Annotated in this window: 49 protein-coding genes; 19 read left to right on the forward strand and 30 right to left on the reverse strand. The window is 58.8% G+C overall.

The window, feature by feature from the left end; translation table 11 throughout:
• Positions 1-109: 109 nt before the first annotated feature.
• The 4 genes from ACN1C3_RS29915 to ACN1C3_RS29930 form a co-directional block, all read right to left on the reverse strand.
• On the reverse strand, positions 110-280 hold the full coding sequence (locus ACN1C3_RS29915; protein ID WP_419119384.1) for a hypothetical protein: 171 nt from the start codon (positions 278-280) through the stop codon (positions 110-112).
• 545 nt (positions 281-825) lie between these two features.
• Positions 826-1,500: an anti-sigma factor gene (locus ACN1C3_RS29920; RefSeq protein ID WP_419119324.1), complete on the reverse strand. Its 675-nt coding sequence runs from the start codon at positions 1,498-1,500 to the stop codon at positions 826-828.
• Positions 1,497-2,141 (reverse strand): RNA polymerase sigma factor, encoded by a 645-nt coding sequence (locus ACN1C3_RS29925; RefSeq protein ID WP_419119325.1) that lies wholly within the window; start codon positions 2,139-2,141, stop codon positions 1,497-1,499. The genes ACN1C3_RS29920 and ACN1C3_RS29925 overlap by 4 nt, the downstream gene beginning before the upstream one ends.
• A 55-nt stretch (positions 2,142-2,196) precedes the next feature.
• A complete protein-coding gene (locus ACN1C3_RS29930) occupies positions 2,197-2,790 on the reverse strand; it encodes a fasciclin domain-containing protein (protein ID WP_419119326.1) in 594 nt (197 codons plus the stop codon).
• 237 nt (positions 2,791-3,027) lie between these two features.
• On the opposite strand from ACN1C3_RS29930, the gene ACN1C3_RS29935 reads away from it, so the two are divergent.
• Together ACN1C3_RS29935 and ACN1C3_RS29940 are read left to right on the forward strand one after the other, a co-directional pair.
• Complete coding sequence (locus ACN1C3_RS29935; protein ID WP_419119327.1) at positions 3,028-3,582, forward strand: DUF2780 domain-containing protein; 555 nt, start codon at positions 3,028-3,030, stop codon at positions 3,580-3,582.
• A gap of 201 nt (positions 3,583-3,783) precedes the next feature.
• Positions 3,784-4,290, forward strand: a complete 507-nt coding sequence (locus ACN1C3_RS29940; protein ID WP_419119328.1) for an ATP-dependent zinc protease — start codon at positions 3,784-3,786, stop codon at positions 4,288-4,290.
• A gap of 30 nt (positions 4,291-4,320) precedes the next feature.
• Here the strand turns inward: ACN1C3_RS29940 and ACN1C3_RS29945 are convergent, their stop codons facing one another.
• The 6 genes from ACN1C3_RS29945 to ACN1C3_RS29970 all read right to left on the reverse strand — a co-directional run bounded on the left by ACN1C3_RS29945 (position 4,321) and on the right by ACN1C3_RS29970 (position 11,034).
• Complete coding sequence (locus ACN1C3_RS29945) at positions 4,321-5,364, reverse strand: RHS repeat-associated core domain-containing protein (protein WP_419119329.1); 1,044 nt, start codon at positions 5,362-5,364, stop codon at positions 4,321-4,323.
• 188 nt (positions 5,365-5,552) lie between these two features.
• Positions 5,553-6,635 (reverse strand): RHS repeat-associated core domain-containing protein, encoded by a 1,083-nt coding sequence (locus tag ACN1C3_RS29950; protein ID WP_419119330.1) that lies wholly within the window; start codon positions 6,633-6,635, stop codon positions 5,553-5,555.
• Between the two features lie 250 nt (positions 6,636-6,885).
• Positions 6,886-7,515, reverse strand: a complete 630-nt coding sequence (locus tag ACN1C3_RS29955) for a glutathione S-transferase (RefSeq protein ID WP_419119331.1) — start codon at positions 7,513-7,515, stop codon at positions 6,886-6,888.
• 162 nt (positions 7,516-7,677) lie between these two features.
• Positions 7,678-8,049, reverse strand: coding sequence for a DUF6124 family protein (locus ACN1C3_RS29960; protein WP_419119332.1), 372 nt, complete (start codon positions 8,047-8,049; stop codon positions 7,678-7,680).
• Between the two features lie 340 nt (positions 8,050-8,389).
• Positions 8,390-9,097, reverse strand: coding sequence for a PolC-type DNA polymerase III (locus ACN1C3_RS29965; protein ID WP_419119333.1), 708 nt, complete (start codon positions 9,095-9,097; stop codon positions 8,390-8,392).
• A complete protein-coding gene (locus tag ACN1C3_RS29970) occupies positions 9,094-11,034 on the reverse strand; it encodes a putative nucleotidyltransferase substrate binding domain-containing protein (RefSeq protein WP_419119334.1) in 1,941 nt (646 codons plus the stop codon). Before ACN1C3_RS29970 ends, ACN1C3_RS29965 begins: the two co-directional genes overlap by 4 nt.
• A 245-nt stretch (positions 11,035-11,279) precedes the next feature.
• Here ACN1C3_RS29970 and ACN1C3_RS29975 point away from each other — a divergent pair, with 245 nt between their 5' ends.
• A complete protein-coding gene (locus ACN1C3_RS29975) occupies positions 11,280-11,723 on the forward strand; it encodes a response regulator (RefSeq protein ID WP_419119335.1) in 444 nt (147 codons plus the stop codon).
• A 316-nt stretch (positions 11,724-12,039) separates the two neighbouring features.
• On the opposite strand, the gene ACN1C3_RS29980 is transcribed toward ACN1C3_RS29975, so the two are convergent.
• On the reverse strand, positions 12,040-14,217 hold the full coding sequence (locus tag ACN1C3_RS29980) for a malate synthase G (protein WP_419119336.1): 2,178 nt from the start codon (positions 14,215-14,217) through the stop codon (positions 12,040-12,042).
• A 544-nt stretch (positions 14,218-14,761) separates the two neighbouring features.
• Between ACN1C3_RS29980 and ACN1C3_RS29985 the strand changes: the two genes are divergently transcribed.
• Positions 14,762-15,280: a glycine cleavage system protein R gene (locus tag ACN1C3_RS29985; protein ID WP_419119337.1), complete on the forward strand. Its 519-nt coding sequence runs from the start codon at positions 14,762-14,764 to the stop codon at positions 15,278-15,280.
• 225 nt (positions 15,281-15,505) lie between these two features.
• Here ACN1C3_RS29985 and rarD read toward each other — a convergent pair whose 3' ends face one another.
• From rarD to ACN1C3_RS30010, 5 genes are all read right to left on the reverse strand, one after another.
• Positions 15,506-16,393 (reverse strand): EamA family transporter RarD, encoded by an 888-nt coding sequence (gene rarD / locus ACN1C3_RS29990; RefSeq protein WP_419119338.1) that lies wholly within the window; start codon positions 16,391-16,393, stop codon positions 15,506-15,508.
• 185 nt (positions 16,394-16,578) lie between these two features.
• Positions 16,579-17,553, reverse strand: coding sequence for a serine/threonine protein kinase (locus tag ACN1C3_RS29995; RefSeq protein WP_419119339.1), 975 nt, complete (start codon positions 17,551-17,553; stop codon positions 16,579-16,581).
• A gap of 190 nt (positions 17,554-17,743) precedes the next feature.
• A complete protein-coding gene (locus tag ACN1C3_RS30000; protein ID WP_419119340.1) occupies positions 17,744-19,645 on the reverse strand; it encodes a PhoX family protein in 1,902 nt (633 codons plus the stop codon).
• Between the two features lie 249 nt (positions 19,646-19,894).
• Positions 19,895-20,659 carry a TOBE domain-containing protein gene (locus tag ACN1C3_RS30005; RefSeq protein WP_419119341.1) on the reverse strand — a complete coding sequence of 255 codons (765 nt, stop codon included), beginning with the start codon at positions 20,657-20,659 and terminating at the stop codon, positions 19,895-19,897.
• Positions 20,660-20,723: 64 nt separating this feature from the next.
• Positions 20,724-21,464, reverse strand: coding sequence for a double zinc ribbon domain-containing protein (locus ACN1C3_RS30010; RefSeq protein ID WP_419119342.1), 741 nt, complete (start codon positions 21,462-21,464; stop codon positions 20,724-20,726).
• A gap of 93 nt (positions 21,465-21,557) precedes the next feature.
• Here ACN1C3_RS30010 and bioB point away from each other — a divergent pair, with 93 nt between their 5' ends.
• The 6 genes from bioB to ACN1C3_RS30040 all read left to right on the forward strand — a co-directional run bounded on the left by bioB (position 21,558) and on the right by ACN1C3_RS30040 (position 26,579).
• Positions 21,558-22,613 (forward strand): biotin synthase BioB, encoded by a 1,056-nt coding sequence (gene bioB, locus ACN1C3_RS30015; protein WP_419119343.1) that lies wholly within the window; start codon positions 21,558-21,560, stop codon positions 22,611-22,613.
• A gap of 177 nt (positions 22,614-22,790) precedes the next feature.
• On the forward strand, positions 22,791-23,969 hold the full coding sequence (gene bioF / locus ACN1C3_RS30020; RefSeq protein ID WP_419119344.1) for an 8-amino-7-oxononanoate synthase: 1,179 nt from the start codon (positions 22,791-22,793) through the stop codon (positions 23,967-23,969).
• On the forward strand, positions 23,962-24,693 hold the full coding sequence (locus ACN1C3_RS30025) for an alpha/beta fold hydrolase (protein ID WP_419119345.1): 732 nt from the start codon (positions 23,962-23,964) through the stop codon (positions 24,691-24,693). Before bioF ends, ACN1C3_RS30025 begins: the two co-directional genes overlap by 8 nt.
• Positions 24,686-25,498: a malonyl-ACP O-methyltransferase BioC gene (gene bioC, locus ACN1C3_RS30030; protein WP_419119346.1), complete on the forward strand. Its 813-nt coding sequence runs from the start codon at positions 24,686-24,688 to the stop codon at positions 25,496-25,498. Before ACN1C3_RS30025 ends, bioC begins: the two co-directional genes overlap by 8 nt.
• On the forward strand, positions 25,495-26,175 hold the full coding sequence (gene bioD / locus ACN1C3_RS30035; protein ID WP_419119347.1) for a dethiobiotin synthase: 681 nt from the start codon (positions 25,495-25,497) through the stop codon (positions 26,173-26,175). The genes bioC and bioD overlap by 4 nt, the downstream gene beginning before the upstream one ends.
• 107 nt (positions 26,176-26,282) lie before the next feature.
• Positions 26,283-26,579: a pyrroloquinoline quinone biosynthesis protein PqqE gene (locus ACN1C3_RS30040; protein WP_419119348.1), complete on the forward strand. Its 297-nt coding sequence runs from the start codon at positions 26,283-26,285 to the stop codon at positions 26,577-26,579.
• A 79-nt stretch (positions 26,580-26,658) separates the two neighbouring features.
• Here the strand turns inward: ACN1C3_RS30040 and ACN1C3_RS30045 are convergent, their stop codons facing one another.
• Positions 26,659-26,811 carry a hypothetical protein gene (locus ACN1C3_RS30045; RefSeq protein ID WP_419119349.1) on the reverse strand — a complete coding sequence of 51 codons (153 nt, stop codon included), beginning with the start codon at positions 26,809-26,811 and terminating at the stop codon, positions 26,659-26,661.
• A 53-nt stretch (positions 26,812-26,864) separates the two neighbouring features.
• On the opposite strand from ACN1C3_RS30045, the gene ACN1C3_RS30050 reads away from it, so the two are divergent.
• Positions 26,865-28,670: a phenylacyl-CoA dehydrogenase gene (locus tag ACN1C3_RS30050; RefSeq protein WP_419119350.1), complete on the forward strand. Its 1,806-nt coding sequence runs from the start codon at positions 26,865-26,867 to the stop codon at positions 28,668-28,670.
• A gap of 128 nt (positions 28,671-28,798) precedes the next feature.
• Here ACN1C3_RS30050 and ACN1C3_RS30055 read toward each other — a convergent pair whose 3' ends face one another.
• Entirely contained in the window at positions 28,799-30,550 is a 1,752-nt protein-coding gene (locus ACN1C3_RS30055) for a hypothetical protein (RefSeq protein ID WP_419119351.1), read from the reverse strand.
• Between the two features lie 1,362 nt (positions 30,551-31,912).
• Here ACN1C3_RS30055 and ACN1C3_RS30060 point away from each other — a divergent pair.
• From ACN1C3_RS30060 to ACN1C3_RS30075, 4 genes are all read left to right on the forward strand, one after another.
• A complete protein-coding gene (locus tag ACN1C3_RS30060; protein WP_419119352.1) occupies positions 31,913-34,105 on the forward strand; it encodes a cytochrome-c peroxidase in 2,193 nt (730 codons plus the stop codon).
• Positions 34,106-34,309: 204 nt separating this feature from the next.
• Positions 34,310-35,599 (forward strand): GGDEF domain-containing protein, encoded by a 1,290-nt coding sequence (locus ACN1C3_RS30065; RefSeq protein WP_419119353.1) that lies wholly within the window; start codon positions 34,310-34,312, stop codon positions 35,597-35,599.
• A gap of 91 nt (positions 35,600-35,690) precedes the next feature.
• Positions 35,691-37,487, forward strand: a complete 1,797-nt coding sequence (locus tag ACN1C3_RS30070; RefSeq protein ID WP_419119354.1) for an acyl-CoA dehydrogenase C-terminal domain-containing protein — start codon at positions 35,691-35,693, stop codon at positions 37,485-37,487.
• A 247-nt stretch (positions 37,488-37,734) separates the two neighbouring features.
• Complete coding sequence (locus ACN1C3_RS30075) at positions 37,735-39,513, forward strand: acyl-CoA dehydrogenase C-terminal domain-containing protein (protein ID WP_419119355.1); 1,779 nt, start codon at positions 37,735-37,737, stop codon at positions 39,511-39,513.
• Positions 39,514-39,751: 238 nt separating this feature from the next.
• On the opposite strand, the gene ACN1C3_RS30080 is transcribed toward ACN1C3_RS30075, so the two are convergent.
• Positions 39,752-40,681 (reverse strand): LysR family transcriptional regulator, encoded by a 930-nt coding sequence (locus tag ACN1C3_RS30080; protein ID WP_419119356.1) that lies wholly within the window; start codon positions 40,679-40,681, stop codon positions 39,752-39,754.
• 101 nt (positions 40,682-40,782) lie between these two features.
• On the opposite strand from ACN1C3_RS30080, the gene ACN1C3_RS30085 reads away from it, so the two are divergent.
• The 3 genes from ACN1C3_RS30085 (at position 40,783) to ACN1C3_RS30095 (ending at position 43,111) form a co-directional block, all read left to right on the forward strand.
• On the forward strand, positions 40,783-41,481 hold the full coding sequence (locus ACN1C3_RS30085; protein WP_419119357.1) for an MOSC domain-containing protein: 699 nt from the start codon (positions 40,783-40,785) through the stop codon (positions 41,479-41,481).
• Positions 41,478-42,758 carry an aspartate aminotransferase family protein gene (locus ACN1C3_RS30090; protein ID WP_419119358.1) on the forward strand — a complete coding sequence of 427 codons (1,281 nt, stop codon included), beginning with the start codon at positions 41,478-41,480 and terminating at the stop codon, positions 42,756-42,758. The genes ACN1C3_RS30085 and ACN1C3_RS30090 overlap by 4 nt, the downstream gene beginning before the upstream one ends.
• A gap of 194 nt (positions 42,759-42,952) precedes the next feature.
• On the forward strand, positions 42,953-43,111 hold the full coding sequence (locus ACN1C3_RS30095) for a YqaE/Pmp3 family membrane protein (protein ID WP_007904205.1): 159 nt from the start codon (positions 42,953-42,955) through the stop codon (positions 43,109-43,111).
• Between the two features lie 80 nt (positions 43,112-43,191).
• Here ACN1C3_RS30095 and ACN1C3_RS30100 read toward each other — a convergent pair whose 3' ends face one another.
• From ACN1C3_RS30100 to ACN1C3_RS30150, 11 genes are all read right to left on the reverse strand, one after another.
• The gene (locus ACN1C3_RS30100; protein WP_419119359.1) at positions 43,192-45,027 is read right to left on the reverse strand and encodes a S9 family peptidase; all 1,836 of its coding nucleotides are present in this window, start codon (positions 45,025-45,027) and stop codon (positions 43,192-43,194) included.
• Positions 44,993-46,165 (reverse strand): pyrroloquinoline quinone biosynthesis protein PqqE, encoded by a 1,173-nt coding sequence (gene pqqE, locus ACN1C3_RS30105; protein WP_419119360.1) that lies wholly within the window; start codon positions 46,163-46,165, stop codon positions 44,993-44,995. The genes ACN1C3_RS30100 and pqqE overlap by 35 nt, the downstream gene beginning before the upstream one ends.
• A complete protein-coding gene (pqqD, locus tag ACN1C3_RS30110; RefSeq protein ID WP_419119361.1) occupies positions 46,137-46,412 on the reverse strand; it encodes a pyrroloquinoline quinone biosynthesis peptide chaperone PqqD in 276 nt (91 codons plus the stop codon). Before pqqD ends, pqqE begins: the two co-directional genes overlap by 29 nt.
• Positions 46,409-47,161, reverse strand: a complete 753-nt coding sequence (gene pqqC, locus ACN1C3_RS30115) for a pyrroloquinoline-quinone synthase PqqC (RefSeq protein WP_419119362.1) — start codon at positions 47,159-47,161, stop codon at positions 46,409-46,411. The genes pqqD and pqqC overlap by 4 nt, the downstream gene beginning before the upstream one ends.
• 207 nt (positions 47,162-47,368) lie before the next feature.
• The gene (pqqB, locus tag ACN1C3_RS30120; RefSeq protein WP_419119363.1) at positions 47,369-48,280 is read right to left on the reverse strand and encodes a pyrroloquinoline quinone biosynthesis protein PqqB; all 912 of its coding nucleotides are present in this window, start codon (positions 48,278-48,280) and stop codon (positions 47,369-47,371) included.
• 84 nt (positions 48,281-48,364) lie between these two features.
• A complete protein-coding gene (gene pqqA / locus ACN1C3_RS30125; RefSeq protein ID WP_003194766.1) occupies positions 48,365-48,439 on the reverse strand; it encodes a pyrroloquinoline quinone precursor peptide PqqA in 75 nt (24 codons plus the stop codon).
• Positions 48,440-48,577: 138 nt separating this feature from the next.
• Positions 48,578-51,070, reverse strand: coding sequence for a pyrroloquinoline quinone biosynthesis protein PqqF (gene pqqF, locus ACN1C3_RS30130; protein ID WP_419119364.1), 2,493 nt, complete (start codon positions 51,068-51,070; stop codon positions 48,578-48,580).
• Positions 51,071-51,118: 48 nt separating this feature from the next.
• Entirely contained in the window at positions 51,119-51,913 is a 795-nt protein-coding gene (locus ACN1C3_RS30135; RefSeq protein WP_419119365.1) for a carbon-nitrogen hydrolase family protein, read from the reverse strand.
• 13 nt (positions 51,914-51,926) lie between these two features.
• On the reverse strand, positions 51,927-53,609 hold the full coding sequence (locus tag ACN1C3_RS30140) for a flavin monoamine oxidase family protein (protein ID WP_419119366.1): 1,683 nt from the start codon (positions 53,607-53,609) through the stop codon (positions 51,927-51,929).
• A 356-nt stretch (positions 53,610-53,965) separates the two neighbouring features.
• Complete coding sequence (locus ACN1C3_RS30145; RefSeq protein ID WP_008067391.1) at positions 53,966-54,427, reverse strand: Lrp/AsnC family transcriptional regulator; 462 nt, start codon at positions 54,425-54,427, stop codon at positions 53,966-53,968.
• Between the two features lie 78 nt (positions 54,428-54,505).
• Entirely contained in the window at positions 54,506-55,417 is a 912-nt protein-coding gene (locus ACN1C3_RS30150) for a sugar ABC transporter substrate-binding protein (RefSeq protein ID WP_419119367.1), read from the reverse strand.
• A 485-nt stretch (positions 55,418-55,902) separates the two neighbouring features.
• On the opposite strand from ACN1C3_RS30150, the gene ACN1C3_RS30155 reads away from it, so the two are divergent.
• The gene (locus tag ACN1C3_RS30155; RefSeq protein ID WP_419119368.1) at positions 55,903-57,342 is read left to right on the forward strand and encodes a tyrosine-type recombinase/integrase; all 1,440 of its coding nucleotides are present in this window, start codon (positions 55,903-55,905) and stop codon (positions 57,340-57,342) included.
• Positions 57,343-57,467: the final 125 nt, after the last annotated feature.

Consider the following 57,467-nt stretch of genomic DNA (forward strand, 5'->3'; position numbering starts at 1 on the left):
GAGATAGACTTTTTCGACTTTGGCGTCGGGACGCATCATGAGGTGCGGGCTCCGGAAAAGAATCGGGAGCACAGCATCGGGGATCAGGTGGCGGCTTTGAATGTGGGGTTCATGGAGCGCTTACGATCTCTTCGCGCATGGCGAGGTTTTCCAGCAGTTGGGTGACGGCGCGGATGCGGTAGGCGGCGGTGTCGTGAAGTACGTCAAGTGGGGCTTGGGTGTCGATGAGCAGGGCGTGGAAGTCGTTGTCGATTCCGGTGATGGGCATATAGCGATTCATGGGTAAAACTCCGCAGTTCGGTTAGGGCCGCCACTCAATCGTCGCCAAACGAAAGGGTGGCAGCTGTACGCAGGTTGGCGAACCGGGAACAAACGGAAAAAACCGGCAGACCCGAAGGTCTCCCACGCACAGCCGCCATAACGCAGCTTTGCGGGTGCAAAAGATCCTGCCAAAGAAGCAGTAAGCTTTTGACCGTTTTATTCGTCAGGTCGCCAAACCCGTTCGCCATGTGGGCGACGGGCGGACTATAAGCTTCATGCTCCAAACGGTGCAAGGCGTGAGCGTGAGGGGATTTCCGAGAAAGGTGTAAGACCTGAGTCGAGCACAAGCCCCTGTGGCGAGGGGGCTGCCGGTCAGTTATGAGAAATGCACAGTGCTCGACGTAAACCCAAAACTTTCGGGGCGGGCGAGATCGCCAAGATCGCAGCCTGCGGCAGCTCCTACGGATGTGCGCCAATCCCCCGTAGGAGCTGCCGCAGGCTGCGATCTTTTGGGGACGCCCATTGCTTAACTGACAACTACCTCCAAATACCTCCAAAAGGTTTTTACAACGCCGCCAACTGCCCCTGATACAACACCGGTCCGGTCGGTTGCCCGGTTGGCGAGCCGCCTTGTGGCTCAAGGCTGACCGCCAGCGCAATCGGCGTGTCGAGCAAGGCTTGCTGCTCTTCGTTCAGGTTAATCCGACCTTTACCGCCGGCCGGCAATACGCCGAGGGAGATCGGTTTGCCGTCAGGTCCAATGGCCCACAGTTCCAGACTCCGCCCAGGCTCCAGAGCCGCCAGGGTCAGCGGCTCGACTTGCAGGTAGTCGTCATGGGCCTTGATCCGCAACGCAGGTTGCTCGGTGGCGCTGAGCAGGGTGGCGCTGTAACGAGCGTCGTCCCGGTTGTAGAGAATGCCCAGGGCAACAGCCACCACCAGCGAGCACACCGCCGCCGTAACACGCAGCCAATTCCAGAACGAGCGTTTCTCGGGCACATGCAATTGTTGCGGCTCAATCCGCGCCGTGATGGCTTGCCACACACGATCCGGCACCGGCTCTTCAACCAACGGTTCGTTCAGGCTGGTCAGGCTTTCCTGCCATTGGGCCAGTTCGCCGCGCAGGGCGGCGTCCTCCAGCAATAGCTGTTCGAAGCGCCGGCGGGCAGCGGCGGGCATCAGGCCAATGGCGTAATCGGCGGCCAGCGCGCGGCGCAGGCGGGGGGTTTGATAGTTCATGATTCAAGGCACCTGCGCAGGCGCTCCATACCGCGACGAATCCAGGATTTGACCGAGCCCAATGGCGCGGCCAACTGTTCGGCCAGCTCAGCGCACGACAACCCCTGAAAGTAGGCGACGGTGATCGATTGGCGCTGCATGCCGTCGAGGTTTTCCAGGCAGCGTTTCAAGGCACTGGCCTCGCGCGTACTGCTCAACAGCTCATGGGCCGACGGGGCTTCATCGACCAGCGCCTGCTCCTCAAAATCGCTCAAAGGCCGGTCGCGATGTTTGCGTAACTGGTCGATGGCCTGATTGCGGGTGATGTTGATCATCCAGGTCAGGGGTGCCGACAAGTGCGCCTGGTAGCGTGAGGCGTTGTTCCAGATCCGCACGAAGCTCTCTTGCAGTACGTCTTCGGCCAAGTCGCGACGCCCCATAAAGCGCAACGCCACGCCGTGCAAACGCGGGGCAACGCAGCGGTAAAGGGTTTCAAACGCGCGACGGTCGCCGAGTGAACACTGGGCCAGAAGCTGTCTGAGTTGATCGGCGTCGTCGGTGGAAATGACGGTTCTCCAGGCAATCGAGGTGGCGGCGGTGGGTTGCGTGCAGTGCCGGTTGCAGGCAGAGGTTAGTTCACGGTGCGCCGTTGTTCCATTCACGGGCAGGTCCCCCAAGGCCAACGCCGGCCCTGATGCACAGGGCCGGCGTTAGTGCTCAGCTTTTTGGCAGCAGCACTTTGTCGATGACCTGAATCACGCCGTTGGACTGGTTCACGTCGTAGGTGGTGATGTCGGCGGTGGTGCCTTTTTCATCCTTGAGCACGATGTTGTGCGGGCCGTTCATCATGATCCACAGCTTGCCGCCGCTGACGGTGGTCAGTTCGGCCTTGCCGCCACCGGCCTTGATGCGTTTGCTCAACTCCATCATGTCGAGCTTACCGGGCACCACGTGGTAGGTGAGGATGTGGGTCAGGGTGGCTTTGTTTTCCGGTTTGAGCAGGCTGTCGACGGTGCCGGCGGGCAGGGCGGCGAACGCCGAGTTGACCGGCGCGAACACGGTGAATGGGCCTTTGCCTTTGAGGGTGTCGACTAATCCTGCGGCTTTCACGGCGGCGACGAGGGTGGTGTGATCAGCTGAGTTGACGGCGTTATCGATGATGTCTTTGCTCGGCATCATGCTCTGGCCGCCGACCGTTACGCTGTCGTGGCTCATGTCTGCCGCGTGTGCGGTGGTCAGGGCCAAGGTGCTGGAAAGGGCCAGGGTCAGCAGGCTGGCGATCAACGGAGTTTTAATCGAGATACGTTTCATGGTGATGATCCTTATGGGGAGAATCGGCCAGGAGTGTCTGTCCGTGCTTGATATACGTCGGCCGGTGGCGACTGGATGCAGTGCGCGGGACATTTTTTCGACTGGATTTAAGAGGGCCTGACGACTGACCGCCATAACGCACCTCACGCTGGGAACAATCCCCGGCCAGGTCAGTCCAACGGACTGTTTTGCGCCGTCCATTGCTGGGTGGTTTTCATGGCTCAAGAGGTTGTCTCGATGAAGGTTTCTCGCGGTATTGCACTGGCTTTGCTCATGACCCTGGCGACAGGCCCGGTCTTCGCGGCCTTCAACCTGAGCGATGTGGCCAACGCAGTTTCCGGTGCGCAAGACAATCAGAGTGATGATGGGGCTGACGCGGGGGCGCCCGATTTGCTCAATACGCTCGGTTCTCAGCTCGACATCTCTCCGGAGCAGGCGCTCGGCGGAGCCGGCGCGATGCTCGGGCTGGCGAAGAATCGGCTGAGCACAAACGACTTCTCGCAATTGAGCCAAAGCGTGCCGGGCCTGGATCTGCTTTCGGGCAATAACGCCTTGGGCGGGCTCGGTGGCTTGGGTGGGCTGTTGGGCCAGTCCGGCCAGTCTTCAATGCTCAATGGCTTGATGGGCAATGTGAAAGACACCAATGACCTGAACAACGCTTTCAGCGCTCTGGGCATGGACAGCGGGATGATCGGCCTGTTTGCCCCGGTGATCCTGCAATACTTCGGTCAACAGGGCGTTGGCGGTTCGCTGCTGCAAAGCCTGGGCGGAATTTGGGGCACTGGTAGCTGATTCAACGACGCTCGGCGCGCCATGATCAGTAGCTTCGGGCGAGGAATCCAATGCTGCTGCACTGACGAATGTTTCACGTTGGGTTGGGTAGGGTGGTTTTCCTGATCGTTCCCACGCCGGAGTGAACGATCTAACTAACACTGTTTTTCGCGGTCTAGAATTCGACGTCATTGCCCCATTTCCCCAAGGAACCCTCCCACCGTGAAATCCGTCCTTGTTCTGTTATCTCTCCTGGCCCTGCCGGTCATGGCCGCGGAGCCGACCTTATACGGTCGCTATGAAAACATTAAGCTGCCGGAAATCGGCGGTGAAACCCTCAAGGCCAAAATGGACACCGGCGCCCTGACGGCCTCGCTGTCGGCCAAGGACATCGAGACCTTTACCCGCGACGGCGAAAACTGGGTGCGTTTCCGTCTAGCGACCAAAGGCGCGAGCAACAAGGTCTATGAGCACAAAATCGCACGCATCAGCAAAATCAAAAGCCGCGCCGATGAAGCAGACGAAGAAGGGGGCGTGAGTGAAGTCACCAAGCGCCCGGTGGTCGAGTTGGAAATGTGCCTGGGTAGCGTCAAGCGTACTGTGGAGGTCAACTTGACCGACCGTAGCAGCTTTAATTATCCGTTGCTGATTGGTGCGAAGGCGTTGCGAGAGTTTGGCGCGGCGGTGAATCCGGCAAGACGGTTTACGGCGGATAAGCCGGATTGTTAAAAAACCATGTAATCAATCCGGCTTTCATAGCTACGGAGCGCGTTGAGTTGTTCCAGCCGAACCGCGACGACTCCATAGAGTCGTTCGCTCCGGCATTCTTATCTCGTCTACTTTTTTCCAGCCACCAGAGGGCTCGGGCACAATCCTCTCGATCTCATGAAATTCCGGAGCCGAGAAGGTATATCTAGACACTCTCTCAGGTACGGGGGAGGTTGGAGTTGTTGAGTGATGGGCCAATGTTAAATAAGAGTAGTGCTCTCTGGTTGATACAAATTTTCCTGTTTCTAGCTTAGTGAAAGTTTTTGTTCTACCACTAGTCAATTCTGGGTTTTTTAAAAGCCTCGCAGTATCAATCTGGCGCGTCTTGTCTAGCTTCAATAGTGCCAAATATTGGTCTTTAGGTGTTTTGTCTTTTGCATACGCCGTGTGTATGTTTGCTAAAGTGTTTTTTTGAGCTTTAGCTAGTCGCTGTTCAGTAAATTTTATGCTGGGAAGATCCATGAATCCTAATTTTCTAAATATATACTTCAGAATGGTGGGAGTGTGCCCCGTAGGATCTCTCGTATTTACTGGATCCCCTACACAATACCCATACGCATTCAACCCACCCTCTCCAAACGGACTCCAACTGTCCGGGCTGTTGAAGCGCATCAACACCGGATTGAACTGCCGATACCCATTACCCAAATGATAATGCCCGGTCACCGGATCCGGCCGTTCGCCGTTGAAGCCGAGCAGGCTGAGCAAGCCGTTTTCCGGCGGGCGGTGGCCGTAGGGGGTGTAGGCGAGGGGATGAGGCTGAGTCGCGTCGAGCGCGTTCAATACCGAACGTTGTTGATCGGTCGCCAGCAGGGTGGTGTCGACCTTGGCGTCCTGGCGCTGGAGTTGCGCCAACAGCTGGTCGTCGTGTTGGAAAATACTGGTTTGCACGGCGCCCTGTATCTCGGTGGCCAGGCGACTTTTGCAGTAGAACCGCTGGATATCGGCCTGAGCGGATAGCGCGCAATCAGCCAAGCGATCTAGCGGGTCGTAGTGGTAGCGACACAATACGGTTTCGCGAGGGGAAGCAGGCATCGACTGAGCTCCGTGCAAGGTCCAAGAATCCGGACCTTCAGCATCGGAGCTTTTTCAGTTTTTGCCAACTAGCAGAACTGCTAGGTATCTTTTCGCTATAACAGTAGCCCACTGTTGTGATCTTTTGGGTGGGCGAGAAGCCGCTCAACGACAGCCTTGTTCGCTGTCATTGTTGTCATTGCGGCTTACTACCTCTGAGCGCCCCTGATTTTTTGGGCGTTTTTAGATAAGTAGATAAAGTTATTGTCCCGTTGTATTCGTTGTTTCGGTGTTGGGTTGTCTTGTGTGTAGAACAAATTCAACTCATCTTGAGCTGCTGTAAGTTTTTTATACTTCTTGGTGGAAAAGGATTTGTTGTTAGGTATGGTGATTGTTTTGGCATTCTCTATGGCACGGTTGAAGCCCTCTTCATATGATCTTAAAGGGCCACTTTTTTTGGCGAGGTTGGGGTTCTCAAATTTCTTATATGCAGGCGGGCTACCCCATGAGTCGGCTGGAAGTGACGACGATGACGCGTGTCTACTATAGGGTGGTGGACTCCCGTGGGGATCCGGTAGTGCTTTCGATCCTTTGGGTATTTCATCCAGAGATGAACTGTTCGGGGAAAGCAGATTGCTCGTGCTTCCGGCCCTCGAAGTGGATTTTTGGCCCATAGTCGTCGTCACCTCCGTTGTTGAGCGGGCTGAAGTCCTCAATCCTAATATTTTTCCAATATATTTCAGCTTTCCCCAGATACCCGCATGTCCTGTAGGGTCTCGACCAGTAATTGGTTCCCCCCCCACATACCCATACGCATTCAACCCCCCCTCCCCAAACGGACTCCAGCTGTCCGGACTGTTAAACCGCATCAACACCGGATTGAACTGCCGATAGCCATTACCCAAATGATAATGCCCAGTCACCGGATCCGGCCGTTCGCCGTTGAACCCGAGCAAGCTGAGCAAACCGTTCCCCAGTGGACGATGGCCGTAGGGCGTGTAGGCGATGGGATGAGGCTGAGTCGCGTGGATCGCGTTCAATACCGAGCGTTGTTGATCGGTCGCCAGCAGGGTGGTGTTGACCTTAGCGTCCTGGCGCTGCTGTTGCGCCAATAACTGGTCGTCGTGCTGGAAGACGCTGGTTTGCACCGCGCCTTGTATTTCGGTAGCCAAGCGACTTTTGCAATAGAAGCGCTGGATATCGGCCTGAGCGGATAGCGCGCAGTCGGCCAAGCGGTCCAGTGGGTCGTAGTGGTAGCGACACAATACGGTTTCGCGAGGGGAAACAGGCATCGACTGAGCTCCATGCAAGGTCTGAAAATCCAGACCCTCAGCATCGGTTTTTTTTCAGGCGTTGCCTACTAGCAGAACTGCTAGGGTTTTGGGCTTTGATCGTTCCCACGCGCCGCAAAGGGATAGATCGTTCCCACGCTCTGCGTGGGAATGCCTCACTGGACGCTCTGCGTCCGCTCTTGCATGTGACGCAGAGCGTCACGGGCTGCATTCCCACGCGGGAGCGTGGGAACGATCAGTCACCGCATATTCAAACTGGAGGTTGTGTCTCCAGCATCGACGGCCGCTGGCTGACCTCTGCATACCAACCGCTGAGTTTTGGATTGGCTTCACGCCAGTTCAGGTCCGGGTGGCGGAAGTCCAGGTAACCGAGGGCGCAGGCCACGCTGATGGCGGCGACGTCGAAGTGGCAGGTGAGTTCGGCGATCGCGTCGGCCTCTAGCACGGCCAGGGTGCGGCGGATTTTGTCGCGTTGGGCGTCGAGCCATTCGTCCCAATGTTTTTCCGGGGCGCGCAGGGCGACTTCATATCTCACCAGCACCGAGGCGTCCATGATCCCGTCGGCCATCGAGGCCAGGGTCAGGCGCCGCCAGCGGGCCGAGCCGTCGCGGGGGATCAGCGGGTTGCCGACGTGCTGGTGGTCGAGGTAATCGAGGATCACTCGGCTGTCGTGCAGCACATTACCGTCGGCCAGGCGCAGGGCCGGGATTTTGCCCAGCGGGTTGTCCTGATTGAGGGCGGTGTCCGGGCTGACCGGGCTGAGTTGGCTGTTTTGCAGCGCCACGCGGTTCAGTTGACCGGTTTCGTGAAGCAGCACCATCACTTTACGAACGTAAGGCGAGGCCGGGTTGTGGAACAAGGTCATGCTGGGGGTGGACATGGCTTTCCTCGGCGGTGATTAAGGCGCAGGGGGGTTAGCCTAGTCATTTCCGGGGTGGCTGGCGAGGGGAAACCCTCTCGCCACAGGCTCGGCGCCACTGGCACCAAAGTCCTTCAACTCTGGCGCGCCCGCGATCGACGCGGACGCGCTTGCTCTACTGGCCTACACCTTCACCGAATGCTCGCGATCGAGCACCTTTTCGACCAACAACAACCCCAACTCCATGAGGCTATAAATCGCCAGCGCGAGGTTGCGGTGTTTGCCTTCCAGGTCATCGGACAAATCCAACGTCAGGATGCTGGCCGAGCAAAAGGTTTCGTAGGTGTGGGCCAGCAAGGCTTCGGGATTGATGTCCGGGGCGACGGTGAAGATTTGCGGTGGACGGTCGCTGCTGGCGCGCGGCTTGTCCGATGGCGGTGGGCGCAGGTAGTGATCGAGGGCCCGGTGTGCGGCCTGGTGGAGTTTTTTCGAATCGAGGGTGTCGCAGGGCGATACGTTTGGGGTTTCGGGCGGATTGGGGGTTACTTTGAACATGGCTTAGCTCTCTAGGTGAGGCTGCAACCAGTTCGCGACTAAACGAAAGGGTGGCAGCTGTACGCAGGTTAGTCGACCGATGAGCTAAGAAACCGGCGCGCCCGAGGGCGCCCTGCGCACAGCCACCATCAAGTGCAGGTATAGGGAGATACCTAACTGATAGAAGCTTGATACACCTTAACTACAACGGGCGACTAAACCCGATCGCTGATGGGCAGCGACTGGAGAACCTTAGTGGCGTGAGGCAAGGCGCACAAGCGGGGGGATTCTGGCGGATGTGTAGGCAGTGGCGCAAGGTGGTGTAGTCAATGGAAGGCGCCCCCGGGGATCGCGTCGCTTTCTAAAACGAATGCACCTGCTTGCGACGCTTCCACTGGCTCAGCCGCTGTTGCAGATTCAACGGGCTGTGAATCTGCTGTTGCCGTGCGCGGCTGAACAGGATCAGCGCCAGTTCGGCGGTGGCCAGGGCGTCGGCGCTGGCGTGATGGCGCTCGCCGACGTGCAGTTTGAAATGCTCGATCCAGTCATCCAGCCCGGCTTCACGGATGTGCGCCTGAGGGCAGAGCAGCGGCGCCATTTCCGCGACATCGAGAAACGGATGCTGCATGCGATAACCCAAGCTGTCTTTCAGGGCGCGCCCGAGCATGTGCTGGTCGAATGGCGCATGAAAGGCCAGCAACGGGCTGTCGCCGACGAATTCCATGAAGTCCAGCAAGGCTTCAACCGGATCGCTCCCGGCGGCGATGGCGCTGGGGCCCAGACCGTGAATCAGTACGCTGGGGCTGAGCTTGTGATCAATGCGCTGCAGGGTTCGCTCGAATTGCTGGCTGAAATCGATAGCGCCATCGTCGATCACCACCGCGCCGATCGATAGCACCAGATCCTTGTTCAAGTTAAGCCCCGTGGTTTCCAGATCGAGCACCACCCAGCGCTGCTCGCGCAGGCTGCATTCGCTTAAGTGTGGGGCGACCTCCAGGCTCTCCAGTCGTTGTTGCTGCTCGGCGGTCAGCGTCGGGCTATTGGGGCGTAGCCAGGAGAACAGGCTCATAGCTGATACCGCAGCGTCAGGCTGCTTTGCAGGCGTTGGGCCTGACGCAGGGATTCACGCAGGATTCGCCGATCCAGGTGGTTGAGGCTGTCGGGATCGACCCGGTTGGAGTAGGGCAGATTCTCGCGGGTTTGCAGCTGATGCTGCTGCATACGGGTCTGCTGAATAAAGTGATAGGCCTCTTCATAGGCGGCGCCGTCCAGCCGTTCGATAACCTCCTTGGCCACCAGTTGGCGCAAGCGTTCCAGGGTGTTGTTGGCTTCAATGCCGTTGGCCAACGCCAGCAGCCGGGCGCCGTCGACGAACGGTGTCAGGCCCTGGACTTTCAGATCGAGAGTGGCCTTTTCGCCATTTTTCCTGGCCAGCACAAATTCGCGGAAACGCCCCACCGGTGGCCGTTGGCGCAAGGCGTTTTCCGCCATCATGCGTTGGAATAGACGGTTGTCAGCGACCTGATCGAGAATGCTGCGGCGCAATTGCTCACAGCCTTGCTCATCGCCCCAGACCACCCGTAAATCGAAATAAATACTCGAACCCAGCAGGTTCTCCGGCGTCGCTTCACGGATAAACGCGGCGAAACGCCGGGCCCATTCGGCGCGGGACAGGCACAACTCGGGGTTGCCGGCCATGATGTTGCCCTTGCACAGGGTGAAACCGCACAGCGCCAGGCTCTGGTTGATCTGCTGCGCCAACGGCAGCAGCTTGCCGCGGATTTCGGCGGCGTGGGCAGCGTCTCTCGCTTCGAAGAGGATGCCGTTGTCCTGATCGGTATGCAGCGTTTGCTCGCGACGGCCTTCGCTGCCAAAACACAGCCAACTGAACGGTACGCCGGGGTCGCCTTTTTCAGCGAGGGTCAGTTCGATAACCCGGCACACGGTATGGTCGTTGAGCAGGGTGATGATATGGGTGATCTGGGTCGACGACGCACCGTGGGCGAGCATGCATTCCACCAATTGGCCGATCTCACCACGGATCGCCACCAGGTTTTCCACCCGAGGCGCATTGCGGATGGTCCGCGCCAGGTGCACCAGATCGACCCGCTGCAGGGAAAACAGGTCCCGCTCCGAGACCACGCCGCACAGGCGCTGATCCTTGACCAGGCAGACGTGGGCGATATGCCGCTCGGTCATGGCAATCGCCGCATCGAAGGCGCTGTGATCGGGTGTGAGGGAGAACGGCGCCTGAGTCATGTGCCGTTCGATGCTCTGGTTGAAATCGTGGGTGCCATCGGCGACCACCTGGCGCAGGTCGCGCAAGGTGAAAATGCCGATGGGGGCTTTTTGCTCATCGACCACCACGATGCTGCCGACCTGCTGCTCGTGCATCAGGGTTACCGCCTCACGCAACGGCGTGAGGGGGCTGCAGGACACCGGATGGCGCATGGCTAGCTCGCCCAGACGGGTGTTGAGCGAATACTGGGTGCCGAGGGTTTCCACGGCTTTTTGCTGAACCTGTTGGTTAACCCGATCAAGCAGGCTGCTGACCCCGCGCAGGGCAAAGTCGCGAAACGGGCTGGACAGCGCAAACAGCTTGATAAAGGCCAGCTTGTTCAGTTGCAGGCAGAAGGTGTCTTCAGCTGCCAGGTGTTCGGTGCGGGTCGCGCGTTCGCCGAGCAGGGCGGCCAGAGGAAAGCACTCGCCGGTCGAGATTTCAAAGGTGGTTTCGGTACCCCCCTTGGCGGTGTGCGGGCGCTCACCGACCACTCGCCCCTGTTTGACGATGTAAAAGTGCTCAACCGGCCCGTCGGCGGGTTTGATGATGCTTTCGCCCGGGGCGTAAAAACGCAGTTGGCATTGCTCGACCAGGTAAGCCAGGTGAGCGTTTTCCATTTGATTGAACGGCGGGAACCGCTGAAGGAATTGCAGGGTGCCGTGGATGTTCTGCAACACTGCGGTTTTCCCTGCCTGGGTGAAGGCATCCGCTTTACTCATAACCATTACTGCAGTCTTTTTTGAATTGTTGTGGTCGGATCATCAGCCATGGTCGGCCCCTGCGCGCAGGGTGCCCATTGGACGTAAGTCTATGTAGCCGGTGCACCAGGCGCAGATGTCTTACGCAATCAGTGCGAAAAACCTTTCGTAACCCCTCTTGGAAAATTATCCGACGAAGTGCACATTGGAGGCTGGCTTAGCGATGTCAGACCACTGTGCTAGGGGAATGATTTGAAAATGTAGAGAAGCGTATGACCGACCACGATATTTTGAGTGATGCCGAGCGTGAGGCGCTGAGCGCCGTCATGCTGGAACCGGATCTGCCGCCGCAGCGCGTGTTGATCGCCGATGACGATAAGGACGCGCGTGAGCTGTTGGCGGAAATTCTTGGTTTGGATGGCATTCGCTGCGTCACTGCGGCCAGCGGCAAAGCCGCGCTGGAAATATTGAATTCGAGTAAATCGATAGGCTTGCTCATTACCGATCTGCGGATGGCACCGTGCAATGGCCTGGATTTGATACGCAAGGTGCGCGATTCGGAGCGGGCGGCGCTGCCGATCATCATCATTTCCGGGGACGCGGATGTCCGCGATGCTATCGCCGCCATGCATTTGAGCGTGGTGGATTTCCTGCTCAAACCGATCGATGCCACGAAGTTACTGGCGTTGGTGAGGCATGAGTTGGGGGTGGTGTAGGTTCTCTACCGCCAGTTAAACCGTTAAAAGATCGCAGGCTGCGCCAGCTCCTACATTGATTGCGGTCACCCGTAAATTTGGGATGTACCCCCATCCCGTAGGAGCTGGCGGAGCCTGCGATCTTTCGCTGATCGTTCCCACGCTCTGCGTGGGAATGCCTCCTTGGACGCTCTGCGTCCGCTTCGGCAGTGACGCGGAGCGTCATGGGCTGCATTCCCACGCAGAGCGTGGGAACGATGTGATCTTGCTTTCAGCGAACACAAAAAAGCCCTGATCTCGCGATCAGGGCTTTTTGTTATCTGCTGTTAACGCTTATTCACAGACCATTTTTGGCTTTGAACTCACGGCGACGACGGTGCAGGACCGGCTCGGTGTAACCGTTTGGCTGTTTAGTGCCTTCTATCACCAGTTCGACGGCCGCCTGGAAGGCGATGTTGCTGTCGAAATCCGGTGCCAACGGGCGGTACAGCGCGTCGTTGGCGTTCTGCCGATCAACCACGGGTGCCATACGCTTGAGGCTTTCCAGCACCTGGGCTTCATTGACGATGCCATGGCGCAACCAGTTAGCGATGTGCTGGCTGGAAATACGCAGGGTGGCACGGTCTTCCATCAGGCCGACGTCGTTGATGTCCGGCACTTTCGAGCAACCAACGCCTTGGTCGATCCAGCGCACCACGTAACCGAGGATGCCTTGGGCGTTGTTGTCCAGTTCGTTCTGGATTTCTTCGGCCGACCAGTGGGTGTTGCTCGCCAACGGGATGGTCAGGATATCGTCGATCGATGCGCGACCACGCTTGGCCAGTTCGGCCTGGCGGGCAAACACGTCGACCTTGTGGTAGTGCAGTGCGTGCAATGCAGCGGCGGTCGGCGATGGCACCCAGGCGGTGTTGGCACCGGCCAGCGGGTGAGCGATTTTCTGCTCGAGCATCGCGGCCATCAGGTCGGGCATGGCCCACATACCTTTACCGATCTGGGCGCGACCTTGCAGGCCGGTGCTCAAACCGATATCGACGTTCCAGTTCTCGTAGGCGCCGATCCATTTCTCAGCCTTCATGGCCGCTTTGCGCACCATCGCGCCAGCTTCCATGGAGGTGTGGATTTCGTCACCCGTGCGGTCGAGGAAGCCGGTGTTGATGAACACCACGCGCTCGCTGGCCGCCTTGATGCACGCCTTGAGGTTGACCGTGGTACGCCGCTCTTCGTCCATGATGCCGACTTTGAGGGTGTTGCGCGGCAGTTCGAGGACATCTTCGATGCGACCGAACAACTCGTTGGTGAACGCCGCTTCTTCAGGGCCGTGCATTTTCGGTTTAACGATGTAGACCGAACCGGTGCGGCTGTTTTTGCGCGAGTTGTTGCCGTTGAGGCTGTGAATCGCTGCGAGGCTGGTGACCAGACCGTCGAGAATCCCTTCCGGCACTTCGTTGCCGTCTTTGTCGAGAATCGCGTCGATGGTCATCAAATGGCCAACGTTACGCACAAACAACAGGGAACGGCCATGCAGGCTCAGTTCGCTGCCGTCGAGCGCGGTGTAGCGGCGGTCGGCGTTCATGGTGCGAGTGAAGGTCTTGCCACCCTTGGACACGTCTTCAGACAGGTCGCCCTTCATCAGGCCGAGCCAGTTGCGATAGATCACCACTTTGTCATCGGCATCGACCGCAGCGACCGAGTCTTCGCAGTCCATGATGGTGGTCAGCGCGGCTTCCATCAGCAGGTCTTTGACACCGGCAGGGTCGGTCTGGCCGACCGGGGTGCTGGCGTCGATCTGGATTTCGAAGTGCAGACCGTTGTTTTTCAGCAGGATTGCGGTCGGTGCAGCGGCGTCGCCGTGGAAGGCGATCAGTTGTGCGTCGTTGCGTAAGCCAGTGTTGCTGCCGCCTTTGAGGCTGACCACCAGTTTGCCGTCGACGATCTTGTAGCCGGTGGAGTCGACGTGAGAGCCGGCCGCCAATGGCACCGCTTCGTCGAGGAAGGCGCGGGCGAAGGCGATAACTTTGTCGCCACGAACCTTGTTGTAGCCTTTGCCTTTTTCTGCACCGTCAGCTTCGCTGATGGCGTCAGTGCCGTACAACGCGTCGTACAGCGAACCCCAGCGGGCGTTCGAGGCGTTGAGGGCGAAACGGGCATTCATCACCGGGACGACCAGTTGTGGACCGGCCATGCGGGCGATTTCGTCGTCGACGTTTTGTGTCGTCGCCTGGAAATCCGCCGCTTCTGGCAGCAGATAACCGATGTCTTGCAGAAAGGCTTTATAGGCCACGGCGTCATGCGCCTGACCTGCACGAGACTGGTGCCAGGCATCGATTCGCGCCTGGAGGTCGTCGCGTTTGGCGAGTAGGGCTTTGTTCTTCGGTGCCAGGTCATGAATGACCTTGTCGGCACCGCCCCAGAACTTATCGGCGGTGAGGCCGGTACCGGGAATGGCTTCGTTGTTCACGAAGTCGAACAGGACTTTGGCGACCTGCAGGCCACCGACTTGAACGTGTTCAGTCATTGCTTGCCTCACTCTGCTCAGCTATTTCGCTTTTCAGCTCTTCAATTTAACAATGAAGCCTCTGGCCATTTAAACCACAAACCCCTGCACCAGTACATGCCATTGCGGGCGGCTGGGTAGGTCCAATCAACGGCTTGAAGCCTTGCTGACGGGGCTTTCGGGGTTGCGATGGCGCCTTGGCAGACATCGATCCAACGTTTATGTAGTGCGCGCTGCGGCATACTACATGATGAATTGCGGTTGTGAAAATTAGACTAAATACGTCGTTTAGCGACTTAAGCCAGCTGTCTGGTCACGCTGGGGGACGGGATGTTCTCAAAAAACTATTGGATTGTTCCAGATAAATATAAGAACGGTACACGATTTGTTTTTCTGCACGACCATCGGCGGTGTCTCTATTCGCGGGCAAGCCCGCTCCCACAGGTCTTGTGCAATCCTTGTGGGAGCGGGCTTGCCCGCGAAGACGTCAGTCAATTAAGCGCAGAATAAAGGCTTGCCTATACTTCCCCTTCTATAACAAAAGTCATGACAAGAGGGCTGTGCCATGGACCACCTCGTACTTACCGTATTCGCCCCGGATAAAGCCGGCCAGGTCGAGCGCATTGCCCAATGCATCGCCGAGCATGGCGGGAACTGGCTGGAAAGCCGCATGTCGCGTATGGCCGGGCAATTTGCCGGGATTTTGCGGGTCGGGGTGCCGGCCGAGGCCTATGACGAACTGGTGGATGCGCTGCAAGGGCTGTCCGCGCATGGCATCCGAGTGCTGATCGCCGAGAGCGGTATCGAACAATCCTGCACCTGGAAACCGATCGCCATGGAGTTGGTAGGCAATGACCGGCCGGGGATTGTGCGCGACATCACGCGATTGTTGACCGAGCAAGGCGTCAACCTGGAACGGTTGGTCACTGATGTGCGTCCGGCCCCGATGAGCAGCGAGCCGCTGTTCCACGCCGAAGCCATTCTGGCGGTGCCGTTGACCTTGTCCCTGGATGTATTGCAGGCGCGCCTGGAGACCTTGGCAGATGATTTGATGGTCGAGTTGGTGTTGCGCAGCGAGGTGTAAACCAGAAGAAACAGGTTATCCAAGTAAAACGTGCACCTGCCTGTGGATAACCTGTAGAGATACACCGCAGGCCCAAGCTGGCCGGGGCTCATCAGGATCTGAGCAAAAAACGAACAGTTTCAAGGGCTTGTGCACAAACGGCGGGGATCACACTGTGGATAACCTTGGGAAGGATGCTTGCAGGCCATGTGAATCATGGCCTGCAGATCTTTGTACGTTTTTTGATCAGGCGCGTCGACGCAGACTGAACCAGGCATCCACGCTGTAAATCGCCAGGCCTGCCCAAATAAACACGAATGCAATCAAGGTGCTGGAAGACAGATGCTCGCCAAACAACAGCACGGCCTGCGATAGCACCAGGGTCGGCGCTATGTATTGCAGGAAGCCCAGGGTGGTATAGGGCAGGTGCCGTGCAGCCGCGTTGAAGGACACCAGCGGCACCAGCGTGATCGGCCCTGCGGCCACCAGCCACCAGGCTTCAGAGGTGGTCCAGAACGCAGCCTGAGCACTGGTCGCTACCGGATTGAGCAGCAACCAGCCCAGGGCAATCGGCACCAGCATCCAGGTTTCCACCACCAGCCCGGGCAAGGCCTTGACCGGTGCTTGCTTGCGGATCAACCCGTAGAAGCCGAAGGTCAGTGCCAGTATCAGCGATACCCATGGCAAGCTACCGACTTGCCAGACTTGCTGCGCCACTCCAACGGTCGCCAACCCCACCGCCAGCCACTGCATGCGCCGCAGACGCTCGCCGAGCAACAGCATGCCCAACAGCACGTTCACCAGTGGATTGATGTAGTAGCCGAGGCTGGCTTCGAGCATGCGGCCGTTATTCACCGACCACACATAGGTCAGCCAGTTGGCCGCGATCAGCGTGCCGCTTAACGCCAGAATCGCCAGCCGGCGCGGGTTTTCACGCAGTTCGCGCCACCAGCCCGGATGCTTCCAGACCAATAGCAACAGTGAGCCGAACAATGCGGACCAGAGCACCCGGTGAACGATGATTTCCACCGCTGGCACGCTGGCGATGGCTTTGAAGTAGAGCGGGAACAGTCCCCAGATGATGTAGGCGGTCAGGCCTAGAACGTACCCGCGACGCGGGTTGGCGGCTTGCATGCAGAATCCTTGCTTAGGCAGCTAACAAAGCAGTGATTGTAGGGCGGTTGTATAGATGTGTCGTGCCCGAAAAGCAAAGATCGCAGCCTGCGGCAGCTCCTACGCTGACGGGGTACAACCGCGAAATGACGGGTGTACACGATTCTGTAGGAGCTGCCGCAGGCTGCGATCTTTTGATCTTGAAATCAGAACAATTTCAAAGGTTCTTCGTTTAACGCAGAAAGCTGCTCGCGCAATGCCAGCACCTGATCGCCCCAATACCGTTCGGTGCCGAACCACGGGAAGCTGCGGGGGAACGCCGGGTCATCCCAGCGACGGGCCAGCCAAGCGCTGTAGTGCATCAGACGCAGAGCGCGCAACGGTTCGATCAGCGCCAGTTCACGCGGGTCGAAGTCATGGAACTCGCTGTAGCCGTCCATCAGTTCCGACAACTGGCCCAGACATTCCTGACGGTCACCGGCGAGCATCATCCACAGATCCTGCACTGCCGGGCCCATGCGGCAGTCATCGAGGTCGACGATGTGGAACATTTCATCGCGGCACATCATGTTGCCGGGGTGGCAGTCGCCGTGCATGCGGATGTTCTGATGGGGCGTGGCCTTGTAGACCTCTTCCACTCGCTTGAGCAGATCCCGGGCGACTGACTCGTAGGCCGGGAGCAAGCTGCGAGGAACGAAATTACCTTCGAGCAAGGTAGTCAGCGAGTCATGGCCGAAGTTCTTCACGCCGAGCGCTTCACGGTGTTCGAACGGACGGGTGGCGCCGACCGCGTGCAAGCGGCCGAGCAATTGCCCGAGGCGATACAACTGATCCAGGTTGCCGGGCTCTGGCGCACGGCCGCCACGACGAGGGAACAGAGTGAAGCGGAAACCAGCGTGTTCGAACAGGCTTTCGCCGTTGTGGATCATTGGCGCGACCACGGGGACATCGCACTCGGCGAGTTCGAAGGTGAAGCGGTGTTCTTCGAGGATCGCCTCGTTGGTCCAACGCTGTGGGCGGTAGAACTTGGCGATCAGCGGTTCGGAGTCTTCGATGCCCACCTGGTAGACGCGGTTTTCGTAGCTGTTGAGCGCAAGAATGCGGGCGTCGCTGAGAAACCCGATGCTTTCAACAGCATCGAGTACCAGGTCGGGTGTAAGGGTTTCAAACGGATGGGCCATGCTGACTCCTGCGCGCAGCAGGCTGCCGCGTCCGGCCAAACATGGTAGCGCAGACGGGCCGTCTTTAGGGGGTGAGGTTCATAGGCGGTTTTGCCTGTGCCTTCGCGGGCAAGTCGGATCGCCGCACCGCCGCTCCCACAGGGGACTTCATTGCTCTTGTGGGAGCGAGCCTGCTCGCGATGAGGGCCTGTCAGGCGCCGACGATCCCGCCATCTTCTCGGGTGATCGCGATCACTGAAGACCTCGGTTTACCGTTCGGCAGATGCTCGGGGAAGGTCGAACCGCCGTTCTCGCCCGGGTGTTGAATGCCGACAAACAACGTCTTCTGATCCGGCGAGAAGCTGATGCCAGTCACTTCGCAACCCACCGGGCCGACCATGAACCGACGGATCTCACCGCTGGCCGGGTCGGCGCAGAGCATCTGGTTGTTGCCCATGCCGGCGAAGTCTCCGCTGTTGCTGGCGTCACCGTCGGTGAGAATCCACAGCCGGCCAGCGTTGTCGAAACCCAGGCCGTCGGGGCTGTTGAACATGTTCTGCGGGGTGATGTTCGACGAGCCGCCTTTCGGTTTTCCGGCGTGCACGGTCGGGTTGCCGGCAACCACAAACAGGTCCCAGGAAAAGCTCATGGCGGCGTGGTCATCACGGTTTTCCTGCCAGCGCAGAATCTGCCCATAGACGTTCTTCTCCCGCGGGTTTGGGCCGCCGACCGGTTGGCCGTCTTCGCCGCGCTTGGCGTTGTTGGTCAAGGTGCAATAGACCTGGCCGTCTTTGGGGCTGACCACAATCCATTCCGGGCGGTCCATGCGTGTAGCGTTGACCACACTGGCGGCGAGGCGCGCGTGGATCAGTACTTCGGCCTGGCTGGCAAAACCGCTGCTGGCGTCGATACCGTTTTTGCCGTGGGTCAATTCGATCCACTGACCCTGACCTTTTGGATGATCAGGGTTGCTGTCGCCGGCATCAAAGCGTGCGACATACAAACTGCCGTGGTCCAGCAAGTCGCGGTTGGCCTTGGGGTTGGCGTGGTTGATTTTGTCGCGGCTGATGAACTTGTAGATGAATTCGCCCCGTTCATCGTCGCCCATGTACACCACCGCGCGCCCGTCATGGGTCTCGGCCAGTGCGGCGTTTTCATGTTTGAAACGGCCAAGGGCGGTGCGTTTGACCGGGGTCGATTGTGGGTCGAACGGGTCGATTTCCACCACCCAACCATGACGGTTGAGTTCGTTGGGGGTCTTCGCCAGGTCGAAGCGCGGGTCGTGTGGATGCCAGTTGATTTCTTTACTGGTCGCCACTGCGCCGTAGCGTTTCTGCGCGGCGTCGAACTTCTGCTCGGGATTGCTGCTGCCAAAGCAGTCAGTGAAGTTCTCTTCACACGTCAGATAAGTGCCCCACGGTGTTTTGCCGTTGGCGCAGTTCTGGAAGGTGCCGAGGACTTTTTTGCCGTGGGGGTCGGCGCTGGTTTTCAACAGATCATGCCCGGCGGCCGGACCGCTCAGGTGCAGTGGCGAGTTGCCGTGGATGCGGCGGTTGTAGCGCGAGCCCTGAACGAATTGCCATTGACCGTTTTTGCGTTGCACTTCGATCACCGACACGCCTTCGCTGGCCAGCGCTTTGCGCACGTCTTCAGCCGATTGCGGCATACCGCCGTGAGGGTAGAGGTAGCGGTAGTTGGTGTATTCGTTGTTGATTGCCATTAGCGCGCGGTCGTGGTCGCCAGGGAAAGCGAACAGGCTCATGCCGTCGTTGTTGTCGCCGAACTGGACTTCCTGGGCCTGGGCGCTGCCTTTGCCGCTTGGGTCGAAGGCCGGGCCGTTCTGTTGCAGCGCCTGGCCCCAACTGATCAGCACCGACGATTTATAGCCGGGCGGCAAGGTGATGGTGTCGCTGGTGGCGGCGGCAATGCTGTCGAAACCCAGTAGCTGGCTTGAGCCGGCACTGACGCTGGCGGCCAGTACGCTGCGGCTCAGCAGGTTGCCTCCGAGAAACATCGCCGCGCCGCAAAGGGCGCCCGCGCTGATGAAGCCGCGACGGCTGAGGCCGACGATTTTTTCGAGGTCGGTGGGCTGGTTTTCTTCTAATAGGTTCACATCAGGCTCCCTGCAGGTTTTTGCAGCCACCTTAGGGAGTGTCGATGAAGGAAATGTTTCAACGAAATTTCAAACTTCGCCGCGAACCTTCGTAGCAGCTGGCGAAGCCTGCGTTCGAGGGCGAAGCACTCGCAATCCGGTTAACTCAATAAGAGGTCAGAATTGCAGTGCCTGAATTTACGACTGCTGCGCAGCCGAACGCAGCCTCGCAGGCTCGACAGCTGCTACGAAAAGCGCGTCAGCCTTGGGTTATAGCGGCGTACCGAGCAATACATTGGACGGTGCGAACTGCACCAGAACGGGTTTTGCAGTCGTCAGCGCGCAGGTCCTAAGGTGCAACGGTTCGGCCAATGCGCACAGAGTTTGGCCGTTCGGCAAGGCGATACGCACTTCGCTGGGGCCATCTTCGGCGTCGAGAATTTCCTCGATAATCCCGTTCAGGCAATTGTGTCCAGGTGTTGCGGCTTGATCGATGGCCAGCAAATCCAGCCAGCCGGCCTTGATCAATGCCACCACTTCAGTGCCGGTTTCCAGCTCCAGGCGCAGGGTGCTGTCATGGGTGATCTGCGCCTGGATCGTCAACCCTTCCGCCAGCTTGAGGCGGATCAGGTCATTGCGCCCCTGACTGTCGATGGCCATGACTTTGCCGTGCAGTTGATTGCGCGCGCTGGTTCTGAGCATCAGGCGGCCGAGCAGGTCCAGGTCGCTGGCGTCTTCGGCGGCCTCCAGCACTTGAGCCTGCAACGCTTGCAGACGTTGATAGAGCCGCAATACCCGCTCACCTTCGCTGGATAACTTCGCGCCACCGCCGCCCTTGCCACCGACACTGCGTTCGACCAAAGGCTTTTGCGCGAGGTTGTTCAACTCATCGATGGCGTCCCAGGCCGCCTTGTAACTCAACCCTGCGCTTTTTGCGGCGCGGGTGATCGAGCCTTGTTCGGCAATGTGTTGCAGCAAGGCAATGCGCTGCGGGCGACGGACGATGTGTTGAGTCAAAAGCGTGGGCAAGGACATGGCGGTGCGCTACGAGCGGTATTGATGGGATGAGACGTTGGCGGCTTGGGGCGTGAGAGTCAAGTCAGGTCAACTCGCCGGGTTTGGGTGTTCTCGCCAGGCAATAGACGTCGACCCGTTGGGCTCCCGCTTTCATTAGCAAATGGGCGAGGTTTTCGGCGGTGGCGCCGGTGGTCAGCACGTCGTCGACCAAGGCCAGATGCCGGCCTTTGATCAGCGCATCGGGCGCCAGGGCAAATGCCCTTTGAAGGTTGTGTTTGCGCGCCTTGGCATCCAGATCCTGTTGCGCGGTGGTGTCTTGAATCCGCAGCAGCAAACGCTCATCGCAGGGGATGTTCAGGCTGTCGCTGAGCCAGTGGGCGATCATCGCCGCCTGGTTGTAACCGCGCTCGCGCAGGCGCTTGTTGGCCAAGGGCACGGGGACCAACGCATCGGGCCGTATCAGGTCTTCATCAAAGCGATGTTGCAGCGACTGGCTGAGAAGTTCGGCCAGCAGGCGGCCAAACGGCCACTTTGCGTTGTGCTTGAAGCGGGTGATCAAGCTGTCGATCGGAAAGCCGTAAGTGAAGGGAGTTACGACCTGCTCAAAGGCCGGAGGCTTTTTCTGGCACTGACCACAGGTCAAACCGGCCATGGGCAAGGGCAGGGCGCACATCTGGCAATGATCACCGAGCCAGGGCAGCTCACTTTCACAGGGTGTGCAGAGGGGGTGAGAGGTATCGGTGAGTTCGTCACAGAGCAAACAGGTTTGTTTGTTTTTTAACCAGATGTAAACCTGCCCTTTGTATTGTGGTTGACAGTGCATGTCTCTTCCTTAAATATGCCGAACATCCGTGTCGCGTCTGTGGGTATTACGTCCCGTCGGCGCTTGCCAAGCATAAAACAAGGAAATCAGCCGATGAGCGCCAGCATCACCGCTAAATTGCGTCACGATTGGTCTTTAGCCGAAGTTAAAGCGCTGTTCGTTCAGCCCTTCAATGACCTGTTGTTCCAGGCGCAGACGGTGCACCGCGCGCATTTCGACGCCAACCGCGTGCAAGTCTCGACGCTGCTGTCGATCAAAACCGGTGCTTGTCCGGAAGATTGCAAATATTGTCCGCAGTCCGGTCACTACAACACCGGGCTGGAAAAAGAAAAACTGATGGAAGTGCAGAAGGTCCTCGAAGAGGCCGCTCGTGCCAAGGCCATCGGTTCGACCCGTTTCTGCATGGGCGCGGCCTGGAAACACCCGTCGGCCAAAGACATGCCCTACGTGCTGGAAATGGTCAAAGGCGTGAAAGCCATGGGCCTGGAAACCTGCATGACCCTCGGTCGTCTCGATCAGGACCAGACCCAAGCCCTGGCCAGCGCTGGCCTGGACTACTACAACCACAACCTCGACACCTCGCCTGAGTTCTACGGCAGCATCATTACCACCCGTACTTACGCCGAACGCCTGCAGACCCTGGCTTACGTGCGTGATTCCGGGATGAAAATCTGCTCCGGCGGCATTCTCGGTATGGGTGAGTCTCTTGATGACCGCGCCAATCTGCTGATCCAGTTGGCCAACCTGCCGGAGCATCCGGAGTCGGTGCCGATCAACATGCTGGTGAAAGTCGCCGGTACGCCGCTGGAAAACGCCGATGACATCGACCCGTTCGATTTCATCCGCATGCTCGCAGTCGCCCGCATCCTGATGCCGCAATCCCACGTGCGCCTGTCCGCCGGCCGCGAAGCGATGAACGAGCAGATGCAGGCTTTGGCCTTCTTTGCCGGTGCCAACTCGATTTTCTACGGCGATAAATTGCTGACCACCGCCAACCCGCAGGCTGACAAGGACATGCAACTGTTCTCGCGCCTGGGCATCCTGCCGGAAGCCCGCGAAGAGCACGCCGACGAAGTGCATCAGGCGGCTATCGAGCAGGCACTGGTGGAACAGAAGAGCAGCGAGCAGTTTTATAACGCAGCGGTCTGAGCTTGCCCCGATTCCTCTGAAGGAATGCAAAACTCCTGTGGGAGCGGGCTTGCTCGCGAAAGCGGTCTGTCAGTCGACATCCTTGTTGAATGTGATGCCGTCTTCGCGAGCAAGCCCGCTCCCACATTGGATTGTGTGCTTACCCTGAATTATGCGATCTGACCCCCCGAGGCCTGCATGTCTTTTGATCTCGCCGCGCGTCTCGCTACTCGTCGTGCCGAAAACCTTTATCGCCACCGCCCTCTGCTCCAAAGCCCTCAAGGCCCGGAAGTGGTGGTTGATGGTCAGCCGTTGCTGGCGTTCTGCAACAACGACTACCTGGGCCTGGCCAATCATCCGCAAGTCATCGAAGCCTGGCGCGCCGGGGCGACCCGTTGGGGTGTGGGTGGCGGTGCTTCGCATCTGGTGATCGGCCACAGCTCCCCGCACCATGCGCTGGAAGAAGCCTTGGCCGACTTGACCGGCCGCCCGCGTGCGTTGCTGTTCACTACCGGTTACATGGCCAACCTTGGCGCAGTCACCGCGCTGGTCGGGCAGGGCGATACGGTGCTGGAAGACCGGCTCAATCATGCATCGTTGCTGGATGCGGGGCTGTTGTCCGGCGCGCGCTTCAACCGCTATTTGCACAACGATGCGGCCAGCCTGGCCAAACGTTTGGAAAAAGCGACTGGCAACACGTTGGTGGTGACCGATGGCGTGTTCAGCATGGACGGTGATCTTGCCGACTTGCCCGCCCTGGCCCGAGAGGCCAAAGCCAAAGGCGCCTGGCTGATGGTCGATGATGCCCACGGCTTTGGTCCGTTGGGCGCCAACGGTGGCGGGATCGTCGAGCACTTTGGTTTGAGTCAGGAAGATGTGCCGGTGTTGGTCGGCACGCTGGGTAAAGCGTTCGGCACGGCGGGGGCGTTTGTCGCCGGGAGCGAAGAGCTGATCGAAAGCCTGATTCAGTTCGCCCGACCGTATATCTACACCACCAGCCAACCGCCAGCCCTGGCCTGTGCAACCCTGAAAAGTTTGGAATTGCTGCGTAGCGAACACTGGCGACGCGAACACCTGAATGCGCTGATCCGCCAGTTCCGCCATGGCGCGGAGCAGATTGGTTTGGAGTTGATGGACAGTTTCACGCCGATCCAGCCGATCATGATCGGCGACAGCGGGCGAGCGGTTCGCTTGTCGCAGATGCTGCGCGAGCGCGGCTTGATGGTCACGGCTATTCGCCCGCCAACCGTACCGGCAGGCAGTGCGCGTTTGCGCGTGACTTTGTCCGCAGCCCACAGTGAGTCTCAGGTCCAGCTATTGTTAAACGGTCTGGCAGAGTGTTTTAGCGAACTGGGACCGGAGCCAAGCCATGCGTGATCGACTGATTCTGCTGCCCGGCTGGGGCCTCGGCATTTCGCCGCTGGAACCGCTGGCGGCGGCTTTGCGGGGGTTGGACGAACACCTGCGGGTCGAAATCGAACCGCTGCCTGAGCTGGGGTCGGGTGACCTCGGGGAGTGGCTCGACGAACTCGACGCGACTGTGCCGGACAATGTCTGGCTGGGTGGTTGGTCGTTGGGCGGCATGCTCGCCGCGGAACTGGCTGCCCGGCGTGGTGAGCGCTGCTGCGGCTTGCTGACACTGGCCAGCAATCCTTGTTTTGTCGCCCACGCCGAATGGCCGAGCGCGATGCCCGGTGAAGCCTTCGATGCGTTTCTTGCCGGCTGCAGCGCTGACCCGCGAGGGACGCTCAAACGCTTCAGTCTGCTCTGCGCTCAAGGTGCCGAAGACCCGCGCGGTATGGCTCGACTGCTATTGGGTGGCGCGCCGAATACACCGCCGTCAGTCTTGCTGAGCGGGTTGGAGTTGCTCGCGCAACTGGACACCCGACAAGCGTTGCAAACCTTCCGCGGCCCGCAACTGCATCTGTTTGCCGGCCTGGACGGGCTGGTCCCGGCCGAAGCTGCAGGGGAGTTGCTGGCGTTGTTGCCAGATGTCGAAATCGGTCTGATTGAGCAGGCCAGCCACGCGTTTCTTTTGGAAGACCCTCACGGTGTGGCGGGGGCGATCCAGGCCTTTTTGCATGAGTCCGGTGATGACTGATTTGTCCCTTCCCAACCTTCCCGGCGGCCTGCCCGACAAGCGTCAGGTCGCGGCGTCCTTTTCCCGCGCGGCGGCCAGTTACGACAGCGTGGCTGAATTGCAGCGGGCGGTTGGCAGCGAGTTGCTGAGCCGCTTGCCGGGTGACTTCTCCCCCTGTCGCTGGCTGGATATGGGTTGCGGCACGGGTTATTTCAGTCGTGTTCTGGGGCAGACATTCCCCGAGAGCGAAGGGCTGGCGCTGGACATCGCCGAAGGCATGCTCAACCACGCTCGGCCGTTGGGTGGTGCTGCACATTTCATCGTCGGCGACGCCGAGCGTTTGCCGTTGCAGGCGCAGAGTTGCGAGCTGATTTTCTCCAGCCTGGCGGTGCAGTGGTGTGCAGACTTTGCTTCGGTGCTGAGTGAGGCGCATCGTGTACTGAAGCCTGGCGGCGTGTTGGCGTTTGCCAGTCTGTGCGTCGGTACGCTGTATGAATTACGCGATAGCTGGAGCCAGGTCGATGGCATGGTTCACGTCAATCGCTTCCGCCTGTTCAGCGCTTATCAGCAGCTGTGTGCTGCCAGTGGTTTGCGTGTGGTCAGCCTGGAAACTCGCCCGCATGTTCTGCATTACCCGGACGTGCGCAGCCTGACTCACGAGCTGAAAGCCTTGGGCGCGCACAATCTGAATCCTGGTCGGCCGGGTGGGTTGACGGGCCGGGCGCGGATCCTCGGTTTGATCGAGGCCTATGAACAGTTTCGTCAGGGACAAGGGCTGCCAGCGACTTATCAGGTGGTCTACGCCGTATTGGAGAAGCCTTTATGAGTGCAGCCTATTTCATCACCGGCACTGACACCGATGTCGGCAAGACCACCATCGCCGCAGGCCTGTTGCATGCTGCGCGCTCGGCGGGATTGAGCACGGCGGCGGGTAAGCCGGTGGCCTCCGGCTGCGAGGTGACGCCCAAGGGGCTGCGCAACGCCGATGCACTGGCGTTGCTGGCTGAATGCTCATTGCCGCTGAGTTACGCCGAGGTCAACCCGGTGGCGTTCGAGCCGGCGATTGCGCCGCATCTGGCGGCCCGTGAGGCAGGCGTGATGTTGACGGTTCAGTCGTTGCTGGGCCCGATGCGGCACATTCTGGATAAAGAAGCAGACTTCATCTTGATCGAAGGCGCTGGCGGCTGGCGAGTGCCATTGGCCGATCAGGACAACCTGTCAGACCTGGCGATGGCCTTGAACTTACCGGTCATTCTGGTAGTGGGGGTGCGGCTGGGTTGCATCAATCATGCATTGCTGACCGCTGAGGCGATTGCCCTGGACGGTTTGCAGTTGGCAGGTTGGGTCGCCAACATCATCGATCCCAAGACTTCACGTCTGGAGGAGAATCTCGCGACCCTGGCCGAACGGCTACCTGCACCGTGTCTCGGTCGAGTACCCAAGCTCAAGGTTGTCACGGCAGAAGCGGTGGCCGAGTATCTGCAGTTGGACCTGCTTGACTAGACTTTGCCTATGATAAGGCACTGTGCCATTAGTGTTTTTGTCGGGTATTTTCCGGGTGGGTCTGCTTCAATGACCTTTGTTTATCCTCTGCAGGATTGAGTTCTCCCATGGAAATCTCCGGGAATACCGCTTTCTACGCTGGTCTGAGCACCCTTCAGACAGGGCAGAACCGTGTCGATCAGGCCGCCAGTCAGATCGCCAACACGACCATTGAGCGCTCCGTCACCAGTCAGTCTTCCGAAGTCCAAGTCGATCGCCTGCGCTCGGTAGACCGCAGCCAGCAATCGGATCTGGCCAGCAGCATGGTCGAAATGTCCATGGGCAAGATTCAGGCGGAGCTGGGCGTCAACGTCGCCAAGGCGTCCGATGAAATGCTCGGCACGTTGATCAATACCTTCGCGTAGGAGCAGCCGGTCGACGCTCCTACAGCGAAGACGTCTTCACAGTCAAATAGACTCTGCTTCATCCCTCACTAACGCTCCCTCAACTATTCTTTTCTTGGTCAGCCAATGCTGCGTATTCGCTGCAGGCCTTTGCCTGCGCGGCATTCAGCCCGTCGATGACGAACGGCACTTGAACGGTGCTTGACAAGGTTTGGTCGTAAACGTATGTTTCAAACAACTGTTTGACCGCCATAACAAATCAACGCGGTTGTTCATTCCAGGATTCATCAGCAGAGGTTTATCGCTATGCCTGACTACAAGGCCCCCTTGCGTGATATTCGCTTCGTTCGTGACGAACTGCTCGGCTACGAAGCGCATTATCAGAGCCTTCCGGCTTGCCAGGACGCTACCCCGGACATGGTTGACGCCATCCTCGAGGAAGGCGCCAAGTTTTGTGAACAGGTGTTGGCTCCGCTGAACCGCGTGGGTGACACCGAAGGCTGCACCTGGAGTGAGTCCGGCGTTAAGACCCCGACTGGCTTCAAAGAAGCCTACAAGCAATTCGTCGAAGGCGGCTGGCCAAGCCTGGCTCACGACGTAGAGCACGGCGGCCAAGGCCTGCCGGAGTCTCTGGGTCTGGCAGTCAGCGAAATGGTGGGCGAAGCCAACTGGTCGTGGGGCATGTACCCAGGCCTGTCTCATGGCGCGATGAACACTATTTCCGAGCACGGTACGCCTGAGCAGCAAGAGGCTTATCTGACCAAACTGGTTTCCGGCGAATGGACCGGCACCATGTGCCTGACCGAGCCGCACTGCGGCACCGACCTGGGCATGCTGCGCACCAAGGCAGAACCTCAGGCTGACGGTTCCTACAAAGTCACCGGCACCAAGATCTTCATCTCGGCCGGTGAACACGACATGGCCGACAACATCGTCCACATCGTTCTGGCGCGTCTGCCGGATGCACCGGCCGGCACCAAAGGCATTTCGCTGTTCATCGTTCCAAAGTTCATGCCGAACGCTGACGGTTCGATCGGTTCGCGCAACGCCGTGACCTGCGGTTCCCTGGAACACAAGATGGGCATCCACGGTAACGCGACGTGCGTGATGAACTTCGACGCGGCCACCGGTTTCCTGATCGGCCCGGCGAACAAAGGCCTGAACTGCATGTTCACCTTTATGAACACCGCGCGTCTGGGTACGGCTCTGCAAGGTCTGGCTCACGCCGAGATCGGCTTCCAGGGCGGCCTGAAATACGCTCGTGATCGCTTGCAAATGCGCGCCCTGACTGGCCCGAAAGCGCCGGACAAAGCCGCTGACCCGATCATCGTGCACCCTGACGTACGCCGCATGCTGTTGACCATGAAGGCCTTCGCTGAAGGCAACCGTGCAATGGTTTACTTCACGGCCAAACAGGTCGATATCGTCAAGTACGGCGTAGATGAAGAAGAGAAGAAGAAAGCCGACGCACTGCTGGCCTTCATGACTCCAATCGCCAAAGCCTTCATGACTGAAGTGGGCTTCGAATCCGCCAACCACGGCGTGCAAATCTACGGTGGCCACGGCTTCATCGCCGAGTGGGGCATGGAGCAGAACGTTCGCGACAGCCGCATTTCCATGCTGTACGAAGGCACCACTGGTATCCAGGCGCTGGACCTGCTCGGCCGTAAAGTGCTGATGACTCAAGGCGAGGCTTTGAAAGGCTTCACCAAGATCGTTCACAAGTTCTGCCAGACCAACGAAGGCAACGATGCGGTCAAGGAATTCGTCGAGCCTCTGGCTGCACTGAACAAAGAGTGGGGCGAGCTGACCATGAAGGTCGGTATGGCGGCCATGAAAGACCGTGAAGAAGTCGGTGCCGCTTCGGTGGATTACCTGATGTACTCCGGTTATGCCTGCCTGGCTTACTTCTGGGCTGACATGGCGCGTCTGGCTGCTGAAAAACTGGCTGCCGGCACCACCGAAGAGGCGTTCTACACCGCCAAGCTGCAGACCGCGCGTTTCTACTTCCAACGCATCCTGCCGCGTACCCGCACTCACGTTGCAACCATGCTGTCGGGCGCCAACAACCTGATGGACATGAAAGAAGAAGACTTCGGCCTGGGTTACTAAGCCTTAACGCAGTGCTTCTAAAGCCGCGGCTCCTTCGGGAGCCGCGGTTTTTTTTAGTGTGAATGAAAAAAGCCCGGACCTTGCGACCCGGGCTTGTAAGGCTTTCATCAAGAGTAGTCAGGCCATGCTCACCACGGGGTGGGCTCCAGCGGGCCGACGCCAGTCGGGGTGCTCTTACCTTCCCCATTGCGCAGGAACGGCAGGTGCCAGAAGTCGTTCGGGACAATGGGGTCGCCCGGCTTGACGTTTTCCGGAAAGATGAACTCAAACACCGGCGCCACATACTGTCCTGCAATCAGACCGTTGGCCACTGTTTGCCGACTGGCATTTTGCAGACAATTGTCCACTACAGTCTGGCTGGCGGTTGGCGTCGGAACGCAGAGTGAGCGCACCATGACGCGCAGGGTACGGGTCGGCTGGCTGAGGAGCCCAAACGGCGCCTTGGTCGCCCGAAGCCTGGCACGTTGCGGCTGAGGGCCCGTGTTCTGGGTCGTGATGCCACCCGTGGCGCCGAAACAGCCCACTGCACCGGCGAAAGGGCACTCGCCCGTCATCTCAAAAGGTGTCACCCAGCGGTTGGTTTGCGCGCCGGTCGAGGGATCGACGTCTATCAGATAAATGTCGACCGGAGTCTTGACGTCGGTAGTCGATGTTTCGAGGAAAATCCGATTCTGCGTCTCCTGCGCGAAACCGTTGATAGCCGTCGCCGCGGGGTCGGCGGTGCCGACGCCAAACCCTCCGATAGACAGGTAGCTGGGCTGCGTACCAGGCTGAGTGTAGATCCCGACGCTGGCCTCTATCGTGTGCGCCGAGATGTAGTCCGGGGCACCCGCTGTAGCCGACTTCATCAGCGTGCCGTTGTAGATGATGAAGTCGCCGACTTCGAACGGCGCTTGCTGGGTCGGGTCGGGGTCCGTCGCAGTGCGTGTAGCATCGCTGAACCTCTTCATGACGTACTGGCTGCAATAGAGCTGGCCTGCAATCGGCGGGGAAAGCTCTCCGCTTTTGGGGGGAGCTACGCCGGCCTGGCTGAAGTTTCGGCAGTTGTTAGTGGTGGTCGAGGTAACGACCTTTGGCCGGTTTTTCTCTGGGCAGAGTGCGTCGTTCCCAGCTGCCGTGCGTGGCACGCACATCGGATAGCCGGTGGCGGCGTGGATAGTCGGGTTGGCGTCATCGACGGAGAAGCGAGGGTCAGGGCTCTGGGCACGGCCAAAGCGCCCATTCGGATCGTTGATCTGGATGATCGTCGGCTGCAGCGGGTTACCGCTGTCAACCTCGATGTTGCCTTTGGTGTAGTCGATCCTGGTGATGTAGCCGCTGCCGGCGTTGGCTGCCTGCTGGGAGACAAAGATCAGCCCGGCGATGTGCTTGGCGCCGACGTTGTTGCCAACCACATGGATCTCGAACGATGGGTAAGCCGGCGGGACTTTACTGAGGGCCAGCGATCCGCCGTGGACGAATTCGGCCCACGTCAGGGTATTGGCCGGCATCTGGATAACAGTGTTGCAAGGGACTGTATACGTGACGCCATTGAGTTGGACCGTACCACCAAAGCGGCCAGGGTTGCTGGTGTTAGGGCAGCCCGCATTGCTGGTGTCCAGGGTCATGTTCTGGATGAAGCCAATGACGTCGAATTGGTGAATCGCAGTCGGGTTCGCGAATACCGGATCAGGGAGCGTGGGCGTTACGAACGGCGCTGTTGCGCCCGGGGGGGGCGTGGCAGTCCCCCCCCCACCTTTGGCAAATGCATTACCTCCTCCCCCAAGGACCAGTGCGAAAGCGACTGCACCGGCGATCAGCGCGGGACGACCGATGACGCCGTTGAATCGCTTGTGGAACGGCGGTATGGGTAGTGTCTTTGTGTTTGCAAATATGCTCATGGTTCTCTCCGAAATATTGCAGGGCCAGTTGCCGGTCAATCGACTCGCCGACCCAGTGATGCGCTAGTCCTGCGCAAAAAATACGGAGCAGAGCGAGTGTCGAATTGGGGCTCGCGAGAGACATTTCCCTGAGCCGTGAACGTGTAAAGCAGTTGTCGTGCCTGATTGCACAATCAGTCGCTAAGGTGCGGAAATGCTGGCTGCGGCGTCGTTTTTTTGCGCTCTGGACAGGCCTGTGCGGAGCGCAAATGTGGGGGGAGATGTCCCCAGACACGGGGAATGTGGCGCGAAGTTGAGGGTGGGGGGAGGCCTGCTGCGCCGGGCCACAACCGAGACGCATCCCCTCAACTGTCATCCGCAGATCGCTCGTACGGGTACCGAGCAATGTCGTGATTTTTTCTCGCGGTGTTTTTCGTGATTCTGTGGGGGGAGGGGAATACAGGAGGAAAGGTTGTCGCCGGTGCGGTGGTGGAAGCCTGCGTTCACCCGGCTGCATGCTCGCTGACCGTTGATTTGCATTCACCTTGACCCGTAACAAACATACACGCGCCATAAAAAAACAGTATGAGCAATGTCGTGATCAAACTATTTAACGTGGAAATGGTTAGTTTGATGTCTGCCGGGACGTTGAATAAGGCAACGTAAGAACCTGCACTCAATGACCCTAGAATAATCAATGCCGATGGCCAGTGTAGTGCGATCTGCGCACACGTATAGTTAGGGTGGTTCATGATCGCTCCCCTAAGGTGATTGCAACAGCAGAGTGCAGCACATCTATTGAGTTAATAGAGGTGCTTCATAGTGCAAATAAACGGCCCATGTCATCATGCAAATTGGGGCACTTATTATTTCCCGGCTCTCCAACTTTCATTGAGGGGGTGAACTCACTCTGCATTTACTCTGCCAGCAGTATGAAAAATATTTCATATGCCATTGAGGTCCAGTAAACATTGGCTATTGTCTGAAAAACTGTGTGAAAAAAGACGCGGATGCTGCTGGGGGTTTACCCCCAATAGTGGGGAATTTCACACCGAAGTTGAGGGGGTTTAACCGCTCTTTCTGTCTGTTGCTGCTCATCTGCGCTCGGTGGTTTTTTTAAACTAACGAATTGTCCGCTCGATAAAAAAATATTTGAAATTCGACTACTAAAATTTTCTATTGCAGCTAGAGTCTATCTGGACGCCCACCACGGTGCGACAAAAGAATATTTCAATTTGGCCTAAGATAAGAGAGCACTTTGCCAGTTCGACTATGCCTCACGCCAGCCAACTTCGAGTCGGTGTTATAACTCGCGCGAGCTGCAAGATTCCTGGCCAGAAGTTCATCTCGCAACGGGACAGCCCCCGAACCCGGAGTGTCATCATGATGAAGCACACGAGTATCCACCGAACTATCCGCTTGACCTGCGCGATCGCAGGCGGCCTGGGCCTGGTTGCAGTCAGTCCGCCCTTCAAGAGTGCCCTCGCCGCTACAACGCCAGTGATCGCCCCTCCAACGCACGTGAATGTGCTAGTGATCCCCCCCCCTCCTCCTCCGCACGTGGATGTACCACCCACCCTGCAGTCGCTGCGCGGTTTCATACCGCCCGACCCCTCGGGAACCGAAGGCGGACGCGACGTCACTCTGATGGGCGATTACGTGCAAAATCGCACAGCGGCGATCCAATTGGGCAAGGCCCTTTTCTGGGACATGGAGGTCGGCAGCGATGGCTCCACCGCTTGCGCGACGTGCCACTTTTACGCCGGGGCCGATCACCGGAAAACCAACCAGATCAACCCCGGCCTGAATAACACCAATGCGAACGTCGCGTCGCTCTTCAATAAGCCGTTCGCAGCGTCCAACATCCCTGGCGACGTGGCCTCATACGCGACCCGGTCCGGTGGCAAGGGCGGCCCGAACTACACGCTCAAGAAAACCGACTTTCCGACCCATGTGCTGGCCGATCCGCTCGATCGCAATTCACCGATCCTCTATTCGACCGACGATGTGATCGGCTCACAAGGCGTGTTCGACGCCAACTTCGTCAAGCCGCGTCAATCGCGTTTCGACAATTGCACGCAGCAACCGGACGGTATTTTCCAGGTGAATGGCATCAATGTCCGTCGTAGTACAGGGCGCAACACACCTACGGTGATCAACGCCGCCTTCAACGTGCGCAATTTCTGGGATGGTCGGGCCAATAACGTCTTCAATGGCTTCTCGCCGTTCGGCAATCGCGATCCCGATGCTGGCATCTTCGTTACCAGCGATAGCAGCGGGGTTGCGGCCAAGGTGCGGTTGGCACTCGAGGATGCCTCTGCCGCCTCGCAGGCCGTGGGACCTCCTGGCAGCGCAGTCGAAATGTCCTGCGGCGGGCGCACCTTCGCGGACATCGCCCGACGCATGCTCGACAATATGATGCTCAAGCGGCAGAGGATCTCACCAACCGATTCGGTACTGGCCGCCTATTCCACTGTCCGCCGACCCACCTACCGTGAACTGGTCAAGACGGCCTTCCAGCCACGGCTGTGGAACGCGACGCAGCAGGTTTCGCTGGGTGGCGCGCCGTATAGCCAGATAGAGGCCAATTTCCCACTCTTCTTCGGGCTCGCGATCCAGATGTACGAATCCACCCTGATCTCGGATCAGGCGCCCCTGGATGCCTATTTGCAAGGTAATCAACAGGCATTGAATGCCCAGCAAGTCGAGGGTATGAATCTTTTCACTGGCAAGGGAAAGTGCATCAATTGCCACGTCGGACCGGAATTGACCGGCGCAGCCACCCTTTTGCGCCTCTCGCCCTTTGTGCGCGTCGAACGTATGGTGATGGGGGACGGCCTGACCACGCTCTATGACAACGCCTTCTACAACATAGGTGTGCGCCCGACCTCGGAGGACCTGGGGGTCGGCGGTACGGACCCATGGGGTAACCCGCTGTCATTCAGCCGCCAATACAACACCATGCTGCAAGGCGGCCCGGCGCCTGACCTGTTTGTAGTCGGCGTGTGCTTTTTCGCAGTGCCATTGAGCTCGGCGATACCCTGTGACCCGACGCTCAAGCCCAAAGTCAGCTTCCGCGATGCGGCCGATGGCGCCTTCAAGACGCCGACGCTGCGCAACATCGCGTTGACTGGGCCGTATTTCCACAATGGCAGCCGGGCGACGCTCAAACAGGTCGTAGAGTTCTACAACCGCGGCGGTGATCGGCGTGGCCAGGATGCTAACAACACCAGTGGATTCGATAATCCCGGCGCGAATCAGCACAACACCTCGAACCTCGATCCGGATATTGCCCCTATAAACTTCACCCCTGCGGAAATGGACACACTGGTCAAGTTCCTGGAGGGCGCGTTGACCGATCCGCGAGTAGCCTGGGAGAAAGCGCCGTTCGATCATCCATCGCTGGTCATTCCACAAGGCCAGGTGGGTGATGAAAATGTCGTGGCGCTCCGGCCGTTTGATCCCAGTGTAAAGAGCCGGCAGGCGATAGATGCGACGCTGATGATCCAACCCGTCGGTGCAGAAGGTCGCAGAGTCAATGAGGGGCCTTTGCAGCCATTCAACAACGACCTTTGATTTGGATAACCACCGTGCTGCTGAGTCCTGCAGGATTCAGCAGCATGGGTTTAATCGCAAAAAATCCCGACTAAAACGCTAAGTAGAACGCGTTTACTGCCGTTAAAGAGAGGGCAACGTGACCTGGGTCACAATGCGTGTGCTTTATTGCGAGTAATGCAGGCACAATGCCATCTATTGATATGCCGTGTCGGAGCTTTACCCTTGCCGCGTTCTTCCGCTGCACGTTTTAGTCATTTTTTACCCTCACTACTGTTGTTGCTTGCGGGGCTTGCGGCTGCCTACGTCAAGGAGCTGAACGTTTTCTTCACCTCGCTGTTCAACGTGCTACCGACCTTGGTGCTGTTGCTTGGCGGCGCTTATTGCGCGGTTTACCGACGTCAACGTGAACTGTTTCTGATGGTCACGGTGTACATCGCCTACTTCCTGCTCGACACCCAGACCGACTACTACCGCGACAACGGAAAAGTCCGTGAAGACGCGGCCGTGGTGTTTCATCTCTGCTGCCTGCTGCTGCCGTTACTGTATGGATTGTTCGCCGCCTGGCAGGAACGTACTCACTTGTTTCAGGACATGGTGGCGCGCTTTGCCGTATTGCTGGTGTTCGGCAGTGTTGCACTGAGCCTGGAGCAAAGTTTTCCGCAAGCGCTGCTGGCCTGGTTGGCGGAGATCCGCTGGCCGGCATTGCACGGTTCGTGGATGAGTTTGATCCAGCTGTCTTATCCGGTGTTCTTTGCCTCGTTCCTGCTGTTGTCAGTGCAGTACTGGCGCAATCCTCGGCCTTTGCATGCTGCGCAACTGGTGGGTTTGCTCGGGTTGTTCTGGATGTTGCCCAAGACCTTCATCCTGCCCTTCACCCTGAACGTCATGTGCAGCCAGGTGATGTTGATGATTGCCGCCGCAGTCGCTCACGAAGCCTATCAAATGGCCTTCCGTGACGAATTGACCGGTCTGCCGGGACGTCGCGCATTGAACGAGCGCCTGCAGCGCCTGGGTCGCAATTACGTGCTGGCCATGGGTGACGTCGATCACTTCAAAAAATTCAACGACACCCATGGTCACGACGTCGGTGATCAGGTGCTGCGCCTGGTGGCCAGCAAACTGTCGAAGATCAGCGGCGGTGGTCGCGCCTATCGCTACGGCGGTGAGGAATTTGCTCTGGTGTTTGCCGGCAAGACCCTGGAAGAGTGCATGCCGCACCTTGAAGTCATCCGTGAATCCATTGCCACTTACAACATCCATTTGCGCAACCAGGACAGCCGCCCGCAGGACGATCAGCAGGGCCGGCAGCGCCGAGCCGGCAGCGCGGCGTCCAGCGTTTCGGTAACCGTCAGCATTGGGGTGGCCGAGCGTTTGGAGCAACGAACGCCGGAAGAAGTGCTCAAATCGGCCGACCAAGCGCTCTACAACGCCAAGGGTGCGGGACGAAACTGCGTCATCGCATTCGGTCAAAACCGTCGCGGCGCAGTGCGTATGGGCGTCGCTGCGGGTTGAGTGATGACGGCGCATTCAGCGTCTGGACTGTGATTGTCCGGGGCCGCTGGCAGCAGTAGGTTTGGTTGATCTGCTGCCGGAGAAAAACATCATGCCCGAGTACAAAGCTCCCCTGCGCGACATGCGCTTTCTGATCGACCATGTCTTTGATTTTCACGCCACCTACGCAGCGTTAGGTGCCATCGACGCCAGCCCGGATATGGTCAATGCGATCCTCGAAGAAGGCTCGAAGTTTTGCGAAAACGTGCTGGCGCCGTTGAACCGTTCCGGTGATGAAGAAGGCTGCCATTTCGACAATGGTGTGGTCACGACACCGAAAGGTTTCAAACAGGCTTTCGCCCAGTACGTTGAAGGCGGCTGGCACGGCCTGGCAGCGGACCCGACCTATGGTGGTCAAGGTTTACCGCTTTCGTTGGGGTTGGTGATCAGCGAGATGGTCGGCTCCAGCAACACCTCGTGGGGCATGTATCCTGGCCTGACTCACGGCGCGATGTCGGCGATTCACGCCCACGGCACCGAAGAGCAAAAAAAGACCTACTTGAGCAAACTGACTGCAGGCCAATGGACCGGCACCATGTGCCTGACCGAAGCCCATTGCGGCACCGATTTGGGCATTATCAAGACCCGCGCCGTGCCGCAGGCCGATGGCAGTTATGCCGTCTCGGGCAGCAAGATTTTCATCTCGGCCGGCGAGCACGACATGAGTGACAACATCATTCATCTGGTGTTGGCCAAACTGCCGGATGCGCCGGCCGGAACCAAGGGGATTTCGCTGTTTATCGTGCCGAAATTCTTGCCCAACGCCGAAGGCGAGGCCGGCGAGCGCAACGGTGTGAGTTGTGGCTCTATCGAGCACAAAATGGGTATCAAGGCGTCGGCCACCTGCGTACTGAACTTCGATGAGGCTAAAGGTTTCCTGATCGGTGAGGCCAACAAAGGCCTGAACTGCATGTTCACCATGATGAACCACGCGCGGCTCGGCACCGGGATGCAGGGGTTGTGTCTGGGCGAAGCGAGCTTCCAGGGCGCGATCAAATACGCTAACGATCGCCTGCAAATGCGCTCTTTGACGGGCCCGAAAGCGCCAGAGAAATCCGCTGATCCGATCATCGTCCACCCCGACGTGCGCCGTATGTTGCTGACCATGAAAGCCTTCAACGAAGGCAATCGGGCACTGACCTACTTCACCGCACAGTTGCTGGATGTCGCTCACCTGGCCGCCGACCCAACACAGAGTCAGGACGCCGAAGACCTGCTGGCCTTCATGACACCGATCTGCAAAGCCTTCATGACCGAGACGGGACTTGAGGTGACTAACCACGGCATGCAGGTATTTGGCGGCCATGGCTTCATTCGTGAGTGGGGCATGGAGCAACTGGTCAGGGATTGTCGGATCGCGCCTATCTATGAAGGCACTAACGGCATTCAGGCGCTGGACTTGCTCGGGCGTAAAGTCCTGGGCAGCCAGGGAAAGCTGCTGCGTGGCTTCACCAAAATCGTCCACAGGTTCTGCGCCGCCAATGCCGGGCATCCACAGCTCAAAGGCTATGTCGCGCAACTCAATGAGCTGAATCAACAGTGGGGCGAGCTGACCACCAAGGTCGGTATGGCGGCCATGAAGAACCCGGATGAAGTTGGCGCCGCAGCCCTGGATTATTTGATGTACAGCGGTTACATCATCCTCGCCTACTTGTGGTTGCGCATGGCGCTGGTGGCTCAGGCGCAACTGGATGCGGGCAGCGGCGATGGGGATTACTGCCAAGGCAAACTGGCGACGTGTGAGTTCTACTTCAAGCGTTTGCTACCACGCACGACCGCCCATCGGGCCGCAGTGGAGGCGGGGAGTGATTGCTTGATGAAACTGCCGGCGGAGTTGTTTGCGCTTTAGGTCCTCTTCGCGGGCAAGCGAACGTCGCCCGGCCCTTCCCACAAGTCAGCACATAACCTGTGGGAGCGGGCTTGCCCGCGAAAGCGTCCTGATAATCGCCGCAAAACTCACGCAGAATCTCTATGACTAAAAATTACAAAACGGTCACCATCTGACCCTATGTGTCTTAAAAGTTGTTCGGTTACACTCGGGGTCTAGAATAAACCCGATCCTACGAATCACTTGTTAAGTTCTCACGAGGTTTGCCATGGCTGACTACAAAGCGCCCCTGCGCGATATGCGCTTCGTCCTCAATGAAGTATTCGAGGTTGCCAAACTCTGGGCCGAGCTGCCTGCCCTGGCTGACACAGTCGATGCTGAAACCGTCGAGGCGATTCTCGAGGAAGCTGGCAAAGTCACCAGTAAAAGCATCGCGCCGCTAAGCCGTAGCGCCGACGAAGAAGGCTGCCGTTGGAGTGACGGAGTGGTCACCACGCCGCAAGGTTTCCCACAGGCTTATCAGACCTACGCTGAAGGGGGTTGGGTCGGTGTCGGTGGCGATCCTGCGTTCGGTGGCATGGGCATGCCCAAGGCGGTCTCGGCCCAGGTCGAAGAAATGATCAACTCGTCCAGCCTGGCCTTCGGTTTGTATCCGATGCTGACGTCTGGCGCCTGTGTGTCGATCAACGCCCACGCCAGTGAAGAGCTGAAAGCGGCTTATCTGCCAAACATGTACGCCGGTGTCTGGGCCGGCTCCATGTGCCTGACCGAACCTCACGCCGGGACCGATCTGGGGATCATCCGCACCAAGGCTGAGCCGCAGACCGACGGCTCCTACAAGGTCAGCGGGACCAAGATCTTCATCACCGGCGGTGAGCACGATCTGACCGAAAACATTATCCATCTGGTGCTGGCCAAGCTGCCTGATGCCCCGGCCGGACCTAAAGGTATCTCGCTGTTCCTGGTGCCGAAGTTCATGGTCAATGCCGATGGCAGCCTGGGCGAGCGCAATCCGGTGACCTGTGGTTCGATCGAACACAAGATGGGCATTCAGGCGTCCGCCACCTGCGTAATGAATTTCGATGAGGCCGTGGGTTATATCGTCGGCGAGCCGAACAAAGGCCTCGCGGCGATGTTCACCATGATGAACTACGAGCGTCTGGGCGTTGGTATTCAAGGTCTGGCGTCTGGCGAGCGGTCTTATCAGAACGCGGTCGAGTACGCCCGTGATCGTCTGCAAAGCCGTTCGCCAACCGGTCCGCAAGCCAAGGATAAGGTCGCTGACCCGATCATCGTCCACCCTGATGTGCGTCGCATGTTGCTGACCATGAAAGCCTCGAACGAAGGTGGCCGTGCGTTTTCCACTTACGTGGCCATGCAACTGGACACTGCCAAGTTCAGCGAAGATGCAGTTACCCGTAAGCGCGCTGATGACCTGGTGGCCTTGCTGACGCCAGTCGCCAAGGCATTCCTCACCGACCTGGGTCTGGAAACCACTGTGCATGGCCAGCAAATTTTCGGCGGCCACGGCTACATCCGCGAGTGGGGCCAGGAGCAATTGGTTCGTGACGTGCGGATTACCCAGATCTACGAAGGCACCAACGGCATTCAGGCTCTGGACCTGGTGGGGCGCAAGATTGTCGGTACCGGCGGGGCTTTCTACACATTGTTCGCCGACGAGATTCGCCATTTCATCGCGACGGCCAGTGCTGATTTGGCCGAGTTCACCAAGCCGTTGAATGACGCTGTCGATACCCTCGACGATCTGACGTCCTGGCTGCTGGACCGCGCGAAAAACAATCCGAACGAAATCGGTGCAGCGTCGGTCGAGTATCTGCAGGCATTCGGTTACATGGCCTATGCCTATATGTGGGCATTGATGGCTAAAGCAGCCTTCGGCAAGGAAGCGCAGGACGATTTCTACGCCAGCAAACTGGGCACGGCGCGCTTCTACTTCGCCCGCCTGTTGCCACGAATCCACTCGCTGAGCGCCTCGGTCAAGGCCGGCAGTGAATCGCTGTTTTTGCTGGACGCGGCGCAGTTCTGAGGAATGTAACCTCATGTAAGCATTCTCTTACATGACGTGCTGACTTTCTCCCCTTTCCCAGGATTGGATCCAGAGCTAATCTACTTCCCATGGACGTAGCGCAGGAAGCGCAAAGCAACAACACGGACACGTAGGATTCTGCCAGGATGGCGGAGTGAAATGGATGTCAGGGAAACAGTCTGCAAAGCCCCGCTTCGGCGGGGTTTTCTTTTGCCTGCGTTTTTTGCCTCCTTGTTTCTCAGCCCAGCACCTCCAGCGTTGCGGGACTCGCCATACGCCCATCCGGGCCATTCATCACGTCTTCCAACAGAGTGCGCAGTAACTCCAGCGTGGCTTGTTGACGCTGCACATCGCGACATACCAGACCCACTTTCAGCGGCACCCGCGGTTCACTCAAGGGTTTCCATAGCAGTTCCTTGTTGGCGTGTTCCTGCCGTGAACGGCCGGGCAATACGGTGGCCAGTTTTGTGTGAGGCAGACTGTCGAGGATCCCGGCCATAGTGTTCAGCTCGGCCTGGACCTGGGGCCGACGTCCGAGATTGGCCAGCTGCGCTTGCCAGATCTGTCGCACCTGGAACTCCTCACCCAGCAATAACATCGGCAACTCTGCGGCCTGGCTCATAGAGACCTTCTTGAATTCGCGCAACGGATGTTCGGCCGGGATGACAAGGGTCAGTTCATCTTCATACAGCAGCACGCCATGCAGCCCCGGCTGACGTGGCGGGAGATAGCTGATGCCGATATCCAGCGAGCCGTTGAGCAGGCGTTTTTCGATTTCCAGCCCTGTCAGCTCATAGATCTGCACCACCAGATGGGGTTGCGCTTTGCGTACCCGCTCCAGCATCTGCGGCACCAGGCTGGTGTGGACCGTCTGTAGCACGCCGATGGCCAGGGTTCTCAGCGCGTGTCCCTTGAAGTTGCCCAAGGCCTCACGGGCCCGCTGCATGCCGTCGAGCAAGGGTAGGGCGTGGTTGTACAACGTATGGGCGGCCAGGGTCGGTAACAGGCGTTTGCTGCTGCGTTCGAACAGGCTGACGTCGAGGTTTTGTTCCAGATGGCGAATCTGTTGCGAGAGCGCTGGTTGGGAGATCGACAGACGCTCTGCAGCCCGTCCCACATGACCCTCTTCATACACCGCGACGAAATAACGCAGTTGCTTAAAATCCATAAGTAATTCTTATCGAAAAAGCTGGAAAATCGAAATGGCCGCAGGCCGTGCAGACGCCTAGTCTAACCGCATTCACAAGGCTTACAGGGCCAGAGAGCGCGATGAATACCGTTTACGTGGATGGTGTTTACATAGGCAAGGCAAAAAATATCGGACAGGGTTTGATCAGCGATACGGATAAGCACCCCGTTGCAAATCGACTCTGGTTGTGGCCGCAAGGCCTGGGCAGCGACGAACACGGCGATCCGCGTTTTCACACCGGCCCTGAGCGCGCTCTGCATCATTACCCGGTCGAGCACTACGCCTACTGGCGCAAACGTTATCCACAGATCGGCTGGTGCGCGCCGGCTTTCGGCGAAAACCTTTCGACTCACGGGCTGACGGAAGAGCAGGTGTGCCTGGGCGACATGTTCCGTTGGGGCGGTGCGTTGCTGCAGATCAGCCAACCGCGTTCACCGTGTTATCGCCTGAACCATCGCTGGGGAGTGCAGGACCTGCCGCAACAGGCACAGGACACGGGGCGCTGCGGTTGGTTCTACCGGGTGCTCAAGCCGGGCTTCATCAGCGCCGATCAGCCGTTCGAGCTGATCCAGCGCAGTTACCCTGGGCTGACGGTGGCCTGGGCCTTGCGCTGTTTTTATCAGGAGCCTCTGGAGCATGCGGGCTTGAAGAAACTGGTGGATTGCCCGGCGCTGTCCTCACGCTGGCGCGATATCGCCATCAAACGCCTGCGTACCGACCGGGTCGAAGACTGGTCCTCACGTTTGCTTGGCCTACCGCTTGAGGGCCTGAGTGCATGAATTTGTTCAACTTGCGTCGCAATCCCTTAAGCCTTGATGACCTGACGGCGGACCAGCGTTGGTCATCGAGGCATGACAACCTTTCCAGCGAGTGCCTGATGCCCAGTGTCGAACGGCCCCGGCAGATTTTTGTTCGTGGCCAGGGTTCCTGGTTGTGGGACAGCGAAGACCGCGCTTATCTGGATTTCACTCAAGGCGCTGCCGCCAACAGCCTTGGCCACAGCCCTTCAGTGGTGGTGAATGCCATTGCCGGTCAGGCTCAGGCGCTGATCAATCCGGGCGCAGGTCTGCATCATCGCGGTCAGCTCAATTTGGCCGAGCGCTTGTGCCAGAGCACCGGCAGCGATCAGGCGTACTTTCTCAACAGTGGCAGCGAGGCCTGCGAAGCGGCGATCAAACTGGCCCGTAAATGGGGTCAACTGCACCGCGGCGGCGCCTACCGAATCATCACTGCCAGTCACGGTTGCCATGGCCGCAGCTTCGGCGCGATGTCAGCGTCTGGCGCGAATCCCGAGAACCGTTTCGAGCCACAATTGCCGGGCTTTAGCCACGTTCCATTCAATGACCTGCCAGCGTTGCATGCCGCGGTGGATGCGCAGACCGTGGCGATCATGCTGGAACCGATCCAGGGTGAAGCTGGGGTGATTCCTGCCACCGAGCACTACCTCAAGGGTGTCGAACGCCTGTGCCGTGAGCTGGGAATTTTGCTGATTCTCGATGAAGTGCAAACCGGCATTGGTCGCTGCGGCACGCTGCTGGCCGAACAGGTTTACGGCGTGCGCGCCGATATCGTCACTCTCGGCAAGGGCCTCGGCGGCGGTGTACCGCTGGCGGCGCTGTTGGCTCGAGGCAAGGCCTGTTGTTTCGAAATAGGCGAGCTGGAGGGCACCCATCACGGCAATGCCTTGATGACTGCGGCCGGGCTGGTGGTGCTCGAGAGCGTTCTGGAAAAAGGCTTCCTCGACCACGTTCGAGAAACCGGCCATCACCTGCGCGAAGGCCTCGCTCGTTTGGCGAACCGCTACGGCCAGGGCGAGTTACGCGGACAAGGTCTGCTCTGGGGCCTGACCCTGGCCGATGATTCAGCCGACGCAGTGGTCAAGGCAGCGCTTTACGAAGGCTTGCTGTTGAACGCCCCACAACCCGATTGCCTGCGCTTCACCCCGGCGCTAACGGTCAGCAAGGCCAACATCGACGAAATGCTTCTACGGCTGGCCCGCGCCTTTTCCCGGGTTCGCACCGCGCAACTGCAATGCCGAAAAGGCGTAGCGGTTTGATCGGTCCATTCTCTCTCTAATTCCCGAACCGTCTCGCGGTATACGCGTCGCCTCATGCCTGTTTCTTTTGGCATGGGGCGTTTTTTTGTCGACGGTCCATGGCCTGTGGCTGGAGTTGGACTGAACCCTGCCTGGCGCAATAGGTCGATTAGTTGTAAGGCTTACACGAGCCGACTTTCATCAGGAGCTGCCCCATGGACTTTATTCGCATCATCATTGCCATTCTGTTGCCGCCGTTGGGTGTGTTCCTGCAGGTCGGTTTCGCTGGCGCTTTCTGGCTGAATATTCTGCTGACCTTGTGCGGTTATATCCCGGGGATCGTGCATGCGGTGTACATCATCGCCAAGCGTTGAGATCAAAAGATCGCAGCCTGCGGCAGCTCCTACGCCGATAGGCTGCGACCTTTTCGGGACGCCTCACGGGCATTCACTGATCACACATCCATCTGTTCCATCACCCTTCGATAAAACAACCACTCCTGCTCCAGCGCATGGGCCTGATTGCTCGCCTTGCGAAAGCCATGGCGTTCATCCGGATAGTAATGCGCTTCGGCTGGGATGCCGTTGTCCTGCAAGGCCTTGAGCATGTCGCGGGTCTGTTGCGGCACGACGACGGCGTCGAGTTCACCCTGAAAGAAAATCACCGGCACGCGAATGTTGCTTGCATGCAGCACTGGCGTGCGGGCGTTGTAGCGATCAACGTCCTGTTCGGGGTCGCCGATCAGCCAGTCCAGGTAATCGCTCTCGAATTTGTGGGTGGTGCGAGTCAGGGCGACTGGATCGCTGACCCCGTACAGACTGGCGCCAGCACGAAATACATTTTGAAACGCCAGTGCACACAGGGTGGTGTAACCGCCCGCACTGCCTCCGCGGATAAAGGCTTTTTCACCGTCGATCAGCCCTTGCCCGGCGAGGTAGGCGACGACTGAACAAGCGTCCTCGACATCCACCGCGCCCCAACTCAAATACAGCGCCTGTCGATAGGCGCGACCGTAGCCGCTGCTGCCGCGATAGTTGAGGTCGGCGACGGCAAAGCCCCGTTGCGCCCAGTACTGGATGCGTGGATCGAGCATTGGGTAGCAGGCGGAGGTCGGGCCGCCGTGGATAAACACCACCAGTGGCGGTTTAGCCGCGCCGTTCATGGCCGGGTAGAAAAAGCCGTGGGCTTCACCCTTGCCGCTTGGGTAGCGCAGGGTTTGCGGGTGGCTGATCTGTTCGGCAGGCAACGGCACAACTCCACCGGCCAGCACCTTGAACTCATGGGTTTCGCGATTGATGGCAACCACTGCCGCTGGCCTGACCGGTGAGGCAGCGATGCAGTAAACAAACTGCTGGTCCAGCGCCAAATTGCGGAAACGACTGTAGTCGCCGGTGAAGTCCTGCAGCGAACCATCGACCTGGCACAGCCCGAGTCGGCCAAAACCATCCTCGGTCCAGCTTGCCAGATAGGCGTCTTCACCCAGTGGCAACCATGTGCTGGCGCCCAGTTGCCAAGGCGCGGGTGCGTGATCAGCTTCAGCGCTGGGCAGCGGATTCAAGCCAGATTCGGATTCGATCCAGGGTTGCCAGAAACCCGCACGATCGCTCAGGCAATAGAGGCGGTTTACCTCATCAAAGCGCGGTTGTTGCAGGGATTCTTCTGCGCCATCACCGGCCACACAACGTGGCTGACTCCAGCCGCAATCGGCCTGACGCTCGGCGACCATCAAGCGCGTAGAGGTCCACGGTTGATGAGGACGACTCCATTCAATCCACGCCAGTCGATGGCCGTTTGGACTCAGGGTTGGCGCGGCATAGAAGTCTGCGCCTTCAACCAATAACTGGCGCTGCCCACTGGCGACATCGACGGCGACCAGTCGGTGTTGATTATGGTTTTCCTCGACCGCCAGAACCTGTCCGTCAGCGAACTGCAGGTCGCCATAACGGCACTCGCCCTGGGTCAACGCCTGGGGTGTTTCACCTTGCAGTGATTGCCGATAAAGCTGTTGATCCGCTTCGTTGACGAACACCAGCCCGTCATCGCTCAGGCAGAACGAACCGCCGCCATATTCATAGACCCGACTGCGTACGCTGAACCCCGACGGCGTCAGGCAGCGGGCCTGGCCGTCGTGCCAGTGCCAGATTCGGCAGGCCGCGTCTTCGGGGCGGTATTCATTCCAGAACAAGCCATGCGGGCCGACCCGCAGTTCGGCAAAGTCGATACCGGCGGCGACGGCTTGGGCGGCGCTGAAGGGTTCAGCCTTTAACGATGAGGCGTGAGTTTCGTTCATTGCGAAAGGCCAGTTGTTCGATGGTCTGGGTCGCGTGCTCGGCTTCTTCGCGGGCCTTGAGGATCACGCCGTGATGTTCCGACTTGCTGCACACCGGGTCGGCGTTGCTCGCGTCACCCGTGAGCATGAACGCCTGGCAGCGGCAGCCGCCGAAGTCCTTTTCTTTCTCATCGCAGGAGCGGCACGGCTCGGGCATCCAGTCATAGCCGCGAAAGCGATTGAAGCCGAACGAGTCGTACCAGATGTGCTGCATGCTGTGATCGCGCACATTCGGGAACTGCACGGGCATTTGCCGCGCGCCGTGGCACGGCAGGGCGGTGCCGTCCGGGGTCACGGTGAGGAAGATGCTGCCCCAGCCATTCATGCAGGCTTTGGGGCGCTCTTCGTAGTAGTCCGGGGTGACGAAAATCAGTTTGCACGGATGCCCTTCGGCTTCCAGCTTGGCGCGGTACTCGTTGGTGATGCGCTCGGCGCGAACCAGTTGCTCTTTGGTCGGCAAAAGGCCAACGCGGTTGAGCTGCGCCCAGCCATAAAACTGGCAGGTGGCGAGCTCGACGAAGTCGGCCTCCAGCGCGATGCACAGCTCAATGATGCGATCGATTTTGTCGATATTGTGCCGATGGGTGACGAAGTTCAGCACCATCGGATAGCCGTGGGCTTTCACCGCACGGGCCATTTCAAGTTTCTGTGCGAAGGCTTTTTTTGAGCCGGCCAGCAGGTTGTTCACCTGTTCGTCGCTGGCCTGGAAGCTGATCTGGATATGGTCCAGCCCGGCTTTCTTGAAGTCACTGATTTTCTGCTCGGTGAGGCCGATGCCTGAGGTTATCAGGTTGGTGTAGAAACCGAGTTTACGGGCTTCACCGATCAGCTCCGCGAGGTCTTGACGCACCAACGGTTCGCCGCCGGAAAAACCCAGCTGCGCGGCGCCCATTTCCCGTGCTTCGCGGAATACCTTGATCCATTGCTCAGTGCTCAGTTCCTGACCCTGCTCGGCGAAATCCAGCGGGTTGGAACAATACGGGCATTGCAGCGGGCAGCGATATGTCAGCTCGGCCAATAGCCACAAGGGCAGGCCGATCTCAGGCTTGGGCGGTATTCGCAGTGCCTGCTCAGACAAGTTCGATCCAGTGCTGTGCACGGGCGACCTCCATGAATTGCTCGATGTCGTCACCGAGCTCGGGTACGCCGGGGAATTTGGCGTCCAGTTCGGCAATGATTGCCGCGACGTCGCGTTCTCCGTCGATCAGGCCGCCAATCAGCGCGGCGCTTTCGTTGAGTTTGATCATGCCTTCGGGGTATAGCAGCACATGGCCTTTTTGCGCCGGCTCGTACTGGTAACGATAGCCGGTCCGCCAGGTTGGGGTCTTGCTACGATCGAAACTCATAGGGTGATCCCCTTATGCCAGACCCGCTGCTCGGTCACGCTGTGATAAGGCGGGCGGTTCAGTTCGTAGGCCATGCTCATGGCATCGAGCATGCTCCAAAGGATGTCCAGTTTGAACTGGAGAATTTCCAGCATGCGCTCCTGGCCGACCCGTGTGGTGTAGTGCTGCAAGGTGATCGCCATGCCGTGTTCCACATCACGTCGCGCCTGACCCAGGCGAGTGCGGAAGTACTCATAACCGGCCGGGTCGATCCACGGGTAATGCTGTGGCCAGCTGTCGAGGCGCGACTGGTGGATTTGCGGGGCGAACAGCTCGGTCAGCGAGCTGCTGGCGGCTTCCTGCCAACAGGCCCGACGGGCGAAGTTGACGTAAGCGTCCACGGCGAAGCGCACGCCGGGCAAGACCAGTTCCTGGGAACGCAGCTGATCCGGGTCCAGACCGACCGCTTGGCCAAGACGCAACCAGGCTTCGATGCCGCCGTCTTCGCCGGGCGCGCCGTCGTGGTCCAGCAGGCGCTGAATCCACTCGCGGCGGACCTCGCGGTCCGGGCAGTTGGCGAGAATCGCGGCGTCCTTGAGCGGGATGTTCACCTGATAGTAGAAGCGATTGGCGACCCAGCCCTGGATCTGCTCGCGAGTCGCCCGGCCTTCATACATCGCCACGTGGTACGGGTGATAGATGTGGTAGTAGGCGCCCTTGGCGCGCAGCGCCTGTTCGAACTCGGCGGGGGACAGCGGTGTGTCAGTCATCTGGGCTCTCCGGGAACAGCCGTAAATTTTGTGTCGCTGGGATGGGTCGCCATCAGCGCAGTCTGTAAAACGAAGCGAGCCTAATGTGGGAGCGGCGGTGCGGCGATCCGACTTGCTCGCGATGCGTGCGACGCGGTTTTGCAGATGCACCGCAGTGATCCCATCGCGAGCAAGCCCGCTCCCACATGGATCGTGAGACGATCTCGGTTACAGCTCAATACTCATTCCGTCGTAAGCCACCTCGACCTTTCGACGTAGAAGTTCGGCACGTTCGGCGGAGTCTTCGTCGAGGATCGGGTTGGTGTTGTTGATGTGGATAAGTACTTTGCGCTGCTTGGGCAACTGCTCCAGCACTTCCAGCATGCCGCCGGGGCCGTTTTGTGCCAGATGGCCCATTTCCCGCCCGGTACGGGTGCCGACGCCACGGCGCTGCATTTCGTCGTCGTCCCACATCGTGCCGTCCACCAGCAGGCAGTCACTGCTGGCCATGATTTCCAGCAGCGGTGCATCGACCTTGCCCAGGCCAGGCGCGTAGAACAGCTTGCCACCGGTGCGCAGGTCCTCGACGATCAGCCCGATGTTGTCGCCAGGGTGCGGATCGAAGCGGTGCGGCGAGTAGGGCGGGGCGGCGCTGCGCAATGGCAGTGGGGTGAAGCGCAGGTTTGGGCAGGCGGGAATGGTGAACGCGCCTTCGAGCTCGATGCGGTTCCAGTTCAGCCCGCCATTCCAGTGGGTGAGCATGCTGAACAGCGGGAAACCGGTGCTCAGGTCTTCATGGACCATGTCGGTGCACCAGACTTGATGCGGGCAGCCTTCGCGCAGGCTGAGCAGGCCGGTGGTGTGATCGATCTGGCTGTCCATCAGGATGATTGCGCTGATCCCGGTATCGCGCAGGGCGCGGCCCGGTTGCATCGGGGCGAAGTTCTGCAGTTGTGCGCGGATGTCCGGCGAGGCATTGCACAGCACCCAGTTCACGCCATCATCGGAAATCGCGATGGACGATTGGGTACGCGCCTCGGCCCGCAGGCTGCCGTCGCGAAAACCTGCGCAGTTCACGCAGTTGCAGTTCCACTGCGGAAAACCACCGCCGGCGGCGGAACCTAGAATCTGGACAAACATGGTTGCTCCATCACTCCAACGCTAAAAATAAAACGCCCCGGACGGGCCGAGGCGTTGTACCGCATGTTCTACCCAAAGGCAGAATCAACGGCTGGCGAAGTACATGGTGACTTCGAAGCCGATACGCAGGTCGGTGTAAGCAGGTTTGGACCAGGTCATAAAAACGTTCCTTCAGGCTGGTGGGAAAAATTCACTCTATACATATAGCCCACCTCCCGTGGGAGGTGTTCAGATGTTTGCCGGGCTATGTTACTGAAACGTTTCCGCTAATTGGAGATATCTATCGAAGAAAGCCTATTACAGCCCCGGTAATGATCGGGCAGTCGGTTGCCAGGTGCCATCCGGGCAGGCACCGCTGGCCAGGCATCTACGGCCACCTTCTGCGTGAATCAACCGCCTTGCCGCATCAAGCAACGCTGTGCGGTCCAGTAGCAACACGGCCTGTTGCAACTGAAGCAGGTAATCCGACGAATGGCCGGCCAATCTGCCTTGCCAGAGCAGTTCAGCCGCTTGTGGGACCGGCAGAGCGCTGCTGTCAAATTGTGTCGCAAGGGCCTGGCACTGGTTAATCAACGACGAATCATCAATCCCCAAGACTAGTTCAGATATCCGCTGAAGGAATATTTCGATGTGTTCGAGGATCTCTCGTAATGACGCGCTTGGCGACTGTACGCCGAACAGCAGCCCGGTTTGGCCGTTGATCTGGCGCACTCCGCTGAATACGGCATAGCCCAATTGCAACTCGACCCGCAGACGCTGGTAGAACGGGGACTGGCAAAGCTGTGCAAGCAAACGCCAGGCGGCTTCGTCGGCGATGTCCTGGGTGGGCGTAGGACAAAACAGTAGCAACGCGTGTTCGCTGGAGGCGGTTGGCACCTCGCTCCACAGGTGCTGTGAGCGAATCGACAGTGGAACTGAAACCTGATTGTCGGGGATGCCCGGCATTCGGCTCAGTGCGCCGGTGATTGCGGCTTGTGTGTTTGCTGACAAACCGAGCGCCAATCCATCCCAGCGAGCGGTCGACCAGAGGTGTTGCAGGTCGTTAGCGCTGACTGGCTGCGGCGCTGGATGCTGAAAATAGCCCATGCAGTGCTCGGGCAGTGCTTTTAGCAACTGTCGAATGGGGACCAGCGAGGGAGTCGTGGTGGGTTCGCCTTGTTCTTGCCAGAAGTCGGCCTCGGGTTTTGTCAGGCGTAGCAACGCCTGTTCGAGAATCGCCGGCATCGGTTCATGAATGCCGGTCATCTTTAACAGCCATTCATTACCTACAGCGCTGAAAGAGAAATCGACACCCGCCTGACGGGCGTCTTCTTGCAGGGGTTTCAGACTGCTTTCCAGTGTTGGCTGAAGACTGGCCTGCGCTACAGAGTTCAGGTGCCAGCGCAGATAAATCGCACCTTCGCCGGTATCGTCCGCAAGCTCTTTGCTGAACAGCATGCTCGAGTTGTCACGGCGCCCGCGCGAGCGGTCCTGGGCAAAGGTTCGCAGGCCACGGTGAGCGCTGGTTTGCCCACGAATCAGCCCGGCCCGAGCGGGTTCAGCGACTTGGCGCAGAAAGGGGTTGGGTGGCGGCAATTGCCATGCGCTAGCGGATTTGTCCGCAGGCGTTGGCTGCATCTGCTTCAACAGTGCCTTGAGTGTGACGACACCGTGTTCGGACAAGCACGGCTCCAATTGTTCGCTGTCCAATCGAGCGAGGTCCATGGCGCCGCTGACCTGCTGTTTGCGCTGTTGCAGCAAGGCATATTCCTCGCGCAATTGAGGCCAGTCGCCGTTTTCATTGAAGAAGTGGAGCCAGTCGAAAAACAGCTCGCTGATCAGCGGGTGCTGTTTCGACCCGTTGGCGGTGAGTGTGAATTCAATGTTCAACAACGCCTGCCCTGCGAACTGGTACAGCGGCGCGGCTTTCAGCGTTTCGACCAGTTGACGACGCTGTAACTCGACGAGCAACCCACCGGGTTTTGAGGCATTTATCCAGGTGCACAGAAAATCCAGCGCCTCGGGTGATGAAACGGGCAACTGTTCACTGGCAAACAGCAGGTTCAGGCGGCGTTCGCCAGCCTGTTGATAACTATTGTCGGCGGTCGCCATCAATGCCGGCGGCGTGCTCTGTTTCACCTGCGGGCCGATGGCGAGCGCGGCGCCGAACTCCTCCGCCAGCGCCTTCAATTCGGCAACAGACTGTGGCCCGGCCAGGCTCAAGGTCATTTGACCGGTCTGATAGAAGCGCTGATAGAACTCGCCCAATGCCTGCTGGAACGCCGGCTGCGGCACCGGCAGGCTAAAGCGATTCCCGGCATGAAAGCCTCGCAGCGGATGCATTGCCGAAAGGCCATCGAACAGGCTGAACTGTTGCTGCGCCGACGCATCCCGTGACCAGGCGATAAATTCGGCGTGCAGCACTTCCCGTTCGCGCAGCTGGTCGTTTTGGTCCAGACGCGGATGAGCAAGCATGTCGCTCAAACGCTCGAGCCCACCGTCAAACGCTTGTGACGGGAGTTCGAAGAAGAAGTCCGTAGTGCGCTCGCTGGTTCGTGCATTCACTTGTCCACCGTGACGCTGCACGCAGGCCATCAACCCCTGGTCCGCGGGAAAACGTTCGGTACCGAGAAAGAACAGATGTTCAAGGAAGTGCGCCAACCCAGGCCAGGCGAGCGGTACGTCGTGACTGCCTGCGGCAACGCGCAAAGCGGCCGCGCAACGCTTCAAACGTGGCGCGTGACGCAGTGAAACCCGCAGCCCGTTGGCCAGGGTCTCAGTGTGATGAAGAGGGTGGTTCAGCGCGGGCATGAGCACTTCCAGAACAGAGAAGCGCTTATGCTAGCGGATAACGTCCGATCAGCGCTTGTTCAGGTCGCCATAAAGCTCGGGTCGGCGATCAATGAAGTAGCGGTTGGCGGTACGGGAATCGAGCATCAACTGCCGATCCAGCGTTCCGACAATCAGCGCCTCATCCAGTCCAGCCTGGGCGATACGAGTACCATCTGGCGCGGCGATGCTGCTTTGGCCACAGTAATGGATCTCGCCTTCATGACCGCAATAGTTGGCGTAGGCCACATAACACTGGTTTTCGAAGGCGCGGGCACGGACGGTGACGTCGGCGATAAAGTCGTACGGCGCCATGTTCGCCGTTGGCACCAGAATCAACTCGGCACCGGCCAGGGCCAGACGCCGGGCGTTTTCCGGGAATTCGAGGTCGTAGCAAATTAAAAAGCCGAGCTTCCAGCCGTTCAATTCCACCAGTGGAAACTCATCCGGGCCGACGCTGAACATCGAGTGATCGAGCTCGCCGTACAAGTGAGTCTTGCGGTAGTTGCACAGACTTTCGCCCTGAGCATCGATCAACTGCACGGCGTTGTAGATCTGCCCGTCATCGGCGCGCTCCGGGTAGCCATAGAGAATGGCGACACCCGAGGCCTTGGCGATGCTCGCAATGTGTTGCGCCGACACGCCGTCCCGCGCCTCGGCCAATGCGCCGACCGCTTCGGCACCGATGTTGTAACCGGTCAGGAACATTTCCGGCAGCACCAGCAAATCCGCGTCCTTGGCTTCCATTGCCAGTTTTTGCAGACGCTGTAGATTGCCCGCGACATCCAGTGGCAGCGGCGGGCATTGGTAAAGAGCTACGCGCATATCGAACGTCCTATCACTCGGGCAGGGCAATCGGGCCGATTTCATGGAACACATCGCCTGGGCCAGGGTTCTGCGCATGAGTTTCGCCACCGAAATGTTTCATTATGCCCCACACGGCATTCAGCGAAGTCTGTACCGCGCCTTCAACCCATGCCGGCGTCCATGAAACATCGTCGCCCGCGATAAAAATCCCACGCTGCTCGGCGGGCATGTCTTGCTGCATGAAGTGCGCATACATACGCTGGTTGTAGCGATAGTGACCCGGCAGTGCACCCTTGAAGGCGCCGAGGAAATGCGGGTCGGCTTCCCAGGACACGGTGATCGGGTCGCCGATAATGCGTGCCGCGATGTCGACTTTCGGGTAGATCTTCTTCAGTGCGTCCAGCGCCAGTTTCACGCGTTTCTCGATTGGCTGCGGGAGCATTTTCAGCGCATCGCTCATCCACGAGTAGGACAGGCAAATGACGCCTGGCTTGTCGTCACCATTGTCGAAGAGGTAGGTGCCACGGGTCAGGCGATCGGTGAGGGTCATGCTCATCAAGTCGCGACCGGTTTGCGGGTCCTTGTCCTTCCAGAATGGCCGGTCGACCATGACGAAGGTTTTCGACGACTGCATGTAGCGCGTGCGGTCCAGGGCCATCCACATTTTTTGCGAGAACAGTGATTCTTCACATTCGATCTGGGTGGTCAGCAGCCAGCTCTGACAGGTGGTCAGTACGGCGGCGTATTCGCGGGTGTCGCCCCAGTTATCGGTGACACTGAAGCGGCCATCGGCGGCGCGGGCAATGCGTTTCACCCCGGTACGGGGTGCGCCGCTGTGCAGCGAGCTCAGGCTGGTGCCTTCCGGCCAATGGGCGCAACGCTCGGGTACGTGACGCCAGATGCCCAGTGGCACTTGCTCGACGCCGCCGACTACCAAGTGTTGATGGTCATCGCAGTTGGTCATGACGACGCGGAAAATTTCCAACATCGAGTTGGGGAAGTCCGAATCCCAGCCACCAGTGCCGAAGCCAACCTGGCCAAACACTTCACGGTGATGGAACGACAACTTGGCGAAGGCTTTGGAGGTAGCGACGAAGTCGTAGAACGTGCGGTCATCCCACAGCGGCACGAGGGTGTTCCACAGCTCTTTGAGACGTGGAACATCGCGGTCGCGGATTGCTTGCTGAATCTCGCCGAAGCGCGAGCCGTCTTCCAGTGCATCAGCCCAGGCGTCGGCGACTTCCTGGAACAGCGCCGGCAAATCGGCGAGTTTCTGTGCGTAATGGGTCTGACCTTCGAGGTCGATCACCGTGCTGCCTGAAGCAGGCGTCAGCGGGTTGGGGAAAGGTTTGGTTTCCAGACCGAGCTTGTCGACATAGTGGTAAAACGCGGTGGACGACACCGGGAAGCGCATACCGCCTAGCTCGGCGATGATCCCCTCGGCGCCTTCAAACGCTTGGGAGCGCAGTCGACCACCCATTTTCGAGGCTTCGTACACCACCGGTTTCAGGCCCAGCTTCATCAGCTCGTAAGCCGCCACCAGCCCGGCGATCCCGGCGCCGACGATTGCCACTTCGGCGCCGTGGTTTTGCGTAGGAATGCTGCCCAGGCCAGCCGGATGCTCGATCCAGTCGTCGAAGGCGAATGGGAAGTCCGGGCCAAAAATAGTGACCGGTTTTTTACCGTCTGCAGGATGGCGATTATTTTTGTTCATGGCTGACCTTGCTGGCGACTCGCGCGGTGTGGTGGCCGCTGCTGAGTTTGGAAGTAGAAAAAGACTGCCGCCATTCTAGGGAGTGTAGAGCACGTTAATAAGACGCAAAGTGTCGTCGATATGAATGCTTTTTAAGCAATATGACGATTCTATTGGGCTAAATGATGGTTTGGCCCCGTAGCAGCTGGCGAAGCCTGCGTCCGGCCGCGAAGCGGTCGTAAAACCTATTGCCGAGTTTCTTCAGGTAGTACGCGTCGACTGAGCTGCGACCGCTTCGTCCGAATGCGGCCCAGATCGAACGCAGGCTTCGCCAGCTGCTACAGGATCACCGACACTATGAAATGAGCGCCTACCTGTTAAACCGGCTGCCCACGATCAATCTTGCTGCTGAGGATGATCGAGGTGGTGGTTTTCTCCACACCATCGACGCTGCCGATCTGATCGAGCAATTGATCGAGCTGTTCCGGCGAATCGGTGCGCAGCCATGCCACGTAATCGAACTCACCACTGACCGCACACAGCTGCTGGACCTGAGCCATGGCACTGAGCCGGCGCAGCACTTCCTTGCCGGAACGCGGTTGCACGGTGATCCCAACGTACGCCTGCAACCCGCCATCGACCACCCGCTGCCCGAGACGCACACCGTAACCGGTAATCACCCGAGCTTTCTCCAGCCGCGCCAGCCGGGAGGTGACGGTGGTGCGGGCGATGCCCAATTGCCGGGCAAGCATGGCAACGCTTTCGCGGGCATTGATCTGCAGCGCCGCGATCAATTGGCGGTCGATTTCATCAAGAACGGGAGGGCGGGTGTCAGGCAAGGTCTTCTCCGGCGGCAAACATCGGTGGACGAGCATGTTACAGGCTCGCTCGCACCGATGCTCGCAGGGGCGCGCCGCTTACTTGCGCTGTAATTGTGCGTAGTTTTGCGGCGTGACCAGTTGCGTAGGAATCCACACATCGCCTTGCAGGGCTTCGTGGTTGATCAGCCTCACGGCTGCGTCGAGGGAGCCTGCGCCGATCGCCACTGGATCGCGGAAAACGCTGACGGTAAGTTGGCCCTTTTTCAGTGCCAGCAAGCCATCCGGTGTGCCGTCGATGCCGCCCACCAGGATGTCATCGCGTCCGGCTTGACGTAGCGCCATGGCCGCGCCGATGCCCATTTCGTCATTGTTGGCGGCCACGGCATTGATGGTCTGGCCTTTGGTCAGCCATTCATTCATCAGGTCCATACCCTTTTCTCGCTGCCAATCGCCGGATTGCTCTTCGACAATCTTGATCTGCGGGTACTTGGCCAACACATCCTTAACCCCGTTGGTGCGCTTGCCGGTATCGCTGTGGGCGAGGCGCCCGAGAATTACCGCGAGGTTGCCTTTGCCACCCATCTTTTCGGCCAGGTACTCCATTTGCATCCGGCCGATGGCGCGCTCGTCGGTGCCGACAAAGACTACGCCTGCCGGTAAGTTTTCCACTTCAGGACGGCTGTTCATGTATACCAGCGGGATGCCGGCAGCGATGACTTTCTCGCTGATCTTTTTGGTCGCCGCAGTATCCGCCGGGTTGACGATGATCGCGTCGACCTTCTGGCTAATGAAGCTTTCGACCTGACTCAACTGGCGCACTACATCGCTGCCGGAGTCTTCCACTTGCAGCTTGGCGCCGCCCGGAATCTCCTTGGCGCGGTCCTGCATCGCCTGTACCAGGTAGGAAATGTAGTTGTCGTACTGGCCCACCGTGACGCCGATGCGCAACTCGGCATGGGCAGAAACGGACAGCAGCAATGCGCATAAACAGCCGAGAAAACGCCTCATGTCTTTTCATCTTTTTTTATTGTTGGGTCGTGCAGAAAAGCTGCGTTCAGAAATTCTGGATCTCACACTATTGGAATAAATATTCCAGATCAATATGGGGCGGAATTTTATGTTTCTAGTGATGAGCGTGCCTGCGGCTAATCTCGGAACCGCCCATGAGACTTCTTGCAGCAATTGGAGTGCGGCAAGTCCTGGTCGGCACGATGTAATTTTTATGCGTTGCCTGAGTAAACGTTGAATCGCAGAAACGCAAAAGCCGCGCAGTGCGCGGCTTTGAGTATGGTGGGCCCAGTAGGACTCGAACCTACGACCAAGGGATTATGAGTCAGAAAACATGCCATCCGCCCGTGTCCGCTAGTGTTTTAAAATCTAACGAAATCAATGAATCCGGCCTATCCTTTAGTTGTACCTGTCATTGCAATACATCAGCGCACATCAGCGGACAGGGGCCCATATAGATTTTTACAGACATGGGAGAAAAGGCCATGAGCACGAAAGCCAAGAAAGCCAAGCGCATTTTCACCGTCGACAGTGTTGAGGATGCGAGCAAGAAAGCCGGGCTGCTGGGCTCCGACGTCTGGGAAACCGAAGACGGTAGCCGGGGTGAAGGCAGGCTACGGCTGCGCGCTTCACCGCATGGTGGGATTGCCTACTTCTTCAGGTACAGCCGCGACGGCAAGCAGTACCAGCTTCGTATCAATAAAGAGGGGTTGGCCGAAGCCCGGCTGGAAGCGGATCGCCTGTCGCTGCTATACCGCGATGGCATCCACGACCTGCACCAGCACGCCCGGCTGGAAGCGATGGCGACACAGGCACGGCTGGCCGTGGAAGCGGCCCAGCTGGATGTGCTCAAGCGGGCAGAAGAAGCACGGGCCAAGCAGGGCACCCTCGGCCAGTTGCTGGATGGTTATGTCAGCGATCTGGAAAGGCGCGGCAGGGTCAGCGCCAAGGAAGTGAAGGGCTCGCTAAAACTGAATGTGCTGACTCCGTTTCCAGCACTGGTAGCGAAACCAGCCAAGGAAATCGAGCCAAGCGACATCACCAGCTTTCTGCGCCACTGCCTGACGCGGCCTGTAGCGAGCAAGGGTCGCGGCAAACATCTGACCCCGGCCAGCGCCACCAACGGCAAAAAAAGGCAGACCGCCAAGCTGAGAAGCTATCTGCAAGCCGCGTTCGCCTTTGGCCTGACCTCCGACAACGACGCACAGCAGGACGCGGGCGCAGCCGTGTTTGGCCTGACCAGCAACCCGGTGCTGAGCGTCAAGGCCATCGAAGGCGCGAACCGGGCAGAGACGTGGGCGTTGACCAAGGATGAGCTGAAGGCTGTGCTGCTGGCGCTTGAGGATCTACCAGAACGGCGCCGGGCGATTGCCAAGGCCATGCTGTATCTGGCTGGGCAGCGCGTAGAAATGCTCTGCCGCGTCACGTGGGCGGATCTATACGATGACGGTGAGCGTGGCGGGGTGATGCAGCTGTTGGATTTGAAAGGCGGCAAGGGCACCCCGCCACGTATCCATCTACTACCGATGACCGAGCGCCTGAGCGAGATCATGGCGCCGCTGCTGGCGCTGCAAGGCAGTGACGCACCCGGCCCATTCAGCTTGCGCGGCAAGGTCAACATCACCCCCGGAACTGCGCTGGGTATTTTTGGAGCGTTGGGTGACGCCTTATCAGCAGCAGGCAAGGCCAGACGCTTCGGCTGGCGGCATATGCGCGCCACGGTTGAAACCCATCTAGCGAGCCTCGGCATGGATCGGGAGCGACGCGCTTGGTTGTTGTCACACGGGCGGTCGGGTGTTCAAGCCAAGCACTACGACCGCTACAGTTATTTACCTGAGAAACGCCAAGATCTGGAGAAGTGGGCGCGCTATCTCGATCAACTGGTATCAGGTGAAACAGCAAAAGTAGTGCAACTTCACGCCTGATTCTGACAGACGGCATTATTAGCAACGATCTGCTACGGATACCCACCATCCGTAGCAGATTTTGTCGTTCAGAGAGCTGTTACCAGCAGAATTCCCTACGGTTTATATTCGTCTCAATTTAAATG

It is taken from the genome of Pseudomonas sp. H11T01, from assembly GCF_048515765.1.
In the GTDB taxonomy this organism is placed as follows: domain Bacteria; phylum Pseudomonadota; class Gammaproteobacteria; order Pseudomonadales; family Pseudomonadaceae; genus Aquipseudomonas.

Excerpts from the sequence above, each read along its gene's own strand:
- rarD (WP_419119338.1), bottom strand. The coding sequence starts at position 16,393 with ATGCAAGCCGCCAACCCGCGTCGCGGGTACGTTCTAGGCCTGACCGCC.
- bioB (WP_419119343.1), top strand. The coding sequence starts at position 21,558 with ATGAGCGCCAGCATCACCGCTAAATTGCGTCACGATTGGTCTTTAGCC.
- pqqB (WP_419119363.1), bottom strand. The coding sequence starts at position 48,280 with ATGTTTGTCCAGATTCTAGGTTCCGCCGCCGGCGGTGGTTTTCCGCAG.
- ACN1C3_RS30005 (WP_419119341.1), bottom strand. The coding sequence starts at position 20,659 with ATGTCCTTGCCCACGCTTTTGACTCAACACATCGTCCGTCGCCCGCAG.
- ACN1C3_RS29980 (WP_419119336.1), bottom strand. The coding sequence starts at position 14,217 with ATGACTGAACACGTTCAAGTCGGTGGCCTGCAGGTCGCCAAAGTCCTG.
- pqqC (WP_419119362.1), bottom strand. The coding sequence starts at position 47,161 with ATGACTGACACACCGCTGTCCCCCGCCGAGTTCGAACAGGCGCTGCGC.
- ACN1C3_RS30150 (WP_419119367.1), bottom strand. The coding sequence starts at position 55,417 with ATGAGGCGTTTTCTCGGCTGTTTATGCGCATTGCTGCTGTCCGTTTCT.
- bioD (WP_419119347.1), top strand. The coding sequence starts at position 25,495 with ATGAGTGCAGCCTATTTCATCACCGGCACTGACACCGATGTCGGCAAG.
- ACN1C3_RS29935 (WP_419119327.1), top strand. The coding sequence starts at position 3,028 with ATGAAGGTTTCTCGCGGTATTGCACTGGCTTTGCTCATGACCCTGGCG.
- ACN1C3_RS30080 (WP_419119356.1), bottom strand. The coding sequence starts at position 40,681 with ATGGATTTTAAGCAACTGCGTTATTTCGTCGCGGTGTATGAAGAGGGT.
- ACN1C3_RS30045 (WP_419119349.1), bottom strand. The coding sequence starts at position 26,811 with ATGGCGGTCAAACAGTTGTTTGAAACATACGTTTACGACCAAACCTTG.
- ACN1C3_RS29950 (WP_419119330.1), bottom strand. The coding sequence starts at position 6,635 with ATGCCTGTTTCCCCTCGCGAAACCGTATTGTGTCGCTACCACTACGAC.
- ACN1C3_RS29975 (WP_419119335.1), top strand. The coding sequence starts at position 11,280 with ATGACCGACCACGATATTTTGAGTGATGCCGAGCGTGAGGCGCTGAGC.
- ACN1C3_RS29930 (WP_419119326.1), bottom strand. The coding sequence starts at position 2,790 with ATGAAACGTATCTCGATTAAAACTCCGTTGATCGCCAGCCTGCTGACC.
- ACN1C3_RS30050 (WP_419119350.1), top strand. The coding sequence starts at position 26,865 with ATGCCTGACTACAAGGCCCCCTTGCGTGATATTCGCTTCGTTCGTGAC.
- ACN1C3_RS29995 (WP_419119339.1), bottom strand. The coding sequence starts at position 17,553 with ATGGCCCATCCGTTTGAAACCCTTACACCCGACCTGGTACTCGATGCT.
- ACN1C3_RS30135 (WP_419119365.1), bottom strand. The coding sequence starts at position 51,913 with ATGCGCGTAGCTCTTTACCAATGCCCGCCGCTGCCACTGGATGTCGCG.
- ACN1C3_RS30060 (WP_419119352.1), top strand. The coding sequence starts at position 31,913 with ATGATGAAGCACACGAGTATCCACCGAACTATCCGCTTGACCTGCGCG.
- ACN1C3_RS30010 (WP_419119342.1), bottom strand. The coding sequence starts at position 21,464 with ATGCACTGTCAACCACAATACAAAGGGCAGGTTTACATCTGGTTAAAA.
- ACN1C3_RS29965 (WP_419119333.1), bottom strand. The coding sequence starts at position 9,097 with ATGAGCCTGTTCTCCTGGCTACGCCCCAATAGCCCGACGCTGACCGCC.
- ACN1C3_RS30040 (WP_419119348.1), top strand. The coding sequence starts at position 26,283 with ATGGAAATCTCCGGGAATACCGCTTTCTACGCTGGTCTGAGCACCCTT.
- ACN1C3_RS29960 (WP_419119332.1), bottom strand. The coding sequence starts at position 8,049 with ATGTTCAAAGTAACCCCCAATCCGCCCGAAACCCCAAACGTATCGCCC.
- ACN1C3_RS30075 (WP_419119355.1), top strand. The coding sequence starts at position 37,735 with ATGGCTGACTACAAAGCGCCCCTGCGCGATATGCGCTTCGTCCTCAAT.
- ACN1C3_RS29920 (WP_419119324.1), bottom strand. The coding sequence starts at position 1,500 with ATGAACTATCAAACCCCCCGCCTGCGCCGCGCGCTGGCCGCCGATTAC.
- ACN1C3_RS30025 (WP_419119345.1), top strand. The coding sequence starts at position 23,962 with ATGCGTGATCGACTGATTCTGCTGCCCGGCTGGGGCCTCGGCATTTCG.
- ACN1C3_RS30100 (WP_419119359.1), bottom strand. The coding sequence starts at position 45,027 with ATGAACGAAACTCACGCCTCATCGTTAAAGGCTGAACCCTTCAGCGCC.
- ACN1C3_RS29970 (WP_419119334.1), bottom strand. The coding sequence starts at position 11,034 with ATGGTTATGAGTAAAGCGGATGCCTTCACCCAGGCAGGGAAAACCGCA.
- ACN1C3_RS29955 (WP_419119331.1), bottom strand. The coding sequence starts at position 7,515 with ATGTCCACCCCCAGCATGACCTTGTTCCACAACCCGGCCTCGCCTTAC.
- ACN1C3_RS30090 (WP_419119358.1), top strand. The coding sequence starts at position 41,478 with ATGAATTTGTTCAACTTGCGTCGCAATCCCTTAAGCCTTGATGACCTG.
- ACN1C3_RS30070 (WP_419119354.1), top strand. The coding sequence starts at position 35,691 with ATGCCCGAGTACAAAGCTCCCCTGCGCGACATGCGCTTTCTGATCGAC.
- bioF (WP_419119344.1), top strand. The coding sequence starts at position 22,791 with ATGTCTTTTGATCTCGCCGCGCGTCTCGCTACTCGTCGTGCCGAAAAC.
- ACN1C3_RS29945 (WP_419119329.1), bottom strand. The coding sequence starts at position 5,364 with ATGCCTGCTTCCCCTCGCGAAACCGTATTGTGTCGCTACCACTACGAC.
- ACN1C3_RS29985 (WP_419119337.1), top strand. The coding sequence starts at position 14,762 with ATGGACCACCTCGTACTTACCGTATTCGCCCCGGATAAAGCCGGCCAG.
- ACN1C3_RS30155 (WP_419119368.1), top strand. The coding sequence starts at position 55,903 with ATGAGCACGAAAGCCAAGAAAGCCAAGCGCATTTTCACCGTCGACAGT.
- ACN1C3_RS29915 (WP_419119384.1), bottom strand. The coding sequence starts at position 280 with ATGAATCGCTATATGCCCATCACCGGAATCGACAACGACTTCCACGCC.
- bioC (WP_419119346.1), top strand. The coding sequence starts at position 24,686 with ATGACTGATTTGTCCCTTCCCAACCTTCCCGGCGGCCTGCCCGACAAG.
- ACN1C3_RS30095 (WP_007904205.1), top strand. The coding sequence starts at position 42,953 with ATGGACTTTATTCGCATCATCATTGCCATTCTGTTGCCGCCGTTGGGT.
- pqqF (WP_419119364.1), bottom strand. The coding sequence starts at position 51,070 with ATGCCCGCGCTGAACCACCCTCTTCATCACACTGAGACCCTGGCCAAC.
- ACN1C3_RS30055 (WP_419119351.1), bottom strand. The coding sequence starts at position 30,550 with ATGAGCATATTTGCAAACACAAAGACACTACCCATACCGCCGTTCCAC.
- ACN1C3_RS30085 (WP_419119357.1), top strand. The coding sequence starts at position 40,783 with ATGAATACCGTTTACGTGGATGGTGTTTACATAGGCAAGGCAAAAAAT.
- pqqD (WP_419119361.1), bottom strand. The coding sequence starts at position 46,412 with ATGAGTTTCGATCGTAGCAAGACCCCAACCTGGCGGACCGGCTATCGT.
- ACN1C3_RS30140 (WP_419119366.1), bottom strand. The coding sequence starts at position 53,609 with ATGAACAAAAATAATCGCCATCCTGCAGACGGTAAAAAACCGGTCACT.